Genomic DNA, 57671 nt, shown 5'->3' on the forward strand with positions numbered 1-57671 from the left:
CCGGCAGCAGCTTGGGCAACCTTTACCCGCTGACCGGCGTAACGCTGCCCGATTCTCCGGCCTATTCCACCGACGGTCATCTGATCGCCAAGCTGCATGAGGCCAGCGGCGCGTCATTCACCTACGAAAACTTCAACGGCAAGATCGGCAACAGTGATATCCACGGCAACCTCAGTTATGTCGCCAGCCAGCCACGCCCCAAGCTCAGCGGTACGCTGGTGTCCAACCAGCTGCTGATGACTGACCTTGCGCCGTTGATCGGTGCCGACTCCAACGCCAAGCAAAAGGCCCGTGGTGGCGAGAGCAAGCAACCGGCAACCAAGGTGCTGCCGGTGGAAGAGTTCCGCACCGAGCGCTGGCGCGACATGGACGCCGATGTGGAATTTACCGGCAAACGCATCGTGCACAGCGCCGACTTGCCGTTCACCGATCTCTACACCCACTTGGTGCTCAACGATGGCGAGCTGAGCCTGCAACCCCTGCGCTTTGGTGTGGCGGGTGGCAAGCTGGATGCGCAGATTCGCTTGAACGGGCGTATCACGCCGATGGAAGGGCACGCCAAGCTGACCGCGCGCAACTTCAAGCTCAAGCAGCTGTTCCCGACGTTCGAGCCGATGAAAACCAGCTTTGGTGAGCTCAACGGCGATGCCGATATTTCCGGGCGCGGCAACTCCGTGGCGGCCCTGTTGGGCAGCTCCAACGGTGACCTGAAAATGCTGATCAACGACGGCGCCATCAGCCGCGGCCTGATGGAAATTGCCGGGCTCAACGTGGGCAACTACGTGGTCGGCCGCTTGTTTGGCGACAAGGAAGTGAAGATCAACTGCGCGGCGGCGGATTTTGGCATCAAGACGGGGCTGGCGACGACGCGGCTGTTTGTGTTCGATACCGAGAACGCGATCATTTATATCGATGGCACGGCGAACATGGCGACCGAGCAGTTGGACTTGACCATCACGCCCGAATCAAAAGGCTTCCGCCTCTTTTCCCTGCGCTCGCCACTGTACGTCAACGGCCCATTTATCAAGCCCAATGCTGGTGTGAAAGCGGTGCCGTTGATGTTGCGGGGGGCCGGGATGGTCGCGCTGGGTGTGATCGCCGGGCCGGCTGCTGGTCTGTTGGCCTTGGTCGCACCGAGCGGCGATGAGCCCAACCAGTGCGGGCCGTTGTTGCAACAGATGAAGGAAGGCAAGGCGCCGAAAACCGTTAAGTAAGGCTTTCAAAGGATCGTTCCCACGCTCTGCGTGGGAATGCCGCCCAGGACGCTCTGCGTCCGCTCCTGAAGGGGATGTGACGCAGAGCGTCACTGGATGCATTCCCACGCGGAGCGTGGGAACGATCAGGAACCGGCGCAAAAAAATGTGGGAGCTGGCTTGCCTGCGATAGCGGTGTAACAGTCGATACAGACACTGACTGTTGGATTGCTATCGCGGGCAAGCCCGCTCCCACATGGGGTTCAGCGGTATAGCGGGTTACAGGTCCTGCAGAATATCCGCCATGTCATCGGCGTGTTCTTCTTCCTGGGCCAGGATGTCTTCGAAGATTCGACGTGTAGTCGGGTCTTTATCACCGATGTACTGGATGATTTCGCGATAGCTGTCCACCGCGATCCGTTCGGCCACCAGGTCTTCGTAGACCATTTCCTTCAAAGTATTGCCGGCCACGTATTGAGCGTGGGAGTTCTTCGACAGCAGGTCGGGGTTGAACTCCGGCTCACCGCCCAGTTGCACGATGCGCTCGGCCAGTTTGTCGGCGTGTTCGGCTTCCTGAGTGGCGTGCTCCAGGAACTCATCGGCGGCGACACTGGCTTTCAGGCCGCTGGCCATGAAGTAGTGACGCTTGTAGCGCAACACGCACACCAGTTCAGTGGCCAGCGACTCGTTGAGCAGGCGGATAATTTCCTCACGGTCGGCATCGTAACCTTCGGTCACGGCGCCGTTTTCGACGTGCTGGCGGGCGCGGCTGCGCAGGGTTGCAACGTCGGTCAAGTTTGCTTGGGTCATCTCAATCTCCTGGTGCTAATCCGGTTTTGCGCCACGCTCTGTCGGCGTGATCACTCCAAGTTGTGAGTCCTGGCTGACGCAAAAAGTTTTATCGGATTTCACACCGTCTGACCGGGCACTTCCAAATGGCTTAGTCATGGGGCAGTCATGTCGGTTGGTCTAGGATGGCATTATCGCTTTCCGAACTGGATGCCGGCCCATGCCCGATTCCCTCGCCACGCGTTACCCCTTGGTGCTGGTGCCCGGCATGCTGGGCTTTGTGCGCGTAGGCTTTTTCCCTTACTGGTACGGCATTGTCCCGGCGCTGCGAGCGGGTGGGGCGCAGGTATTTGCCATTCAGGTGGCGCCGCTGGATGCCAGCGAGGTGCGCGGCGAGCAGTTGCTGGCGCACATCGAACAGATCCGCCGCGAGACCGGCGCCGATAAGGTCAACCTGATCGGCCACAGCCAGGGCGCGCTCACCGCGCGTTATGCCGCCGCCCTGCGCCCGCAGTGGGTGGCGTCCGTGACGTCGGTGGCCGGGCCCAACCATGGCTCGGAACTGGCGGACCATATCCACGCCCATTACCCGCCGGCCAGCGTGAAAGGCAGGCTGATGAGCGCGGCGTTTCATCTGGTTGCCTGGGTAATGGGCCTGCTGGAAACCGGCTATCGCGGCCCGCGCTTCAAGGCCGACTTGCAGGCCTCGCATCAATCCCTGACCCGTGACGGTGTGGCCTTGTTTAACCGCCAGTATCCCCAAGGGCTGCCCGAAATCTGGGGCGGGCAGGGCGCCGAGGTGGTCAACGGCGTGCGTTATTACTCGTGGTCCGGCACCTTGCAGCCAGGCAAGACCGACCGTGGGCGCAACCTGCTGGATGGCACCCATCGCAGTTGCCGGCTGTTTGCGCGCAGCTTTGTGCGTGAGCAGGGCCAATGTGACGGCATGGTCGGGCGCTACAGCTCACACTTGGGCACGGTCATCGGTGATGACTACGCCCTGGACCACTTCGATATCGTCAACCAATCCATGGGGTTGGTGGGCAAAGGTGCGGAGCCGATCCGGTTGTTTGTCGAGCATGCCCGGCGGCTGAAGGCGGCGGGGGTTTAACCGGGAGACCGGGTTATCGTTCATCGCAGGCAAGCCAGCTCCCACATTCGACCGGGTTCCAGCTTTGGAATGGGGTCAACTGTGGGAGCTGGCTTGCCTGCGATAGCGATCTGTCAGGCGACGCCAACCTCACGACGCACCGGCGTAATCCAACGCTCCGACAAAATCACCCCACCCAAGGTCAGCAAGCCACCGACCAAGTGATACGGCGCCAACTCTTCCTTCAGCACCACCGCCGCAATCAAGGCGGTAATCAACGGCAGCAAGTTGAAAAACAGTGTGGTGCGGCTTGGCCCCAGGTGTTTCACCGAGTGCATCCACGCCAGTGGCGCCAGCATCGACGCCAGCAGGCACGCGTACAGCACCAGCGGGATATTCGTCCAGCCCAAGCCGGCTTTGGCCGAGAACAGGAACAGCGGAAACAGCACCACCACCGCCACCAGTATCTGCAAATACAGCAACACCAGCGGCGGCAGGCGCAATTGCCATTTTTTCAGCAGGGTGCTGTAGACCGCGTAGGCCAGGGTAGCGAACAGCATCATCGCGTCACCCAGGTTGAGCCCGTGTTGCAGCAACGCGCCGAGGTTGCCGGCCGAGACCACCACGACCACGCCCGCGAACGACAGCACCGCACCGGTCAACGCGCCGAAGGTGAGGCGTTGGCCGAGGCTGATGATGGCGGCCGTGAGCGACATCAACGGCATCAGCGACAGGATGATGCCCATGTTGGTGGCGCTGGTCAGTGTCGCGGCGTAGTAGGCCAGGCTTTGATACACCGCCATGCCCAATACGCCGAGGATGAAAATCTTGCCCAGGTTCGGGCGGATCAGCGCCCAGTTGGCCAGCACCGGCTTGAGCATGAATGGAGTAAACAGCAACGCCGCCAGCAACCAGCGGTAAAAGCCGATTTCTGCGGGGAAGATTGAGCCCACCGCCAGTTTGTTGACCACGGTGTTGCCGGCCCAGATAAAGATGGCCAGCAGGGGATACGCGTATTGCATCGAAAGAAACCAGGTGTGTTGATGAGCCGGGATTATCCCCTGTCTGGATAGAAGCCTATACTGCGATCCAGACAACCGACCTTTGTATCCAGACAATATGGCCAGACACACCGTACGCCTCGCGGACTTTCGCAGCCTGCCGAGCCCCGTCTACTTCCGCTACTCCGAATTCGCCCCCGACACCGAGTGCACGCCGCACCGGCATGGCTGGGGCTCGCTGGACTATTCGGCCAATGGCGTGATGCGCATGGAAGTGGCCGGCAACCGCTTTATGTCGCCGCCGCAGTACGCGGTATGGATCCCCCCCAATACCGAGCACAGTTCCTATAATGCCCAGGCGATTGTGTATCGCTCCGTGGGCCTGGCCCCGGAACTCTGCGCGCAACTGCCGCAGGCGCCGTGCACCTTGGCGATCAGTGACATTCTCAAGGCCATCCTCAGCGACTTTGCCCAGCGTGACGTCAATATCGCGCAGACCGAGGCCGACATACGCCTGGCCCAGGTGCTGGTGGACCAGCTCAAGCAAGCGCCGATGCATGATTGCTTCCTGCCTTACGCGCGCCACCCCGGCTTGCTCGGCGTACTTGAGGGCATGCAGGCCGAGCCTGGCGACAATCGGCCGCTGGCGCAGTGGGCCGAGCAAGTGCATGTGAGTGAGCGGACGTTGGCGCGCCAATTTGTGCGCGAGCTGGGCATGAGCTTCGGTGAATGGCGCCAGCGCCTGCGTTACCTCGCCGCCATCGAAGCTCTGGACAGCGACCGCAGTGTGCAACACGTAGCCTTTGACTTGGGCTACAGCACAGCCTCGGCGTTTATCGCCATGTTCCAGCGTCACGCCGGCTGCACCCCGGAGCAGTACCGCCGGTCGAATATCCGTGGGCGCTGAAGATGTAACAGGTTTTGACTACACTGCTGCGTAGGCCGTGCCCCTTTGGTACGGCAACAGGGAGAAAACTCCATGAAGATGCTGCGTATTCCGTTGTTGATGATGGGCCTGCTGCTGTGTTCCCAAGGCTTCGCTGCCACTGCCCAGCAAAATAAAATGACCACCTGCAATGCCCAAGCCTCCACCAAGACGCTCAAAGGTGATGACCGCAAGGCCTTTATGAAGACCTGCCTGTCGGCGCCGGCCGCCAACGATGCCAAGACCCTGACCCCGCAGCAGCAGAAAATGAAAGACTGCAATGCCACGGCGAAAACCAAGGCGTTGGCTGGCGATGCGCGTAAAACCTTTATGAGCACCTGCCTCAAAGGCAGCTAGCAACATAGATCCCATGTGGGAGTCGGGCTTGCCCGCGATGCAGACGCCGCTGTACATCAGCCAGACTAAGGTGATGCCATCGCAGGCAAGCCAGCTCCCACACTGACAGTGTTCACAATTCAGACCTCTCGCTTGATTCCCTCAAGGCTGGCAGACTGCCCATCCTTTAACGCCGTTCGTTTTGAGGCTGTATGCCAACGTTTTCTCAGCGTCACGTGTTGTTGCTGGTCAGTTGCATCATCATTTTCGGCGGGCTCCTGCTGGTGCTGCCACTCAAGCTGCTGCCCAGCCTGCTGGCCGGCCTGTTGGTTTATGAACTGGTCAACATGCTTACCCCGCAGTTGCAGCGGTTGATCGAAGGCCGGCGTGCGCGTTGGCTGGCGGTGGCCTTGCTGGGCACCTTGATCGTCAGCGTGCTGACCCTGATCTTTGCCGGCGCTATCAGTTTCCTGCTCCACGAGGCGGAAAACCCCGGGGCTTCCCTGGACAAATTCATGGGCGTGGTCGACCGCGCGCGCGGGCAACTGCCGCCGTTCGTCGACGCCTACCTGCCCGCCAGTGCCGCCGAGTTCCGCGTGGCCATCGGCGATTGGCTGAGCAAACACCTGAGCGAGCTGCAACTGGTCGGCAAAGACGCCGCCCACATGTTCGTCACCCTGCTGATCGGCATGGTGCTCGGCGCCATCATTGCTCTGCAACGCGTGCCCGACCTGACCAAACGCAAACCCCTGGCCGCCGCGCTGTTCGACCGCCTGCACCTGCTGGTCCAGGCGTTTCGCAATATCGTCTTCGCCCAGATCAAGATCGCCGCGCTCAATACGGCCTTCACTGCGATTTTTCTCGCCGTCGTGTTGCCGCTGTGCGGTATCCACCTGCCGCTGACCAAAACCCTGATCGTGCTGACCTTCCTGGTCGGCCTGCTGCCGGTGATCGGCAACCTGATCTCCAACACCCTGATCACCATCGTCGCGCTGTCGCTGTCGATCTGGGTGGCGGTGGCGGCGTTGGGGTATTTGATCGTGATCCACAAGGTCGAGTACTTCCTCAACGCGCGCATTGTCGGCGGGCAGATCAGTGCCAAATCCTGGGAATTGCTCCTGGCGATGCTGGTGTTTGAAGCCGCGTTCGGCCTGCCGGGCGTGGTGGCGGGGCCGATTTATTATGCGTATTTAAAGAGTGAGTTGAAGCTCGCAGGCATGGTTTGACGCAGTAAGCTGCACTTTAAAGGGACTTAGAGGGGAACAAGCGGTGAACGACAACATCTACGCTGCGCCAACGGCGGAGCTGACCGAGACGGTAAAGACGTCTGCAGAGTTTTACGTCATCTCCAAAACCAAGCTGCTGGTACTCAGCTTCCTCAGTTTTGGGCTGTATACCTATATCTGGTCGTATAAAAACTGGAGCTTGTACAAAAAAGCCCATCAGCTGGACATCTGGCCTCTGGCCCGTGCCATTTTCTTTATTTTTTTTATGCACCAACTGTATCGCCGCGCCGCCGATCGCGTTGCTCGCAGCGGCCGAAAATTCGACTTTGACTTCGAACAGTGGGCGACCGTGTTTGTGGTGGTGACGGTCGGCGCCAGGGTTTTCGAGGTGGCGGCTAAACGGATCGACAGTTGGTCTGTGTATCAACCCCTGGCGATCCTGGCGATTCCGCTGTGTGCCTACATCCTCCAACAAGCCCAGGGCCTGATCAATTTTGCGGCAGAGGATCCCGAGGGCAAGAGCAACGCGCGTTTTAACCTGTGGAACTACCTGGTGATCGTGCTGGGCGCAGTCATGTGGGGCCTGACGCTGATGGGGTTGTGGACGATCTATCACCGCTAGATGAACTTCCGGCAGGGCGACTGAAAAGCCGCCCTGTTCGTGCTTGGGATGGTTTTGGATTTAACTCGCGCCCAATCACATCCGTCCCGCAAGGGATCGGCCAGTCACTGGCGCCGCCTTTGTGGCGAGCGGGCTTTCAAGTGTACGCAGGTCAAAATGTGTGTGCGGGCTTGCCCGCGATGGCGTTGGGTCAGTGGATAAATACATCGCCTGACACTCTGCTATCGCGGGCAAGCCCGCTCCCACACTTGAATGGCTGGACAGGTCAGCTGCCGTAACGCTTGCTCGCCTCAATCGCCAGACCACTGCCGATACTGCCGAAGATATTGCCTTCCACATGCCGTGCATTCGGCAGCATGGCCGAGATGCTGTGGCGCAGTGCCGGAATGCCGCTGGAGCCGCCGGTGAAGAACACCGTGTCCACCTGGGCCACGCTCACCGAGGCATCGTTAAGCAGTTGGGTGACGCTGTTGCGCACACGCTCCAGCAACGCGTCGATGGACGACTCGAACAATGCCCGGCTCAGGTCGACGCTCAGGCCTTTTTCGATGCGGTCCAGGGCCACGTGGCGGTTGTCTTCGTGGGTCAGCTGGATCTTGGTTTCTTCCACTTCCATGGCCAGCCAGTGCCCGGCGCGCTGTTCGATCAGCTTGAACAGGCGGTCGATGCCGCCGGTGTCTTCGATGTCGTAGCGCATGCTGCCCAGGGCCAGCTGGGATTTTTGCGAATACACCGAGTTGATGGTGTGCCAGGTGGCCAGGTTCATGTGGTGGCTGGTGGGCATGTAGGCGCCGCTTTTCATGCGGCTGCCGTAGCCGAACAACGGCATCATGCCTTGCAGGCTTAGCTGTTTGTCGAAGTCGGTGCCGCCGATGTGCACGCCGCCGGTGGCGAGGATGTCGCTCTGGCGGTTGTCGTTGTGACGGCGGTCCGGCGACAGGCGCACCAGCGAGAAGTCTGAAGTACCGCCGCCGATGTCGACGATCAGTACCAGCTCTTCTTTCTCGATGGTCGACTCGTAGTCAAACGCGGCCGCGATCGGCTCGTACTGGAACGAGATGTCCTTGAAACCGATCTTGCGCGCCACATCCACCAGGGTGTTTTCCGCTTCCTGGTCGGCCATGGGGTCGTCATCGACGAAGAACACCGGGCGGCCCAGCACCACTTCTTCGAACTCGCGACCGGCGTTGGCTTCGGCGCGGCTCTTGAGCTGGCCGATAAACAGCGCCAACAGGTCGGTGAACGGCATGGCCGTGCCGAGCACGCTGGTGTCGTGCTTGATCAGCTTGGAACCCAGCAGGCTCTTGAGCGAGCGCATCAGCCGGCCTTCGTAGTTCTCCAGGTATTCGTGCAGCGCCAGGCGACCGTACACCGGGCGGCGCTCCTCGAAGTTGAAGAACACCACCGACGGCAACGTGATCTTGTCGTCCTCCAGCGCGATAAGCGTCTCCTCGCCGGGGCGGATCCAGCCGACGGTGGAGTTGGACGTGCCGAAGTCGATGCCGCAGGCACGGGCTGGGGATGTGTTGTTCATGTCTTCCAGGTTCCGGTTAAAAAACGGCCGCGCAGTGTATGCCACTCGAGGGCGGATGCGTAGGCCGACTATCCGCTAAATCGTGCTTGAAAGTTGGGTATTTGCCCCCACATCTGTTGCATACGGCTAGCGCCGATAACACTTTGACGCACCCCCAGGCCACACCACTCAACAGGTGCAAAGCAGCGCACGTTGTGCCCCGGGCTGTGCGATCTCGATTAAGGATGGTGAACCGCCGATGGATTTCAAAGACTATTACAAGATTCTGGGTGTCGAGCCGAGCGCCGATGACAAGGAAATCAAGGCCGCCTATCGCAAGCTCGCACGCAAGTATCACCCGGACGTGAGCAAGGAAAAGGACGCCGAAGAGAAATTCAAAGACGCGTCCGAAGCCTACGAAGCGCTCAAAAGCGCCGACAAGCGCGCCGAGTACGACGAGCTGCGCAAATACGGCCAGCATGGCCAACCGTTCCAGGGCCCGCCGGGCTGGCAGAGCCGTGGCGGTTTTGGCGGTGGCCAGGACGCGGGGGATTTTTCGGACTTCTTCAGTTCGATCTTCGGCGCACGCGGTGATGCTTTTGGTGGCGGCCAGCGCCGTCCTACCGGGCGCAAGGGCCAGGACGTGGAGATGCAGCTGTCGGTGTCGCTTGAAGAAACGCTGTCCACCGAATCCAAGCAGATCAGCTTTCAGGTGCCGCAGTACGACGCCTCCGGCCGGCATGTCAGCAACACCGTCAAAAGCCTGAATGTGAAGATTCCGGCCGGTGTGGCCGATGGCGAGCGTATCCGCCTCAAGGGCCAGGGGGCACCGGGCGTCGGCGGCGGTGCCAATGGCGATCTGTACCTGATCATCAAGTTTGCGTCGCACGCCAAGTTCGAAGTCGATGGCGAAAACCTGATCATCAACCTGCCGCTGGCCCCGTGGGAGCTGGCGCTGGGCACGGAAGTCGCAGTGCCGACCCTTACCGGCAAGATCAACCTCAAAGTGCCGGCCGGCAGCCAGAACGGCCAACGCATGCGCGCCAAGGGCCATGGTTTGTTGAACAAGGCCGGGGAACGCGGTTTTCTGTTCATCCAGCTCAAAGCCGTGATGCCCAAGGCGGCAGACGATGAGGTCAAGGCGTTGTGGCAAGCCCTGGCGGAAAAAGCCGCGTTCGACCCCCGCGAGCACTTCTGAGCGGGCAGCCTACGTAGACCGGTAATGCAGCGCACGCCCCGGAACGCAAGATAACCCGGGGCGTCGGCACGCTTGCCTGGGTTAGAACAAAAAGTAGCGCTGGGCCATGGGCAATACATCCGCCGGTTCGCACCACAACAACTGGCCGTCGGCCTTGACCTGATAAGTCTGTGGGTCAACCTCGATCTGCGGCAGGTAATCGTTGTGGATCAGGTCGGTTTTCTGCACATCGCGACAGCCCTTGACCACCGCAATCTGCTTCTTCAGCCCCAGCGCCTCGGGCACGCCTGCGTCCTGGGCGGCCTGGCTGATAAAGGTCAGGCTGGTGGCGTGCAGCGAGCTGCCGAAGCTGGCGAACATGGGGCGGTAGTGCACCGGTTGCGGCGTGGGGATCGAGGCGTTGGCGTCACCCATCAGGCTGGAAGCAATGGCGCCGCCCTTGAGGATCAAGGTCGGTTTGATGCCAAAGAACGCCGGACGCCACAGCACCAGATCAGCCCACTTGCCCACTTCAATCGAGCCGACGATATGGCTGACGCCGTGAGTGATCGCCGGGTTGATGGTGTACTTGGCGATATAGCGTTTGGCGCGGAAGTTATCGTTGCCGGGGCCGTCGCCGGGCAGGGCGCCACGCTGCTTTTTCATCTTGTCGGCGGTCTGCCAGGTGCGCGTGATCACTTCCCCGACACGGCCCATGGCCTGACTGTCGGAGCTGATCATCGAAAAGGCGCCGAGGTCGTGCAGGATGTCTTCGGCGGCGATGGTCTCGCGGCGGATGCGGCTTTCGGCGAAGGCCACGTCTTCGGCAATGCTCGGGTCCAGGTGATGGCAGACCATCAGCATGTCCAGGTGCTCGTCGATGGTGTTGCGCGTGAACGGCCGCGTCGGGTTGGTCGAGCTGGGCAGCACGTTGGCGAAGCCGCAGGCCTTGATGATATCCGGCGCATGGCCGCCACCGGCGCCTTCGGTGTGGTAGGTGTGGATAGTGCGGCCTTTGAGCGCGGCCAGGGTGGTTTCGACGAAGCCGGATTCGTTGAGCGTGTCACTGTGGATCGCCACCTGCACATCGTACTGGTCGGCCACGTTCAGGCAGTTGTCGATGCTGGCGGGGGTGGTGCCCCAGTCTTCGTGCAGCTTCAAGCCGATGGCGCCGGCCTTGACCTGCTCGATCAACGGCCCGGGCAAACTGGCGTTGCCCTTGCCGGTAAAACCGATGTTCATCGGGAACGAGTCACTGGCTTGCAGCATGCGCGCCAGATGCCACGGGCCGGAGGTGCAGGTGGTGGCGTTGGTGCCGGTGGCCGGGCCGGTGCCGCCGCCGATCATGGTGGTGACGCCGCTGGTCAGCGCCTCTTCGATCTGCTGCGGGCAAATGAAGTGCACGTGGCTGTCGATGCCGCCGGCGGTGAGGATCATGCCTTCACCGGCAATCACCTCGGTGCTGGCGCCGATGGCCATGGTCACGCCGGGCTGGATATCCGGGTTGCCGGCCTTGCCGATCGCATGAATGCGGCCGTTTTTGAGGCCGACGTCGGCCTTGACGATGCCCCAGTGGTCGATGATCAGCGCATTGGTGATCAGGGTGTCGACCACCTCATGGGCGAGCAGTTGGCTTTGGCCCTGGCCGTCGCGGATGACTTTGCCGCCGCCGAACTTGACCTCTTCGCCGTAGACGGTGAAGTCCTGTTCGACTTCGACGAACAGGTCGGTGTCGGCCAGGCGCACCTTGTCACCTACGGTGGGGCCGTACATGTCGGCGTAGGCTTGTCTGGAAATCTTCATGTGCGTATTCCTTGATCGTTCCCACGCTCTGCGTGGGACTGCATCCGGTGACGCTCTGCGTCACGACTTTAAGGGCGGGGCGCGGAGCGTCCCAGGCGGCGTTCCCACGCGGAGCGTGGGAACGATCAGTCGAGGTCGCCCATGATCCGTCCGGCAAATCCAAAAACTCGCCGCCCGCCGCTCAAATCCACCAACTCGATGTCGCGACTTTGCCCCGGCTCGAACCGCACGGCCGTCCCGGCCGGAATATTCAAGCGCATGCCCCGGCTGGCAGCGCGATCAAAGGTCAGCGCGTCGTTGGTCTCGAAAAAATGGTAATGCGAGCCCACTTGGATCGGCCGGTCGCCGCTGTTGGCCACGCTGAGGGTGACGGTGCGCCGGCCGACGTTGAGTTCGATGTCGCCAGGCTGGATCTGATATTCACCAGGAATCATGCAGGTTGCCCCAGGGTCTTGAAGTAGATGGCGGTCGGGGTGTAGCGCCCGTCCGGGCTTTGGCAGTAGTCGGGCAGCTCCCCGATCTTGGTGTAGCGCAGCGACTGGTAAAAGGCTTCGGCGCCGGAGCCGGCCTCGGTGTCCAGATACAGCAGGCCGCGTTTGTGCTGGCGTGCGGCGAGTTCCAGGGTGTTCATCAACTGTTGGCCCAGGCCATGGCGGCGGGCGCTGCTGTGTACCAGCAGCTTTTGCACTTCGGCGCGGTTCAGGCCGTTGGCTTTCAGGCACAGCGCCAGTTGCACGCTGGCGATCACTTGCTCGTCGCGCACCACCACCCACAGCAGCAGGCTGCCCTCTTCGATACTTGCCTGCACGCCGCTCAAATAGGTGCGGGCCTGGGCTTGATCGAAGTCAGCCATAAAACCGACGGAAGCGCCGTGCTTCACCGCGTCCAGCAACAGCTCAATCAAACCCAGGCGGTAGTGGGCAAAACTTTCAGCATTGACTCGACGCAGGTGCGTAGCGCTCATCGATCTCACTCCTTGGGCGGTTCGGCGCCCGGATTCAATGTCAGTTGCATAAAGGTCAGGTCCAGCCAGCGGCCGAACTTGATGCCCACTTGCGGCATGTGCCCGGTGCTGATGAAACCCAGGCGCTCGTGCAGGCGGATCGACGCCTGGTTGCCACTTTCAATGGCCGCGACCATCACGTGCTTGCCGCAGGTTGCGGCGCGTTCGATCAGGGCGTGCATCAGGCGCGGGCCGAGGCCTTTGCCGCGTTGGTCATTGCGCACGTACACCGAGTGCTCAACGCTGTAGCGAAAACCCTCGAAAGGGCGCCAGTCGCCGAAGGAGGCGTAGCCGGTGACTTCATCGTTTTCCACCGCCACCAGAATCGGATACTGCTGTGACCGGCGTGCCGCGAACCAGGCCTGGCGGTTGGCCAGGTCAACCGGCTGTTCGTTCCAGATTGCCGTGGTGTTGAGTACCGCATCGTTGTAAATGTCGCGGATCGCCGGCAGGTCTTGCTCGGTAGCATCACGAATCATGGCCGGGCCTCACGCGATTGGCTGGTGGACGGTCACCAGCTTGGTGCCATCGGGGAAGGTGGCTTCCACCTGGATATCCGGGATCATTTCAGGTATGCCTTCCATCACTTGCTCGCGGCTGAGCAAGGTGGTGCCGAAGTGCATCAACTCGGCCACGGTGCGGCCATCGCGGGCGCCTTCCATCAGCGCGGCCGAGATATAGGCGATGGTTTCCGGGTAGTTGAGCTTCACGCCGCGCGCCAAGCGGCGCTCGGCCACCAGGCCGGCGGTGAAGATCAGCAGTTTGTCTTTTTCCCGTGGGGTCAAATCCATGGTTCAAGGTCCTTCAAACAGCATTCATAAAAACACCACAGATCCCCTGTGGAAACAGGCTGGTGTGGGAGCTGGCTTGCCTGCGATAGCGGTGTATCAGGCCCACTGCCATCGCAGGCAAGCCAGCTCCCACATACACTCAGTTCCACTTGTTGATCTTCATGTGCTCCAGATTCTGGGTGGAACCGCTTCTCGCCCAAGCACGCTCGGACGTAACAGTTTCCATAAATCAATCAACCAGCCCCGCGCCAGCAGCGCTTCACTGGCCAGGCAGCGGGCGACCAGCAAGCCGGGCAGTTGGGTCAGGTCGCCGCGCACGGCATGGGGCAGAGCGCGGCAGGTTTCCAATAATTGCGGGTCTATATCGCCGGTCAGCAGCAACGTCGCAAACACCGGCTGCCCATCCAGCCCGATGGGCGAATCGAGCAAACCGTCGGCGCCTACAATGCGCTGGCGCTCATGCCAGAGCAACTGGCCGTCGCGGCGAATATCCAGGTGCGATTGAAAGTGGCCCTGGTCAAAACGTTCTCCACTGGCCGGGCGGCCGAGGGCCACCACGTCCCAGTAAAACAGCCGGGCATCGCCGTGTAGATCAATGCGCGTGCTGAGTTCGGCCTGGGCGGCACTGAACACGATGGTTTCCTGGGGCAGCCATTCCAGGGTCGCACCGGCCTCTACGGTCAACTCGAGCTGTTGAAACGCAGGGCCGCTGGCGCGATACCACTTGGCTGCGCCGGGGCTGGTCAGTTGCGCCCAGGCGCCATTGGCCACATGGGCGCTGATGTCCAGGCGGTCGCCACCGGCAATCCCGCCGGGCGGGTGCACGATGATGTGCTGGCACACCTCGGGGCCTTCGGCGTACAGGTGCTTTTGCACCCGCAGCGGGCCAAGGTGGCGGCGCATCACCGGGCGCGTGGTGTCGCCGAAACGCGCGTAGCCGAGTTCCAGCTCGGCATGCCAGCTGGGGGTGAACAGGGCAGGAGTAACGGGCAGGTTCATATTTTCGGGCTTATCGTCAGGACGCTACAGATTAAATCGTAACCAGCCCGCGTACACCTTCGCTTTCCATATTTTCACCGCGGCCCTGCTGCACGATTTCACCGCGTGACATCACCAGGTATTGGTCGGCCAGTTCGGCGGCAAAATCGTAGAACTGCTCCACCAAAAGGATCGCCATATCACCGCGTGCCGCGAGCTTTTTGATCACCGCACCGATCTCTTTGATGACGGACGGCTGGATGCCCTCGGTAGGCTCGTCGAGAATCAACAGGCGCGGGCGGCTGGCCAGTGCGCGGCCAATTGCCAACTGCTGCTGTTGACCGCCGGACAAGTCGCCACCGCGCCGATGTTTCATCTGCAGCAATACGGGGAACAGTTCATAGATAAACGCCGGGACTTCCTTGGCTTCGGAGCCTGGGAAGCGCGAGAGCCCCATCAACAGGTTTTCTTCCACCGTCAGCCGTCCGAAAATCTCCCGACCCTGGGGTACATAGGCGATGCCCGCGTGTACGCGCTGGTGCGGCTTGAAGCCGGTGATGGCCTTGCCTTCCCAGTTCACCGCGCCGTCTTTGGCCGGCAGCAAACCCATCAGGCATTTGAGCAAGGTGGTCTTGCCCACGCCGTTACGGCCGAGCAGGCAGGTGACTTCGCCGATCTTCACGTCGAATGAGAGCCCGCGCAGGATGTGGCTACCGCCGTAGTACTGGTGCAGCTTGTCGACTTGCAGCATGTTCAAAACCTCCTCAATTGATCGTTCCCACGCTCTGCGTGGGAATGCTGCACTGGACGCTCTGCGTCCGCTGTGTGACGCGGAGCGTCACCGAATGCATTCCCACGCGGAGCGTGGGAACGATCAGTTCGCGCCAGCGTCAGCGACCGAGGTAAACCTCGATGACGCGCTCGTTTTCCTGCACCTGTGCAAGCGACCCTTCGGCCAGCACGCTGCCCTGGTGCAACACGGTCACGTGGTCGGCAATCGAACCGACGAAGCCCATGTCGTGTTCCACCACCATCAGCGAATGCTTGCCCGCCAGGCGTTTGAACAGCTCGGCGGTGAACTCGGTTTCGGCGTCGGTCATGCCCGCCACCGGTTCGTCCAGCAGCAACAATTGCGGGTCTTGCATCAGCAACATGCCAATTTCCAGGAACTGCTTCTGCCCGTGGGACAACAACCCCGCCGCGCGTTGTGCCGAGGTGGTCAGGCGGATGGTATCGAGCACTTCCTCGATGCGGTCTTTCTGCTCACCGCTCAGACGCGCGCGCAGGCTGGCCCACACGGACTTGTCGGTTTTCTGCGCCAGCTCGAGGTTTTCAAACACGCTCAGGGCTTCGAATACCGTGGGCTTCTGGAACTTGCGGCCGATGCCGGCCTGGGCGATCTGCACTTCGCTCATGCTGGTCAGGTCCAGGGTTTCACCAAACCAGGCCTTGCCATGGCTGGGGCGGGTCTTGCCGGTGATCACGTCCATCAGCGTGGTCTTGCCCGCGCCGTTGGGGCCGATGATGCAGCGCAGTTCGCCGACGCCGATGTACAGGTTCAAGTCATTGAGCGCCTTGAAACCATCGAAGCTGACGCTGATGTCTTCCAGGGTCAGGATGGTGCCGTGGCGCGTGTTCAGGCCCTTGCCGGCGGCCTGGCCAATGCCGATGGCGTCGCGGCCGCTGCCTGCGTCGAAAATAGGTTCCAGCATGACGTTCCTCATTTCTTCAGCAGGCCGATGATGCCCTTGGGCAGGTAAAGGGTGACGATGATGAACAGCGCCCCAAGGAAGAACAGCCAGTATTCCGGGAAGGCCACGGTGAACCAGCTCTTCATGCCATTGACCACGCCAGCGCCGAGCAATGGGCCGATCAAGGTGCCGCGCCCGCCCAGGGCCACCCACACGGCGGCTTCGATGGAGTTGGTCGGCGACATTTCGCTGGGGTTGATGATGCCCACTTGCGGCACATACAACGCGCCTGCCAACCCACACAGCACTGCACTCAACACCCACACAAACAGCTTGAAACCGCGCGGGTCGTAACCGCAGAACATCAGGCGGTTCTCGGCGTCACGCAACGCCGTGAGCACGCGGCCGAACTTGCTCTGCGCCAGACGCCAGCCGGTGTACAAGCTGGCGACCAGCAACAATACGGTGGCTACAAACAGCACGGCCCGGGTGCCCGGCTCGGTGATGCCAAAGCCCAGAATGCTGCGAAAGTTTGTGAAGCCGTTATTGCCGCCAAACCCGGTTTCATTGCGAAAAAACAGCAGCATCCCGGCAAAGGTCAGCGCCTGGGTCATGATCGAAAAATACACGCCCTTGATCCGCGAACGAAAGGCGAAGAACCCGAACACCAAGGCCAGCAAACCGGGCGCCAAGACCACCAGGCACATGGCCCACAGGAAGTGTTCGGTGCCGACCCAGTACCACGGCAATTCGGTCCACGACAGAAAGGTCATGAACGCCGGCAGCTCATCGCCGGACGCCTGGCGCATCAAGTACATGCCCATCGCATAACCGCCGAGGGCAAAGAACAAACCGTGGCCGAGGGATAACATCCCCGCGTAACCCCACACCAAGTCCAGCGCGAGGGCGACGATGGCGTAGCAGAGAATCTTGCCCACCAGCGTCAAGGTGTAGGCCGAGACGTGAAACGGATTTTCCGGCGCCAGCAGCGAGCACAACGGCAGCGTCAGCAGCAGGATCAAAATGACCACGCCCACCGCTATCGTGACCTTGGGGCCGGCCTTTTGCGCGGCGGTAAGCATCAATGGCTGGTTCATCAGTCGATCACCCGTCCTTTCAGTGCAAAGAGTCCTTGCGGGCGTTTCTGGATAAACAGAATGATCAGCGCGAGGATCAGGATCTTGCCGAGCACGGCGCCGATCTGCGGTTCAAGAATCTTGTTGGCGATGCCCAGCCCGAAGGCGGCCATTACGCTACCGGCCAACTGGCCGACGCCGCCGAGCACCACCACCAGGAACGAGTCGATGATGTAGCTCTGGCCCAGGTCCGGGCCGACGTTGCCGATCTGGCTCAGCGCCACGCCGCCCAACCCGGCGATGCCGGAACCGAGGCCAAAGGCGAGCATGTCCACACGCCCGGTGGGCACGCCGCAGCAGGCCGCCATGTTGCGGTTCTGGGTGACGGCGCGCACGTTGAGGCCCAGGCGCGTCTTGTTCAGCAGCAGCCAGGTCAGCACTACCACGGACAACGCGAAGGCGATGATCACGATGCGGTTGTACGGCAGCACCAGGTTGGGCAGCACTTGAATGCCGCCGGACAGCCATTGCGGGTTGGACACTTCGACGTTCTGCGCACCGAACACCAGGCGCACCAGCTGGATCAGCATCAGGCTGATGCCCCAGGTGGCCAGCAGGGTTTCCAGTGGTCGCCCGTAGAGGTGGCGAATCACCGTGCGCTCCAGTGCCATGCCGATGGCCGCCGTGACAAAAAACGCCACCGGCAGTGCAATCAACGGGTAGAACTCGATGGCTGCCGGCACGTAGCGCTGCATCATCAGTTGCACGACGTAGGTGGAATAGGCGCCGAGCATCAGCATCTCGCCGTGGGCCATGTTGATCACGCCCAGCAGGCCGAAGGTGATCGCCAGGCCCAGGGCCGCGAGCAGCAGGATCGAACCCAGAGACATGCCGCTGAAGGCCTGGCCGAGGATCTCGCCGAACATCAATTTGCGTTTGACCTGGGCCAGGCTGGTCTCGGCGGCGGTGTGCACGGCGGCGTCGGTTTCGACACCGGGCGCCAGCAGTGCCTCAAGGCGTGTGCGTGCCAGCGGGTCGCCGGTGCCGCCCAACAGGCGCACAGCGGCGAGGCGAATGACCGGGTCGGGGTCGACCAGTTGCAGGTTGGCCAGGGCGAGGCTCAACGCGGTGTGCACGGCCTCATTGGTCTCGGCGGCCACTTGCTGGTCAAGGAATTTGAGCTGCGCAGGTTGTGCGCTTTTCTGCAGGGTTTGTGCTGCGGCCAGGCGCACCTTGGGGTCGGCGGCGAGCAGTTGCTGGCTGGCTTGCACGTTGTCGATCAGGCCGCGCAGGCGGTTGTTCAGGCGTAGGGTTTTGGTTTCACCGTTGACGTTCAGTTGGCCTTGTTGCAGCGCGTCCACCAGCTCGATGCGCGCCGGGTCGGGCTGGGCAGCCCAGTCCTGGAGCAGCTTGGCTTGTTGCATCGGGTTGGCGTTGATGAAGTCTTCGGCATCGCTGGCGTGTGCGGCAAAGGGCAGCAACAGCAGGGCGGCGAGGATGAAGCGGTAAAGGGCAGTGGGCATAGTCTTGGGCCTTGCTCGAACAAATGTGGGAGCTGGCTTGCCTGCGATGGCGGTGTATCAGATACACCCAGTTGTCTGCATCGCAGGCAAGCCAGCTCCCACAGGGTGTGTGTCAGCCTTAAGGGCCGACACCCCTCGGATCAGTTGCTCTTCACGGCATAGTCCGGCTTCTTGTCGTTGCCCGGAATGAACGGGCTCCACGGCTGGGCGCGGATCGGTTTTTCGGTCTGCCACACCACCGAGAACTGCCCGTCGGCCTGGATCTCGCCGATCATCACCGGCTTGTGCAGGTGGTGGTTGGTCTTGTCCATGGTCAGGGTGAAGCCCGACGGCGCGGCGAAGGTCTGGCCGGCCATGGCTTCGCGCACTTTGTCGACATCGGTGGACTTGGCTTTCTCAACCGCTTGGGCCCACATATGGATGCCCACGTAGGTGGCTTCCATCGGGTCGTTGGTCACGGCTTTGTCCGCGCCCGGCAGGTTGTGCGCCTTGGCGTAGGCCTTCCAGTCCGCAACGAACTTCTTGTTCACCGGGTTCTCCACGGACTGGAAGTAGTTCCAGGCCGCGAGGTTGCCCACCAGCGGCTTGGTGTCGATGCCGCGCAGTTCTTCTTCACCCACGGAGAACGCCACTACCGGCACGTCGGTGGCCTTCAAGCCCTGGTTGGCCAGCTCCTTGTAGAACGGCACGTTGGAGTCGCCATTGACGGTGGAGATCACTGCGGTTTTGCCGCCGGCCGAAAACTTTTTGATGTTGGCGACGATGGTCTGGTAGTCGCTGTGGCCGAACGGGGTGTAGACCTCTTCGATATCTTTATCGGCTACGCCTTTGGAGTGCAGGAACGAGCGCAGAATCTTGTTGGTGGTGCGCGGGTACACATAGTCGGTGCCGAGCAGGAAGAAGCGCTTGGCGCCGCCACCTTCTTCGCTCATCAGGTATTCCACGGCCGGGATCGCCTGCTGGTTCGGCGCCGCACCGGTATAGAACACGTTCGGCGACATCTCTTCACCTTCGTACTGCACCGGGTAGAACAGCAGGCCGTTGAGTTCTTCGAACACCGGCAGTACCGATTTACGCGACACCGAGGTCCAGCAGCCGAACACCACGGCCACCTTGTCCTGGGTCAGCAGCTGGCGACCTTTTTCGGCAAACAGCGGCCAGTTCGACGCCGGGTCCACCACCACCGGCTCCAGCATCTTGCCGTTCACACCGCCCTTGGCGTTGATCTCGTCGATGGTCATCAAGGCCATGTCTTTAAGCGAAGTTTCGGAGATCGCCATGGTCCCGGACAGCGAGTGCAGGATGCCGACCTTGATGGTCTCGGCGGCCTGGACGGTCCAGGTCAAACCCATGGCGGCAATGGATGCCGACAAAGTGAAAGCCTTGATCAAGCTACGACGCTTCATGGTGCGATCTCCGTAAACCGAAAGTGTTGTGGGGCAGATACGCAGGTCTTTGCAAAGGCTGTGCCTGCGGCGGCAAACACCGATGCCGGTGAGTGGTTGTTGCGGACATTGGCACGGGGGTGCACCAGCTTGGCGCTGCAATTGCCGTCAGGTGCAGGTGTGGCGCTAAAACAGGGCGAAGCGTTAGATAGGCAGCGCAAACGCTGTGCAGGGATGTTCCGGGATGAACGCTCAACCAATGTGTGTTGCGTGAGTTACGCAAAACCAATCGTTCCTGAGGCACGGCCTGTTCTGCTCAAGCCCATGACTAACTATTCACCTCTTGGGTGATGGGTGACCTGTTGAGAATGGCATCAGAACCCTGTGCCCAAGAGTCCTTGGGCACTGAGGCGGTTCTCACTATTCAGGGACGTTGCCATGACCATCAATTTGTCGCGCGAGGAGCGCGCAGCCAGTTCAAACCGAGGGACTACCCGTTTACCCGCCGTCAGCCCAGGATTCATTAACGAAGCCGACGCCGCTTATTGGGCGCACAAAAAAATAGGTGCGCGCAGAGACAAGGAGTACGGCGGGGTTGTTTTGAGGAAATATACGGGCAGGTATCATGCTACCGAGCCTGTGCCCGGCAAGGGCTTGCAGTTTGATCTGCGCGAGGTACTGACGGTCAGCGCCGATGGCCAATTTGAGCAACCCAAGGGTTACACCTGTGTGGCCTCCTACCATTCGCATCCTGCGGACCATGAGCTGACTCAGAAGGCCAATCCGAGCTTTGATAGTAAGACGGTCAAAGCTTTTTTGAGTTTTTTTTCCGATGGCGACTTTTGGCATGGGGTTAATAACCGAGATTTCTTTCCGGCAGCGTATTTGTCCGGCCCCGACGGCTCGCTGATCCGATACGCTTCAAGTGGCTCCGTTGAAGAGCGCAGCTTTGCGCTCTGGATAAAAGCAGGAAGGCCCCGCAATAACAAAGTTGCCCTGTTTGGTCCGTTCAGCACTTTTGTCAAAAAACTCTCGACGCTGGGTACCTTGAGCTTGATTGTTCCCACGGCACTGTGGGGCGGCTCGGCAGGCGACGTGCCCGCAGATTGGGTGGTGTTCCAACCCTTCAGCAGCGGTGCGCCAACCCCTCAGCCTTTGTTTACCGGCGTATTCACCGAAGTTCAGGCTGCGATTAACGTTTGTGAACCCGTTGCCGCGCCCGCACGCCAAATCGGCATCGTGATCAAGGCGCAAGGCGAAGGCCGGGCTGAGTATGCGGTTTCTCAGCCGGAGCCTGCGCAGGTGCTGGGGTGGCTGGCCGGTGACGCGTTGCCGGTACTGCCGGCCGGATGGGAACTGCACGGCATGTACGTTGATTCTAGTCCTGTACCCGAGCCTTTCCCGCCTATGCAAGCCTGGCTGTACCAGTGTTTTATCAGCCCGCTGGACTTGGCAACGCACATCGCTGGTTACCGCAGGTTATCCAAGACGCTATCTGTTGCCGCTGCCGGTTCGTTGTACATCCGCACAAGTGACGCAGCCGTTTTACGCTATGGCTTTTCTGGCTCCGACGCCGAGTCTCAACTTTTCGCTCAGGCGGCGGACGGTAGCGTCACGGATAACGGCATACAGGCGCTGCTGCAGGCGGGAACACTGCTGCCACAGGGGTTGGTAAAACAGGTGGCTGAGGCGGGCCAATTGAGTGTGGAGCGCACCAGCGATATTTGGGACAAGAAAGGTGCTGTGGACAAAATGTGGCGGCCTTTTTCCAAGATTCCCGAGCCGCAATTGAGCCCGGCTTTTATCACTGCCGACGACGCTGCCCGCTGGGCGCACGAGGTGATTGGCACGCGCCGCGACCTCGAATATGGAGGAGTCATACTCAAACGGGGTTATCGCTACTATGCCACCCATCCGATACCGGACCGCCGAGCGGTGTTCGAACATGGGCTCCTCTTGGCCAGGGACAGCGACGGTAACTTCATCGCCCCTGATGATTACAGCGCCGAGGCGTTCTACCACTCCCATCCCGTCACTAATATCGCGCAAGCAAGGATCAACTACCCCGACGACAGTGATGATCAGTTGCTGCTGCGTGGCAACTTCTATTCAAGGCCGGACCTACGCTTCAGCATCCGTAACCGGGCTTTCGCCAGGGCTCACTATCTCTCAGGACCGGATGATGCACTGATCAAATACGTCAGCAGCGGCTCGGCGCTCGAAAGCGCGTATTACCAGGAGCTGCATGGCGTGGAGGACAAGACCTCCAGTGATTTCGAGTCCAAGGTTGTCTGGAAACTGGCCGAAGCCGGCGAGCTGTCGGTGGTGATCCCCAACCCGGTTTGGGGTGGCGTTCGTGGACTTATCTCCAAGGGCTGGCGCATCAGGACGCCCGCGACAGCACAGCAGCAGCAACCCTTTTTCACCGAAGCCTACTCGCGGCCGGAGCATGCCGTGATGCGTGCGCTTGTACTTGCCGGTCCCGAGAACATTGGCACTAAGTTCGGGGTTGTACTCAAACATAGGCAAGAGAATATCTATGCGGCGACGTTGGCACTGCCCAGAAGTGTTCCCCTGTTTTCGCCCTCCGTGCTGTTTCCAAAACGCCAGGATGGCGGGGTGCGGCTACCTTCCCAGTACCGGCTGGAGGCTATCTACTTCAGCAGTTGGTATGAAACCAACGAAATTGCCGCTCGGGAAATCTGGTTGGCCAGTGCCTTCTTTACGCCGTCGCAGGTGGTCGCCGCCGCCCGCCAGGCACGGGCGACTCTGGCCATCCAGCACCGCACCCGTGGCTTGACCTTGTACATGCAGGCCTCTGATTCAGCGCTGCTGGCACTTAAAGTGCCCGAGGCCACGGCCACCTCCGAGCTGGTGCAGGAATCCAGCACCGGCGAGCTGCACGATAACGGTGCGCAAGCCGGCCTGCTCGATGGCACGCTAAGCCCGCGGGCTTATGTACGTCGGGTTATTAGCGCGACCGCACTGTCGGTGGTCGAGGCGGGCGGCTTGTGGCGATACGTGGGACCAGTGGATAACCGTCTGCTGGTGTCGTTCTACACGGCGACACTGAGCCGTTCGTTTCTCTCTGCACACGATGCGGCGGTGTATGCCCATGAGCAAGTCGGTAGTCGACGCGATCGTTACTATGGGGGTTACGTGCTCAAGGGCGAAGACGGTCGCTTTGTGATTACCGAGCCTATAGAAAGCCGCGAAAATCCATTTTTGTACACGCTGTTTTTCCCTTCCAGTAACCACGGCCCGCTGATCCCGCCGGAACCTTATGTGTTGCACGGGCGATACGGCTCTCATCCCGAATTGTCCATGGCCGACCCTGTTCCGATCCTGCGGCGCGGCTGGACACGGGACGAGGCGCTGATCAATCAGCAGGTGTTCTCCTGCAATGAAATGTACGCCATCATCCCGGCCGGGCGAGTGGCCTATCTCTCGGCGGCACCGAATTGTTTATTGGAATACACCCCAAACAAGTCTTCTGCAGAAACAACGCTCCTGGCTAATATCAGCCCTCAAGCCGGGGATAACAGCTTTCAGGCGCGACTTGATAGAGGGGACATCAAGCCCGCCGATTGGGTGTGGCGAGTGGCCGAGACGGGGGATTTGAAGATCATTCAGGGCAACCGGCTTTGGGGGCCGCGCTCGGTGGTCTACAGCGACTGGTCGGCCAATTACAACTACGCCCCAAGATCCGGCCCGCTTGACTACGTCACCTACGGCGCGGTGTTTACCAGTGCCGATGATGCGGCCAGTGACCTTCATGGGCGGGTGCATGGGCGTCATTTTCCCGAGGAGGCGTGCTATGCATTTATCCTCAAACACAAGGACAAGGACCAGTACATTGCGAGCGAGGTGGTCGGTGCCACCCGTACGGATGAGCTGTTCAATCGCTACCTTGTGTTTAAACGCATTACTCAAGACCAGTACCAGCTCCCAGATGGTTTTGAACTGCATGGGCTGTTTCGCTCGCAGCAATGGCTGCGTAAAAGGCTGAGACCTTCGAACGAATGGCTGGCTCGGTTTTTTGTCCAGCCTGATGTTCTGTACGCCGCTATCTATGAAGCCAAGGGTGGGGGTGCCGATAGCCTGCCGATTTATTTTTCAACGCATGACGGTGCGCTGTTGCGCTATAAGCCCCCACCGATTGACGTAACGTCCGGCGGTACGGCGGATACGTTGTTGGGTGACGCACAACGAGCGTTGGATTCCGGGATTAAGAGGCCCGTTGAATTCGTCAGGGAGTGGTCGCTGAGGGGGCAGCTTCAAGTGGTCCGTATCAGCCAGCTCTGGGATAAAGCAGGGTTGGTCAGTAATACCTGGACCAGTTACGCAACCTTGATGCCGCGACATTTAAGCCCCGCCTTCGCCAGCCCCGATGACGCGGCCCGCCACATAGCAACATTGACGGGCAACGGACATCGCCGCACTTATGGCGGGGGAATTCTCAAGCTGGTCAGCGGGTTATATGCCGCAACGGAGCCCTTGGCCATACCGCCCCAGGGGCTTGCTTTGAATTGGATCTACCCTGACCACGCGGTTTCAACAGGACTTTATCCGGGAGGCAGCACGATTGTGGCGCGCTATCGGACTCTGCTGGATCAAGAGGTGCCGCTGCTGCTGTCCAGCACTCAGAAAGCCATCTACAAAAGCATGATTCCGAGCACGGTACTGGCGAGTTTGTTGAACCGGGATGCCGACATCATGTGTGAGTATGTGTTCGGCGCTAATGGTTCGATCCTGAGTTATCAACTCTCGAACTCCATTGCGGAGAACTCGCTTAAAAACCGTCTGGAGGTACAGAGCCTGGCCAAAGACGACTACGTTGACAACCTCATCGAACAGCAAATCCGCAGCGGGGTTCTCACGCCGCTGGAGTTCGTCACGTTGGTGGCGAAGGCGGGTCAGCTGAGTGTGGTGAAAAATGATCGTTTATGGGGGCAGGCCAGACAGATAACGGGAGAGTTTGCGACGTCTAACGCTACGCCCAACCCCGGGGATATTCGCCAGGTATTGTTCGACTCAGCCTGTGGCCCGATCTTTACCCGGGCGTTCGATGCCGTCCGCTACGCCCAGCGTATGGCGAAACCGCAAACCGACGTATCGTTCGGTTACGTACTCAAAACCGTGAAAAAGTCGCTGTACATGACGACCCTGCCACTTGTCAGGGAGAAATTTGACGATTTCAGGCGGGTTTTTATCAACGGCCAGTTGCCCCAAGGTTATGTGCTGGAGGGCATGTACCTCTGTGCTTCGACGGTGGCGATTGCCCCGGCCGGCGATGAAATGGCGCATAGCTTTTTCCCCCCTCAAGACATTGGCAAAGCGTTGAACTTTCTCATCTACGCAAGCAACGGCAGGGCTCTGCCGTTGTACCTGATGTGTGGCGACGGGGCATTACTTAAATACCTGGTTCAAAAGACGGCGCAGTTATACGACTGGACGAAGAATGCGGTCTTGGAACGCTCCCAATTGTTAAACGGTACCCTCAAGGTGCGCGAATATGTGCGCCGCTTGGCTGCTATGGGCGAACTGGAAATACGGGTGACCAGTGTAGTCTGGGGCAGGAAAGAGCGGGTGATGGCGCAATGGGCACCGAAAAAAGCCCCCCATGCGTTTGCCGATGACCCGCATTCTCATTCGTTCTGTGGGCCGTTGTTTCTTTATCCCGACGATGCGGCGCGTTATGCCCAAGGCTTGGTGGCCCCTTTCCAGGACAAGCAATATTTGGGCGCGGTATTGATGCCGGATCAAATCCAGGGCTATGTCGCGATTGACCCGGTGGAGGACCAGGGCACGGGAGGTACGAGTACCCGAGAGCTGCTGTTTTGGATCGATCATGCCGGGTTCGATGTCCCCGCCGGTAATGTCCTGAGCACCTACAAGATCGCCGCCGTGCACGCGTTCTACAAAGCGATACCGTCGACTGTCAGCCGTGAGCCGAGAGATCAAAAATTGCTGACCCACTTCGTCTCCAAGGATGACCTGCGCGGCTATCTGGCGGTGATCCGCAGTAATGCGCCCTATGCCAAGAGTTGCTACCTGTCCAGCCGGGGCGGCGCCCTGCTCAAATATGTACCGGCGTTCACGCAGGCTGAAACCACCTTGCTCAGTCCTGGTGATGCACCAGACCCTAGTGTGCTGGTCAGTCAATTGCGCGCTCAAGGCAGCCTGTCAATATTGGTCGCCGATGCTTTCTGGATGCGCGTGGGCGTATTGGGTGCAGAGTGGAACGGGGGCGAAGCGCTGTCCGAGCCGCAAGTCGGCAAGTTTTGGTATGAGGGTGAAAGGGATGAACTCTGACTCTAGCGCTTGCGCATCAACCCGATAAAAAACAGCCCGCCAATCGCTGCCGTGGCCACGCCAATGGGCAAGTCTTCGGGGGCGATCAGGGTGCGCGCAGCGACGTCAACCCATACCAGGAACAGGCTACCCAGCAGTGCACACACCGGCAATAAACGCCGGTGTTCGGCGCCCACAAGGCGCCGCGCAATATGCGGCACCATCAGCCCGACAAAACCGATGGAACCGCTGATGGACACCAGCACGCCGGTCATCAATGACGCCACCATAAACACTTTGAGGCGCACATTGCGTGCGTTGAGGCCCAGGGTCACGGCGGTCTGTTCGCCGGCCATCAACGCGTTCAGCGGCCGCGCCATGCCCACCAGTACCAGCAAGCCTAGAAAGACGGTTGCGGTGGGGATCGCCAGCAGCTCCCAGCGCGCCAGGCCCAGACCGCCCAGCATCCAGAACATCACCGCCGAGGCGGCGCGATGGTCGCCCATGAACAGCAGCAGGTTGGCCGCTGCCATCATCACGAAGGACACGGCTACGCCGCACAACAGCAGGCGATCACTTTCCAGGCGGCCGTTACGACTGGCCACCGCCAGCACCACCAGCATGCTCAGCAAGGCGCCGATAAACGCTGCGATGGGCAGCGTCAGCAGCCCGACGATTTCACCCACATGCAGCACCACGATCACCGCGCCCAGGGTGGCGCCGGAGGTCACGCCGAGCAGGTGCGGGTCGGCCAGCGGGTTGCGCGTCACCGCCTGCAACACGGCGCCGATCAATGCCAACCCGGCGCCGACCAGCGCACCGAGCAACATGCGCGGCACGCGGATCAGCCACACGATATGTTCCTGGCCAGTGCTCCAGTTGGCCTCGCCAAGGCCGAAGGCCTTGTTGAGCAAAATCCGCCACACCACGTCCGCCGGCACCCGCGCCGAGCCAAACCCCAGCGAGATCACGCAAGAGACCAGCAACACCGCGCCAAGCGCACTCAACAGCAGGGCATAGCGGCGGCTGATCATTCGCCGTGGAACCCTTTGGCCAGGGTTTCCACCGCCACCACGTTGTCGATTCCCGGCGTGGCCTGCACATACGGGATCACGATAAAGCGCTGATTCTTGATGGCGTCCACCGACTGCAACGCCGGGTTATCCAACAGGAATTGTTCTTTCTGCGCGGCGGTGATTTCGCTGTAATCGACGATCACGATCACCTGCGGGTTGCGCTCCACCACGGTTTCCCAATTGACGCGGGTCCAGCTGGCGTCGATGTCATCGAGGATATTGCGCCCGCCGGCAGCGGTGATCAGTGCTTGCGGCATGCCCAGGCGGCCGGAGGTCATGGCGCGGTCTTCGCCGCTGTCATAGAGGAACACCCGAGGCTTGTCGGCGGGCAGGTGCTGTTGCACCTCGGCCACTTGCGCCTGCATCTGCGCGATCAAGGCCGTGGCGCGCTCCTGCACATCGAAGATCTTGCCCAGGTTGCGCAGGTCGTTATAGGTGTCGTCCAGGGTCGCCGCCGGGCGCTTCATCACGAAAGCGCAGGACTCGGTCAACTCGTAGACGTTGATGCCCAGTGGCTGCAAGGTTTGCGGCGTAAGGTCACCGCCCACGCGCATGCCGTAATCCCAACCGGCGAAGAAGAAATCCACGTTGGCGTTGAGCAGGGTTTCCACCGACGGGTACTTGCTCGCCAGTTCCGGCAGGCCGTCGAGGATTTCGGCCATTTGCGGCGTGACCGACTTCCAACCGGTGACGCCGCTGTAGCCGGCCATGTGATCCTTGAGGCCCAGGGCGAGCATCATCTGGGTCATGTTGATGTCGTGGCTGACCGCGTGTTTCGGCGCTTCCTGGAAGGTCACGTCGCGGTTGCAGCTTTTGACGGTCACCGGGTAATGGGTCGCATCGGCAAACGCTTGGGCCGTGCCGAGCAACAACGCGAGAGACAACAGGGAGCGCAGGATCATGGTTGGGTTATCCAGGTGATTCGGGGGTAGCCGGCCAAAGGGTGAGCGTCGATCAAGGCTTCGACGCCGAAGACATCACGCAGCAACTCGGCGGTCAGCACTTGGTGGGGCGTGCCGCTGGCGACAATGCGCCCGTGGTTGATCACGTACAAACGATCACAGTAGGCCGCGGCCAGGTTCAGGTCGTGAATGCTGGCCAGGGTGCCAATGTTCAAGCGCTTGACCAGCCGCAGCAACTCCAGCTGATAGCGCGGGTCGAGGTGGTTGGTCGGCTCATCGAGGATCAGCAGTTGCGGCTGCTGCGCCAAGGCGCGTGCGAGGATCACGCGCTGTTTTTCGCCGCCCGAGAGCGTGGCGAACGCGTGGTCGTCGAAGCCGTGCATGCCGACCGATTCCAGTGCCTGCCGGATGAGATGCTGGTCGTGCAGTGTGTCGCCATCGAACAACCCCTTGTGGGGCGTGCGGCCCATGGCGACCACTTCGTCCACGCGCAGGCCGAAGGTGTCGGGGAACTCCTGCAGCACCACAGCGATGCGTTGTGCGCACCACTTGGCGCTTTGCTTCCAGACATTCTGGTGTTCGAGCAGCACGTCACCGCGTTCGGGTTTGCTGAAGCGATAAGCGCAGCGCAACAGGCTGGTCTTGCCACTGCCGTTGGGGCCGATCAGCCCTACAAACTCCCCCGCGCCGACCTGCAGGCCGGCATCCCGCAGCTGGAAGCGGTGGTTGCAGTGGTCGTGGCCGGGTGGAGTCCAGCCAAGGTCGGTGAGGGTGAGTGAAGCCATCAATATTCTCAAGTTCAACACAGTTAATGGTGGGAGCTGGCTTGCCTGCGATAGCGGTGTATCAGGCAGACCGCTATCGCAGGCAAGCCAGCTCCCACACTGGTCCATGTGTTTCAGTTAGAAGGTGTAGTCCGCCGTGACGAAGAACGAACGCGGCTCACCCAGTATCCACTGTTGACCATTGTTGTACTGGCTGACGGCGTAGGTGCGGTTGAACAGGTTGTTCAGCTCAAGGCCCAGGGTGGTATTGCGCATGGCTTTCCACGATACGGTGGCGTCGGCCACGGTGTAGCTCGGCACTTCGCTGCTGTTGGCGGTGTCGGCATAACGGGCGCTGACGTAACGCACACCGGCACCGGCGCGAATGTCATCGGTCAACGCCTTGCTCAACCACAGGTTGGCGGTGCGGTTGGGCACGTCCACCGGGCGGTTGCCGTCGCGGGAAACCGCCTGGCCGTTGACCACTTCGGAAAAGTCATCGTACTGCGCCCGCACAATGGCCGCGTTGGCTTGCAATTGCCAGGCGTTGGGCAGTTGCAGGTCGAGGCTGGCTTCCAGGCCGTTGGACGATTGCTGGCCGACTTGCTCCTTGAGCGTGGTGCCGGGAATGCTCACCAGCAGTTTCTTTTTGACGATGTGATAAGCCGCCAGGGTCCATTCGCCACGCGCGTCCCAGAACGCCTGCTTGAAGCCGATTTCGGCCTGTTTGGCGGTGGACAAACCAAACTGCTGCTGGCTCGGGCTCAGGCTGATCAGGCTGCCGACACCGTCGGTGCTGGTGGCGTACTGGCCGTAGACCGAGGTGTTCGGTGTGATCGCGTAGACCAGGCCGGCCTTCCAGTTGTTGCCGGTCAGGGTCTTGTCGGAGTCCTGGTTCGCGGTTGTCAGGTCATTGCTGTCGATGTGCAGGTAGTCGCGGCGCGCGCCGGTGATCAGCAAGAGTTTGTCGGTCAATTGCAGGCGGTTTTCGGCGAAGGCCGCGAGCTGCTTGGTGGTGGTGACCGCTTGTGGAATGAACGGGCTGCTGCTTTCAAACGGCTGCGGCACCGGATGTTGAATATCCACCGGCTGGCCGCCGCCCGGCATGTCGCTAAACGGCGCGTTGCTGGCCAGGCGGAAGCGAATGCGGTTGTACTCGACGCCTGTGACCGTCTGGCTGTCGAGGCCCAACAGCGTGTGTTTGAAGGTGATCGTCTGGCGGTCACCGACCTGTTCCTGGTTGTGCTTGATGCCCAGGTAGTCCTGACGCACCAGGCCGCCATCCACAAAATTGTAGCTCTCGGCGTTCTGCCAGCGGCGCTGGTTTTTCAGGTACGACAGCTCGTTGGTGGCGCTGACGTTGTCGTTGATCTGCCACTCGCTGGTCAGGCGCGTCCACTGGTCGTTGTAGTGCTGTTTGTCGTTGCTGACGTTGTAGTTCTTGTCGCGCAGGCCTTTGTGCAACTGGCCGTTGATCAGCGGCGTGCCGTAATAGTTCTGCGGGCTCTGGTCGCCGTAGTCGTGGGCCAGGGTAACACTCAGGTTATCGGCCGGCTGCCAGCGCAGCGCGCCGCTGACGAAGTCGCTGGCGGAGTCGCCGCGTGCGATAAAGCCGTTGCTGCGCAGGCGGTTGACGTTCAGGCGGTAGCTCAGGGTGTCGGTCAGCGAGCCGCCGCTGTCCAGCGCTTGCTGCTGGCGGTCATCGGAGCCATAGCCCAGGCGCACATGGTTTTCGATTTCGCCGCTGAACGGCTTCTTCGCAATGGTATTGATCACCGCACCGGTGGCGCCCTGGCCGTACATCACCGAGGCCGGGCCGCGCAGCACATCCACGCGCTCAACCGACCAGGTATCCACCGGGAAGGTGGAGGTGCCTGCACCGTCGAACATGCGCTGCCCGTCGTACAGCTGCAGTACCGAACTCTGCCCTGTAAAACCACGGGCCTGCAACGACGTGCCGCCGTCGCCCGGCGAGCCGGTGCGGCTGATGCCGGTGGCGCGGGAGATGGCGTCCTGCACACTGGCGTCGCCGCGTTCGCGGATCTTCTCGCCGGTCTGGCTCTCGACACTGCCTGGGGTTTGCAAGGCGGTGAGGTTCAGGCGCGAACCGGCAGTGGTCGGCGTGTTCAGGTCGACACGTTCGTCATCCACGGCGGGCGCGGTCACGGGGCTGGCGGGCAGGGTCAGCGCCTGGGCATTGTTGTGCAGGGCGAGCAGGCATACGCCGCACGCAAGGTACTTGTTCATCGGTCGATCAATCGCTTCTTGAAAGGGTGTGCTCGCCGCAGGGCGCGGCGAGCAACGATAACGCAGAAAGTGTTATAAGTTAACGCTTATTGGCTGCGCGACAAAAGTCGCGCAAGGCTACAGAAGGCCTCTGCCGTGGGCATCTCGCCTGCCTCATGCAGAACCTGAGGCAGATTCACGTTGGTTGAAAAGGCGCGCCAGCACCAAACGATCCAATGCCCACACCACGACCAGCGACGCGCCCACCAGCGGAAAAATAATCGCCAGTGCGAGCATGATCACCATCGCGGTTTTCCACTTGGGCAGGTCATGGCGCAACGGCGGCACGCCCAGCCCACCGTGTGGCCGACGTTTCCACCAGATCACCACGCCACTCACCGCACTGAGCAGAATCATCAGGCAGATCACCAGCACGATCAGCTGATTGACCCAGCCGAACATCTTGCCTTCATGCAGCATCACGCCGGTTTCGGTGGCGCGTGCGACGAGGTTGTAGTGTTCCCAGCGTACATCAGCCAGCACTTTGCCGGTGTACTGGTCCACATGCAGGGTCGCGTCATTGCGTGGGTCGTTGGCGAACACCGCGACGGTGAACACGCCTTCGGCGGTGGTGGGGAACGTGATGCTGTAGCCGGGTTCGACCTTGCGTGCGTTGGCCAGGTCGACCACTTGTTGCAGGCGTACAGTCGGCGCGGCAGGACCTGAATGCATGGCGCCGTGGTTCATATGTTCGGCGTGGTCGCCGGACATCGGCATCGGCGTGTTCTCCATGGCCCACGGCACGGTCTGCCGGCTGGCCGTATTGAGGCTGCGCGCTTGCTGGTCGGACTGCGGCACGTTGTTCCACATCGCTGCGGGAAACTTATTCCACAGCTCGGCGTATTGCTTGCCCCAGAAGCCGGTCCAGGTCATGCCGCTGAGCAGCATCACCAGCAAAAATGCCGCGCCCCAGAAACCGGCGACCGCATGCATATCGCGCCAGAACACTCGGCCACGGCTGTTGAACCGTGGCCACAACACCCCGGCCGAAGACTTGCCGCGTGGCCACCACAGGTACACGCCGGACACCACCAGCATCACGCCCCAACCGGCGGCGAGTTCCACCAGGCGATCACCCACGGTGCCGATCATCAGCTCGCCATGCAGTGCGCGGGCGATGGCTTGCAGGTTGTATTTGGCATCCTGTTCACCGAGGACGGTGCCGCGATACGGGTCGACGAATACCGTCACGTCGCGGCCATCGTTGTGCATCACGAACTGCGCGCTGCTGGTGGCGTCGGCAGGTGGCAGGTATTTGCTGATTTTGCCTTGGGGAAAGGCTGCCTGGGCGCGTTGCAGTTGCTCGTCGGCGCTCAGGGCGTGCTCGGCACTTTGCACCTTGAGCAGGTTGCCGTACATCAGCGGGTCGAGCTGGGGTTTGAACAGGTAGATGATGCCGGTGAGAGCCAGCAGCACCATGAAAGGGGCGACGAAAAGGCCGGCGTAGAAGTGCCAGCGCCAGGCCAGGTTGTAGAAGGAAATTTTTGGGGTGGTCATCATTAGGCTCCGCAAGGCTTTCAATTTTTTGTGTTGGTTACACCGCTATCGCAGGCAAGCCAGCTCCCACGGGGGAATGAATGCAATCCAAGTGTGGGAGCGGCGGTGCGACGATTCGACTTGCCCGCGATGCTCTTAGAAGCTCATATCCACCTTGGTCCAAAGGGTGCGCCCCGGCTCCTTGACGGCTTGCGGGTCGTTGGCCGGGTAGCCGAAGCCTGCGTTACCGGCCAGGTTCAAATGCTCGGCATAGGCTTTGCCGAACAGGTTGTCGACGCCGGTGCTGACCTTGAAGTTTTTATTGATGCGGTACGCCGCGTTCAGCGAGAACACGCCAAAACCGCTGCTTTTGTCAAAGTCCTTGCCGACCACGTTGCCCTTGTTCTGGTCGATGCGGTTTTGCGCCGCGACCACACGCCACAAGGCGCCGGCGCTCCAGTCGTCCTGGCTGTAGGTGAGACCCAAACGCGCGTCCAGCGGTGGCATTTGCGGCAGCGCCTTGCCGTCGCTGGTGTTTTTGCCCCAGGCATAGGCGAGGCTGGCGTCGGCTTTCCAGTGCCGGGTCAGCTTGTACGCCGCGCCCAATTCACCGCCCACGATGCGTGCGTCAACGTTGCGAGCTTGGGAGGTGGTGCCCATCATGCCGGGCTTGTAGTCGAACAGGATAAAGTCCTGCACCCGGCCGATATAACCAGAGGCCCAGGCTTCCAGGTCGGCGGTTTTGTACTGCGCGCCGACGTCGAGTTGGGTGGTTTTCTCCGGCTTCACGCCGTCAAAGGCATTCACCGAACCCACCGCGCCGGTGTTGGGCGAAAACAGCTCCCAGTAATCCGGAAAACGCTCCGAATGGCCGAGCCCTGCGTAGACCGTGGTGGGCGTGTCGGCCAGGTCATGCTCATAACGCACAAAGCCCGAGGGCAAAGTGTCGGCGCGGGTGTCGTTGGCGGTCGGGTTGGGGCGCGACATCATTCCCGAGCCCGTGCGCTGGCGAAAATCCTTGGCAGAGGCGCGGTCCAGGCGGGCGCCGGTGATCAGCCGATCACGCTCGGCGGCGTACCAGGTCAGTTCGCTGAACACCCCGTAATTGTGGAAGTTGGCGTCCTTGACCCGTGGCAGATCCTTGTAGGTGTCGATGCCCATGCTGCTGCGCTGGCGATGCTCGTTGGTCTGCGCGTCCAGGCCGCTGATCAGTTGCACATCGGCCCAGCGCCAGGTCGCCTTGATGCGTGCGCCGAGGGTGCGGCGGTCGACGTTGGAAGCCATCGGCCCGGCCATCATGCCGGTGCCCGACGGCGTACGCAGGCTGTAGTTGTCCATCACATGGTCGGCGTAGTTGTAGTAGACCTGCGCTTGGACCTTATCCAGTACCTCACCGATATTGGATTTTTCAAAGCGCAGCCCCAGGCTTTCGCGCAGAAACTGCGAACCATCCATGCCGCGCCCGGCGTAGCGCGCTTCGCCATCGCCACGGCCGGCGGTGAGTTCCAGCAGGGTGTCGGCGTCGGGGGTAAAACCGACGGCCACGTCGCCATTCCACTTGTCGTAGCGCGAGGCGACGGTGTCGTTATTGCCGTCCTTGTAGTCATCGGCGTGAGCCTGGTTGCCGATCACCCGCACGTAGCCCAAAGGCCCTCCGGCGGCGGCATCGACCACCTTGTCGAAGCGCCCGTTGGAGCCGGCCAGCACACTGGCGTTGACCCGCGTGCCCAGCTCGCCGAATTGCTCGGGCTCACGCTCGAACAGGATGGTACCGGCCGACGCGCCAGGCCCCCAGAGCACGGTTTGCGGGCCTTTGATCACGGTGAGCTTGTCGTAGGTTTCCGGCGAGATATACGAGGTAGGCGCGTCCATTCGCCCTGGGCAGGCGCCGAGCATCATGCCGCCGTTGGTGAGGATATTCAGGCGCGAACCGAACATGCCGCGTAGCACCGGGTCGCCATTGGTGCCGCCGTTGCGCACCAGCGCGAAGCCGGGGATGGTCTTGAGGTAGTCGCCGCCGTCGCTGGCGGGCACCGGTTGGCGTGGGTCTTTGGGGTTGGTAATCACGGTCAGCGGCGAGCTGGGGGCGATCGCGGTGATTACCGTGGGGCTCAGTTCGTGATCCTCGGCCTGGGCGTGTGGTGCCAACAGCGCGCCACACAGAACGGCGAGAACGGGGGTACATCCCAAACGGGAGTCAGCAGAAAACCTGGACATGACAAATTCCATCAATCAATCGTAAACAACACGGCCAGCAGCCTGCGGCTGTCTGTATGAAGTCGGCCGGTGTGAAGTGATGCTGTGAAGTGCTTACGAAGCGATGGGCGGGGCGCGGCTGCGGGCGCCGGGGAAAATGCTTTGCCGGGCGTGGCCCAGGCGGGTGGCGGGCGTCAGGGCATTCGCCGGTGGCGGGGTGCCGAGGCTGACATGGGAGACGCTGCCGGGCAGGGCCGGGCAACTGAACAGCAGGTCGCAATACCCGCACTTTGCCCAGAGGGCGTGGTGTTCGCTGGGGGCTTGCTGGTGTTCGCCATGGCTGCTCGACGGCATGTCCATGGACATTTCCATCGACATACCGGCGTGATGATCCATCGGCATCGCTTGGGAAATCAGCGGACCGATAAAGATCATCAGCATGGCGAACAGGCTGATCCAACTGCCGCGCGCCAGGCTCATGGGCCTGCGGCGGTGTGGCGACAACCTGGCGCGAGGGGCGCCCATCGAGTGTTGGCCTATTGAGCGTGCTTATGCTCGTGTGTCGCCATGGGCGGTGTTTTTTGTACCGAGACTTCGACTTGCACCGGGCCGGCTTTTTCGAAGTTCAGGGTCAGTGGGAAGTGTTGGCCGTCGCGCAGTTGGGCGCGGTCTTTCAGGCCCAGCAGCATCACGTGGTAGGCCATCGGTGCGAAGGTCAGATCACCCTTGGCCGGTACGGCAACGCTGGGCACCTGTTGCATCTTCATCAGGTCGCCTTGCATCACATGCTCATGCAGCTGGGCTTCGGCAGCTACGGGCGTATCGACGCTAACCAGGCGATCCGCGCTGTCACCTTGGTTATGAATCACAAAATAGGCAGCGACAGTCGGCGCATTCGGCGGCAATTCCTGGGACCAGGGATCGCTGACCAGCAGGTCGCCGGCCTTGTAGTCGTCGGCATTGGCAGCACTGAACACCGGCAGCAACAAGGCGGCCAGCAGCAGGGAAGATTTAAGCATGGCAGTTCTCCAGAACGGTTCTAAACGCAGTTCACTTGCGAAGAAATCAGACCGTTGGAGAGGCGCGGGGGTTAAGGCTCGGCCATTGCTGACGCGGCGTCGGGGCTTGCAGTGCCGGCGGCGGCAGGCCCGGCACCGGATCAAAACGCGTGACATACAGCTGCGGCACATGCCCCGGCAACGCCACTAACGGCGGTGAGCCCGAGCAGCACCAGCAATGCTGCATGGCGGAATGATCTTCCTGGGGCGGCGTTGGAATGTCCAACGTGCCCAAGGCAATGGTCTTGAGACTGGCGCCATTGGACGAACAGAAACTGCCCCACAGTAATTGCTGTGCGGGGTCCTGGGACTGTCGCATCGCGCTGGCCATCGGCATGGCAAAGGCGTTGAACAGCACTGCAAAGCAGGCGATCCACACAATTGCAAAGCGTTGACGGGCCATGGCGGACAATCCGTAGGGTTAAGCGATCAGGTGGGTATTTAGCCTGATCGGGGGGCATAAGTAAAAAGCGGCGGTGTGGTTTGGTGTCGCAGTGGTTGCCTTCATGATAGCCGGGAACCACGGATTGCCAATTTTACCGACGGGTCGCGATCTCCAGCGTGACGCTGAACCCTGTGGGAGCTGGCTTGCCTGCGATGCGGATAACACGGTTTTCCAGCAGTACCGAGGCGATGCTATCGCAGGCAAGCCAGCTCCCACAGTTTGGTGTGTGTTTGGCTATGGCTTGGTGTTGAGCTTGCTGGTTGCACGAGCAATGTCCTGCTCATGTAGGCCGCTTCTAGTTGAGCCTCTACATAACCTAAGTGTAGTGGTCGTCTACGGAAACGTCCGACAGGGTTTTAAGGTTGTCCCTAGGACGGTGGAATTCTAGTCTGCGTACACCGCTGCACACGCAGCGGTCGGGCGTCGCGGCCCGGATTGATTAAGCATTGCCTCCTTTCAGTTGACGCTTTTTTATCGTCTACTGTGCGGCGCTATGGTGGCTGTGCGCGGGATACCTTCGGGTATGCCGGTTTCCTTAATCTCCGGTCCGCGAACCTGCGCACAGCTGCCACCCTTTATCGCATCGCGGCGATCAGTGGCGGCTCCACTTAGATTAAGGAAATTCACAATGATCAAACCCACCCCAAATCCCCCCATTTGCCTATTCACCGTAGCCGACGGAATCAGCACCGAAGACCTGCTGGTCAACCTCAGCGAAACACTCGCCTCGGCCAATGCGCTGAGTTGCGATCTGGCGTTTGACCTGGATGGCCCGAAGCGAGAGGAGTTGCTGGGCGTTGCGCAGTTGATTGAGCTGGCGCAATTGCTGGCTGATCGCGTGCATAAAGGCATAGGGCAGTCGACGGCAGCAGCCTGATAATGCATTCCAAGTGTGGGAGCGGGCTTGCTCGCGAAAGCGCAGTGTCAGTCAATTCATACGGCGACTGACACACCGCCTTCGCGAGCAAGCCCGCTTCCACAGTTGGATAGGTGGTGTTTAGAGAGTGCTGACTGCCTGTAGCACCGCAGCCACGTCGGTGAACTCTCTATCCACCTGCGCCAACACCGGCCGCTTCAACACCAGCACCGGCACCCCGCGCTCACGTGCCACTTCCAGCTTCGGCTCGGTCGCCGCACTGCCGCTGTTCTTGCTGATCAACACATCAATCCCACGCCGTTCAAACAACGCGCGCTCGTCCTCAATCAGAAACGGCCCACGCGCGCCGATGACTTCACAGCGCTCATTGCCCGGATACACATCCAGTGCGCGCAGCGTCCAGAATTGATCGGCGGGGATTTCCTCCAGGTGCTGCAATGGCTCGCGTCCCAAGGTGAACAGCGGGCGCTTGAAGGGTTTGAGTGCTTCAATCAGCTGCGCCCAATCTCCCACCTCGCGCCAGTCGTCTCCCGCCTGCGGCTGCCATGCCGGACGCCGCAACGCCCAGCAGGGAATGCCGCACAACCGCGCCGCCTGGGCAGCGTTTTGGCTGATCTGCGCAGCATATGGGTGGGTCGCGTCGAGGATCAGACTGATCTGCTCATCGCGAACAAATTGCGCCAAGCCTGCATGCCCGCCGTACCCACCTACACGAACTTGGCAGGTGAGGTCAGTGGGCACGCGCCCAACCCCAGCCAGGCTATAGATATGTTCCGGCCCCAGCGTGCGGGCGATGGCCAGCGCTTCGGTGACGCCGCCCAACAACAGGATGCGTTTCATAGCGGCTTGACCACGTCCAGCAAGGTGATCGGCAGCGCCTGGCGCCAGGTGTCGAACTCACCCAGCGGCTGGGCCTGGGCCACATGGATGCGCGTCAGCTCGCCGCCGTGTTGCGCGCGCCACGCCATCAAGGTCATTTCGCTTTGCAGGGTCACCGCATTAGCGACCAAACGCCCACCAGGGCGCAGGTGCTGCCAGCAGGTGTCGAGCACGCCGTCGCGGGTGACGCCGCCGCCGATAAAAATAGCGTCCGGTGCTTCCAGGCCGAGCAACGCTTCAGGCGCCTTGCCGCGAACCAGTTGCAGGCCGGGCACGCCGAGGGCATCGCGGTTATGTTCGATCAGGCTTTGGCGCCCCGTATCGGCTTCAATCGCCAGTGCGCGACAACTTGGATGCGCGCGCATCCACTCGATACCGATGGAGCCGCTGCCCGCGCCCACGTCCCAGAGCAATTCACCGGGAATCGGCGCAAGGCGGGCAAGGGTCATGGCGCGTACATCGCGCTTGGTCAGCTGGCCGTCGTGTTTGAAGGCCGAATCCGGCAGCCCGGCGAGGCGTGACAGGCGCGGGGTGTTGGCGTCGGCCAGGCAGTCGATGGCAACCAGATTCAAGTCCGCAACCGAGGCGTGTGGCCAATCAGCAGCCAGCCCGTCGAGGCGCTGTTCGGTTGCGCCGCCCAAGTGTTCAAACACGCTCAGCCGGCTGCGCCCGAATCCGGACTCGGCTAACAGCGCGGCAATCGCCGCAGGGCTGCGCCCGTCATTACTCAATACCAGCAACCGCACGCCACTGGCCAGGTGCCCATTAATCGCCGCCAGAGGCCGCGCCACCACGGATAAGGTCACCACCTCCTGCAATGGCCAGCCCAAACGCGCCGCCGCCAATGACACGGAGGACGGCGCCGGTAAAATCAGCAGTTCTTCAGCCGCCACCTGGCGCGCCAGGCTGGCGCCTACGCCATAGAACATCGGGTCGCCGCTGGCCAGCACGCACACCGGCTCGCCGCGACGTGCCAGCACCGGCTCCAGGGAAAACGGGCTTGGCCATAGCTGGCGCTCGCCACCAATACACACGGGCAGCAGGTCCAACTGGCGCTGGCCGCCTATAATCCGGGTGGCGCGCAACAGGGCGTGCCGGGCGTTTCTGCCCAGGCCCTTGAAGCCGTCTTCACCGATGCCTACAACCGTCAGCCAGGGCGACATAAGAATTCCTTGAACGACATCCGACGGGCAGGCTTTTCATGCCGCCGGACAAAGCAGGCATAATACCGCGCCTTTACCCGTCAACCGGTAGCCCCGTGAACCCAACGCCTGCTCTGAATACCTTGCGCCCCTCGGCTTGTCCGGGGTTGCTGCGTATCGTCCAGGCCCTGGATGGCGGGATTTGCCGGATCAAACTGGCCGGCGGTTCCATCACCGCCGCCCAGGCGATTACCGTGGCGGACGCGGCGCAGGCCTATGCGGGCGGGGTGATCGAAGCCACCAACCGCGCCAACCTGCAGATTCGCGGGATTGGCGCCGAGGAGGATGCATTGATCGCCCTGCTGCTGGCCGCCGGGCTTGGCCCCAGCAACGCCGCCGGCGACGATGTGCGCAACCTGATGCTCAGCCCCAGCGCCGGTATAGACCCGCAGATGCTGTTCGACACCCGCCCACTGGCGGATCAGGTCCTCGCCACTCTGCAAAATCATCCACGCTTCCATGAATTGTCGGCCAAATTCGCCGTGCAACTCGATGGCGGTGAAGCCCTGGCAATGCTCGAGCATCACCATGATCTGTGGCTGTCGGCGTTTGAGCAGGCGGGCGAGACACTTTTGGCCTTCGGCCTGGCCGGTTGCCCAGGCTTGGATGCACCCTTGGCCGCTGTGCGGCTGGAGCAAGGCCATGCCCTAGTCGTGGCCGTGCTGGAAGCGTTTCTCGACCTGGCGACCCCGACGCAAACCCGCATGCGTCATCTGGCTGTGGATAACTTACTGGCCCATCTGAGCCTGCCGTTACTGCCGGTGGATGGGTTCAAGCGCCCGGCTAGCGGGGCTTTGTCGCACTTGGGCACTTATCCACAGCGGCAAAAAAAACTGTTCTACGTCGCCGCCGTAGCGCCGCTGGGGCGTCTGGATTCGAGCATGCTCAAAGGCGCCGCGCAGTTGGCCAGTGAGTATGGCGACGGCACGTTGCGTTTCACGCCGTGGCAGGGCGTACTGCTGCCCAACCTTAACAACCACGGCGCCGTGACTGAAAGTTTGGAGCACTTGGGCTTTCTCTGTTCAGTCGACCAACCGCTGGCACGCATGATCGCCTGCACCGGCTCAAGCGGCTGTGGCAAAGGCCTGGCCGACACCAAGGCTGATGCCCTGCAACTGGCTGCGCTGCAACACGGCCACGACGTCCACCTGTCCGGCTGCCCACGCTCCTGCGCCGCCGCACACACCGCGCCGGTCACCTTGCTGGCGGTAAGCCCCGGCCACTACGACGTCTATTTTCGCGAGGCAGCCCAACCCGGTTTCGGCCGGCTGCACGCACGCACTCTTTCCATTGAAGCGGCGGGCGCCCTGTTACGCGGCCGCACACGGAGCAACACCGATGATTGATTACATCCGCGACGGTCAGGAGATCTATCGCAACTCCTTCGCCATTATTCGCGCGGAAGCCAAGTTGGAGCGCATTCCTGCCGACCTGGAAAAACTCGCGGTGCGGGTGATTCATGCCTGCGGCATGGTCGACGCCATCGACGGCCTGCAGTTCTCCGAAGGCGCAGGCAAGGCCGGGCGCGATGCGCTGGCGGCCGGCGCGCCGATTTTGTGTGATGCGCGCATGGTCTCCGAAGGCGTGACCCGCGCGCGCCTGCCGGCCAATAACCCGGTGATCTGCACCTTGCGCGACGACAGCGTGCCGGCGCTGGCGCGGGAGCTGGGTAACACCCGTTCAGCTGCCGCGCTGGAACTGTGGCGTCCGCACCTGGAAGGCAGCGTGGTGGTGATCGGCAACGCCCCGACGGCGCTGTTTTACCTGCTGGAAATGCTCGACGCCGGCGCGCCGAAACCGGCGTTGATCCTCGGCTTCCCGGTGGGTTTTGTCGGTGCTGCCGAATCCAAGGCAATGCTGGCGGCCGACAGCCGTGGCGTACCGTTTGTGATCATGCAGGGCCGCCTGGGCGGCAGCGCGATGGCTGCCGCAGCGGTCAACGCCTTGGCCACGGAGGTCGAATAATGCCGGCACGCGGACGTTTGATTGGCCTGGGCGTTGGCCCCGGCGACCCCGAGCTGATCACCCTCAAGGCGCTGCGCCTGCTGCGCGAGTCGCCGGTGGTGGCGTATTTCGTGGCCAAAGGCAAAAAGGGCAACGCTTTTGGCATCATCGAAGGCCATTTGGTCGCGCAGCAAACGCTGATGCCGCTGGTGTACCCGGTAACCACCGAAGTGCTTCCGGCACCGATGTCTTACGAGCAGATCATCAGTGACTTCTACGACAACGCCAGCCTCGATGTGGCCGCGCACCTGGACGCTGGCCGCGATGTGGCGGTGATCTGCGAAGGCGATCCGTTCTTCTACGGCTCCTATATGTACCTGCACGACCGTTTGGCCGAGCGCTATGAAGCCCAGGTTATCCCCGGCGTCTGCTCAATGCTCGGCGGCGCCTCGGTGCTTGGCGCGCCGCTGGTGTATCGCAACCAGAGCCTGTCGGTGCTCTCCGGCGTGTTGCCCCACGAAGACCTCAAGCGCCGGCTGGCGGACGCCGATGCCGCCGTGATCATGAAGCTGGGCCGCAACTTCCCCAAGGTGCGCCAGGTGCTGCAAGAGCTCGGCTTGGCCGAGCGTGCGCTCTATGTTGAGCGTGCGACCATGGCTAATCAGAAAATAGTACCGCTGGATCAGGTCGACCCGGCGTCTTCGCCGTACTTCTCGCTGATCATCGTGCCGGGTGAAAGGTGGCAAGGTTGATGCGCCCGGCGATTGTGATTCTCGGCCAGGGCAGCCTGGCGACGGCGCGCAAGATCGCGCAGGTGTATCCCGGCGCGCTGATCCACGGCCTGGCCGGGCGGGTTGAAGGGGCGGACCAGACTTACAGTGAGTTCGGCGCGACCCTGCGTCAGCTTTACCAACAAGGCACGCCCCTGATTGCCCTGTGTGCTGCGGGTATCGTGATCCGCACGCTGGCGCCGCTGCTGCTGGAAAAAGGCGAAGAGCCCGCCGTGTTGGCCGTGGCTGAAGACGGCAGCGCCGTGGTGCCGTTGCTCGGCGGCCTGGGCGGCGTGAATGTGATGGCGCGCAACATTGGCGCGGCACTCGGCGTCGATGCGGCGATCACCACCAGCGGCGAGCTGCGTTTTGGCACTTGCCTGCTCAACCCGCCTGCGGGTTATGCGTTGGCGGACCTGGAACTGGGCAAGCGGTTTGTCTCGGACCTGCTGGCCGGCGAAAGCGTGCGCATCGAAGGCGTGGCGCCGTGGTTGGACCAGGCGAATTTGCCGCAGGATCAGCATGCACGTCTGGCGATTCACGTGGGCAGTGCCGAGCGCGTGCCGGCTGCCAATGAATTGCTGATTTATCCGAAGACGGTGTGTGTCACCTGTAAGCCAGGGGTGGATTTGGCTGGGCGGGTACGAGCGGCTTTGCATGACGCGGGCATCGCCGTGCAATCCCTGGCCTGCCTGCTGGCCAGCGACACGCAGATGGCCGACGCCTCGTTGCAGCAAGCCGCATTGGCGCTGGGTGTGCCGTTGCGTTTTGCGCCGGTGGCGCAAGACGCGGACATCGTGATCACCGTGGCCGAGCAACCGCTGGACCTGTCGCACGTCGGCCGTGCCCGTGGCCGCCTTGCCGTGATCGGCCTGGGCCCTGGCGCAGCCGAGTTGATGGTGCCGGCGGTGAAGGCCGAGCTGGCGCGTTGCACCGATGTGCTGGGTTACGAAACCTATGTGCGCATGGCCGGGCCGTTCCGCGACGATCAGGTGCAACACTGCACCGATAATCGCGAAGAAATGCAACGCGCTCGCCATGCCTTCGAGTTGGCCGCTCAAGGCCGTTCAGTGGTGGTGGTGTCGTCCGGCGACCCTGGCGTATTTGCCATGGCGGCGGCGGTGCTCGAGGCGTTGCACGAATCCAGCGAGCCGGCCTGGCATCAGGTCGAACTGGAGATCCTGCCGGGCGTCTCAGCCTCGCTGGCCACGGCCGCGCAGGCAGGTGCGCCATTGGGGCATGACTTCTGTGTGATGTCGCTGTCGGACAACCTCAAGCCCTGGTCGATCATCGAAAAACGCCTGGACCTTGCGTCCCAGGCCGACCTGGCGCTGGCGTTCTACAACCCGATCTCGCGTTCGCGGCCGTGGCAATTGGGGCGCGCCCTGGAAATCGTCGCGTTGCACCGCACGCCCGAAACACCGGTGGTGCTGGGCCGTGATATTGGCCGCCCTGGCCAGACTTTACGCGTCACTACGCTGGGGCAGTTGACGCCTGAGCAAGTGGATATGCGCACCATGGTGCTGATCGGCTCGTCCACCACCTGCGTATTCCCCCGCGCCGGTGGCGGCGAATGGGTGTATACGCCGCGCTGGTACGGCGAGAAACCGGCGTCCTGAAAACAGCCCGCAACAGGTAAGAAAGCTCCGAGTAACGCTGGGTGAAAACCTGCTGTTGTTCGGGGCTTTTTCTTTTTTTGTCGATGAAAAAAGGAAGGTCTACCGGTATGCCGCGTTATTGCTGGGGGACGTTTTTTCGACGCGTGCGCCAAGCGATGTTTGTAGTCTGGAAAGCGCGCCAGCGGCTGGACTAGTGTGAAGACAAGCCCCATGTGGGGTGCTTGTGGAGAACTGAAAAATGGAGCGACATCACAAAAGGATCATCAGTGCTAAAAGGCGCAAGTTGATTGCCGCCTACAAGCTGCCGGGGGCGCCGGGAGCCAAGCGCCCGGCGCCGCTGGACGCGGAAGATGACAGCAATGCCGCCGTGGTGAACAACGGCGTGATCTCGTTTATCGAGGGCATGTCGGCGCTGAACCGTGAATACATCCGTAAAAGCTACCTGCTGGCCAGCAGTTATGTGAGTGATGTGTTGAAGGTTCAACGAGGCAGCGAGGCGTGGTATGACGAATTTATCAAGGTGATGGTCAGCCTGGGCTGGTTGCCGGTGCGCAGCGCTTTTGAGCGGGTCTCAAGCTCCGGAAAAGGCCTGACGGTGCAAGTGGCGGCGCTGAATATCATTGCCGCGCTGGCGGCGGCCTCACTGGCAGGGCCATTGCTGGCGGCGCTGCCGAAACTGGCGGCGGATGCGTTGCAGGCCTTGAAGCAACAACCTGCGTCGTTTGAGCTGTTCAAGCGCAATAGCACGGTGCACCAGGGCGGCGATTTCGGCCTGGCGTCCTGTGCTGAAACCGGGGGGGAACTGATGATGGTGCTGGCGACTTACAGCACCCACGGTGTGAGCAAGCAGCTGGGCCTGCCGTTTCTGGAGTGGGACAGCTCTTCGGTCGAGGCTTTCAGCGGCCAGACTTGCCTGGTGCTCAATACCTCAGTGGTCAACGAAAAAACCATCCAGCTGATGCGCGAGAGCGCCGGTGACAAGGTGCAACTGGCGATCGCGAAATACCGGATTTAAGGCACCAGGTAACCGCGCACACCGGTAAAGATGATCTGCGCGGCCAACGCACACACGAACAACCCCATCAACCGACTGACAATCTGCAAGCCCTGGTCACCCAGTATGCGTTCGATACGGTTGGACAAATACAGCACCACACCGACCGTGAAGCTGGCCAGGGCAATGCTGACGATTGCCATGAACTTGTCATCCCAGTGGGGCTGGCTCACGCCCATCACCAACAGCGCACCGATGGTGCCGGGGCCGACCGTGAGCGGGATGGTCAGCGGTACGATGGTCACGTCCTGCTGCACATTGTCGGTCTGCACCGCGGACTTGCCCTGGGCCATGCCCAGCGCCGAGATAAACAGCACGCTGCCGGCGCCGATGCGAAAGGCATCCACGGTGATGCCGAACACACTGAAAATCACCCGGCCGAACAGGTAGAGCAACACGCTCGACACCAGCGTGGCCAACGCGACCTTCCAGGCCAGGCGCCGCCGCTCTTTGCTGGAGTAGCCACGGGTCAGGCTGATAAAGCAGGACAGCACAAAGAACGGGCTGTAGAGCACCAGCATTTTCAGGTAGACGCTGAATAACACGTGGAGCATGGGCGCGGCTCGCGGGCGGGGGAGGTGGGGAGAGTCTATCAGGCGACACAGATCAAGTGTGGGCGCTGGCTTGCCTGCGATAGCGGTGGATCAGACAAAGGGTGTGTGATTGACACACCGCCATCGCAGGCAAGCCAGCTCCCACAGGAGGCTGCATTTCAAGTTCAGGAAGGGGCGTGTTCCGGGCGTTGCTGACGCTGCGCCACCCAAAACTCCACCAGCTCACGCAACTGCGACAATTCCACCGGCTTGGCCATATGCCCATCCATGCCGGCCTGGCGTGCGCGTTCTTTATGTTCCGTGAGGATGTGCGCCGTGAGCGCCACCACGGGTGTGCGAATACGCTGGTGGCTGACTTCCCACGCGCGCAATTGCTGGGTGGCAGAGAAGCCATCGAGGATCGGCATTTCGCAGTCCATCAACACCAGGTCATAACGCTGGGCCTTCATCGCCTCCAACGCTTCTTCGCCGTTGCTGGCGGTGTCCGGGTTGAGGTTGAGCTTGCCGAGCATGCCGCGAATCACTTTGGTGGAGATGCTGTTGTCTTCAGCCACCAGGATCTTGAAATCACTCGGCACGGTCACTGCTGCCGGTGCGTTGAGCACAGGGCGCGGCGCAATTGCGCCTTTGCTGCGCTGGGTCAGTTCGTCGGCCAGGGTGGTCTTGAGTGTGTAGCCGGCCACCGGCTTGGCGAGGATGCGTTTGATCCCGCAGTTGCGCGCGATGATCTTGCTCGGCGCATTGCTGATGCCGGTGAGCATGATCAGCAGGATGTCGTGGTTCAGGCTCGGGTCTTCCTTGATCTTCGCCGCCAGTTGCATGCCGGTCATGCCGGGCATGTTCTGGTCCAGCAGCACCACGTCGAAGTAGTCGCGCAGGTGCGCTTTGGTGCGCAGCAGCGCCAGGGCTTCTTTGCCGGACGGCACGGCACTGACGTTCAGGCCCCAGGCGGTGCATTGCTGCACCAGCACTTTGCGGCAAGTGTCATTGTCATCGACCACCAGCACACGCGCGCCTTTGAGCGGCCCGTCGAGGTCGGAGGTCGGGTGTTCCAGGCGTTCCGGGTCCAGTGGCAGGGTCAGCCAGAGGGTGCTGCCCTGGTGGCTGCCGCTCTTGATGCCGAACTCGCCGTTCATCAACAGGATCAACTGGCGGGCGATGACCAGGCCCAGGTGGCCGCTCAGGCGCGTGGCCGAGAGGAAGTTCTTGCTGTGCAGTTCGCTGTGCAGCAGCGCGTCGCGTTCGGCGGCGTCCATCGGTAGGCCGCTGTCTTGTACGGCGATGCGCAGGCGTGGCTTGGTGCTGCGTTCGTCGAGGGCGACCACGATCAGCACTTCGCCTTCATCGGTTTTTTGCAGGGCGTTTTCCAGCAGGCTCAACAGCGCCTGGCGCAGGCGTGTGGGGTCGCCGCTGATCACGCGGGGCACCTGCGGCTGGATAAAGCTGATCAGTTCGACGTTCTGCTGCTCGGCCTTGGCGCGGAAGATACTCAAGCAGTCATCAATCAGCGCGTTGAGGTCAAATTGCACATCGTCCAGTTCGATCTGCCCGGACTCGAGCTTGGAGATATCGAGGATCTCGTTGATCAGCGTCAGCAGTTCATTGCCGGCGCTGTGGATGGTCTGCACATAATCACGCTGCTTCACCGACAGCGGCGTGCCCAGCAGCAACTCGGTCATGCCCAGCACGCCGTTCATGGGGGTGCGGATTTCGTGGCTGATCTTGGCCAGGAATTCGGCCTTGGCGGCGATCTCGGCGTTGCTGGCTGCCAGGTCGCGGCTGAGGCTGAAGCGGGCCTCGACAATGGCGCGCTGACGTTCGCCCAGGGCCAGGCTCATCAGCAGGCCGCTCAGGCAGATAAAGCTCAGCAGGGTCACGATCAGGCCTTGCGGCGCCACCAGCGTCAGTCCCAGCAGGGCGGGCAGGATGATCAGGGTGCCGATGTTGAACACTACCATCGCCACCACAAACAAGCGCGCCGGCCGGTAGCCTTTCTGCCAGTGGTAGGCCGAGACAAACAACATGCTCAAGCCCGCCAGGGCGACCAGCGCATAGGTGATGATGTTCAGCGGCAAGGTGTTGACGAACAACAGCAGCAGGCCACACAGCACGATCAGCAGGATGTCGGCCATCAACAGCTTGTTCAGCGGGTGCGGGCCCAACGGCATGAAGAAGCGGTAGGCAAACATCAGCCCGCACGGTGCAGTCAGCAGCAGCGCGAGGTAGGCGCCCGGGGTTTGTACCGCGTGCCAGTTCGGCAGCCACGGCCCCACCAGGTTGAGCAACAGCGCCAGGCTCAGCACCAACAGCACTTCGCAGGCCGCCAGCCACAGGCTGCTGCGCGAACGGTGATAGGCGAAGCGTGTAAGGTTGTGCAGGATCAGCATCAACAGGCAGCCGAACAGCAGGCCGTAGATCAACGTCTGGGTCTGGTCGGCGGCGGCGAGCACGGCCGGTTCCAGGGTGATGTAGGGGCGCAGTTCGTGTTCCGAGACCAGACGCAGGTACACTTCAAGGGGCTTCTGGCTCTGGGGCATCGGCAGCATGAAATCGCTGCTGGGCAGCGGGCGTTCCGCCTGGGGCTGGCGCGTGCCGGTGCTTTGCTGCTCCACCAGCATGTCGCCGTCGAGCACATACAGGTTCAGGTGCGAGAGGTCCGGGGCGAATACGCGCAGCACTTGTTCGTGCTTGCCGGGTTGCAGCTTGAAACGTACCCACAACGCACCGTCCGGCTGCGCGGCGGTAATCCGGTCGAGTTCGATGGGGCTGAATTGATTGGTGTAGCGGGCGGAGCGGATGTCGCTCAGTTGCAGGTCGGCCTGTTCATCAAGCAATACTGCCCAGCCACTGCCTTGTGCGGCGGCCTGGGCCGGGAACAAGCAGAGCAGGGTCAGCAAGCTGACGGTAAAACCTATGGCGATCCTGAGCCAGCGCACGGCGAAATCCCTTCGTAGGTTGATGCACGGGTTAACTATGCGCGGGGCGACATGGGTACGGCAAGGGCCAGAGGCCCTTACCTAGCCGAACGGATAGCTACGCAAGCGTAGCGGTTCAGTTGTTCTCGCCGCGTTCACGGGCAATGGCGCGATAGCCGATGTCCGTGCGGTAGAAGCAACCTTTCCAGTCGATTTTGGCGGCCAGTTTGTACGCCTGCTGTTGCGCGGCGTCGACACTGGCACCCATTGCGGTGGCACACAATACACGGCCACCTGCGGTTACAACTTTGCCGTCCTTGAGCGCGGTGCCCGCATGGAACACCTTGCCTTCCAGCGTAGCAGCCGCGTCCAGGCCTTCAATGATATCGCCCTTGGCGTAGTCGGCAGGGTAACCACCGGCCGCCAGTACGATGCCGACGCTCGGGCGCGGATCCCACTGTGCTTCAACCTTGTCCAGTGCCTGGGCCAGAGCGGCTTCCACCAGCAGCACCAGGCTCGATTGCAGACGCAGCATCACCGGTTGGGTTTCCGGGTCGCCGAAGCGGCAGTTGAACTCGATCACTTTCGGGTTGCCGGCTTTGTCGATCATCAGGCCTGCGTAGAGGAACCCGGTGTACACATTGCCTTCGTCGGCCATGCCGCGCACGGTTGGCCAGATCACCAGGTCCATCACGCGCTTGTGCACGTCGGCGGTGACGACCGGGGCAGGGGAGTAGGCACCCATGCCGCCGGTGTTCGGGCCGCTGTCGCCATCGCCAACACGTTTGTGGTCCTGGCTGGTGGCCATCGGCAATACGTTTTTGCCATCGACCATCACGATGAAGCTGGCTTCTTCGCCGTCGAGGAACTCTTCGATCACTACACGCGAGCCTGCATCACCAAAGGCGTTACCGGCGAGCATGTCGCGCACGGCGTCTTCGGCTTCCTGCAAGGTCATGGCGACGATCACGCCTTTACCGGCGGCCAGGCCATCGGCCTTGATCACGATCGGTGCGCCTTTTTCACGCAGGTAAGCCAGGGCCGGCTCGATCTCGGTGAAGTTCTGGTAGTCGGCGGTTGGGATCTTGTGGCGAGCCAGGAAGTCCTTGGTAAAGGCTTTCGAACCTTCCAGCTGGGCGGCACCGGCGGTAGGGCCGAAGCAGTCCAGGCCACGGCTGCGGAACAGGTCCACAACGCCGGCCACCAGTGGTACTTCCGGGCCGACGATGGTCAGGGAAACATTCTTTTCAGCAAAATCGGCCAGTTGCTCAAGGGCCAGCACGTCGATAGCGACGTTTTCGCACTTGGCTTCAATGGCGGTGCCGGCGTTGCCGGGGGCGACGAAAACCTTCTGGACGCGTGGGTCCTGGGCAACTTTCCAGGCCAGGGCGTGTTCACGGCCACCGCTGCCAATGATCAAAACATTCATTTCAAAAACCTCGTTAGGATGATCGTTCCCACGCTCTGCGTGGGAATGCCTCTACGGACGCTCTGCGTCCGAGGGACGCGGAGCGTCCCTGGCTGCGTTCCCACGCGGAGCGTGGGAACGATCAATCAGTGGCGGAAGTGGCGCATGCCGGTGAAGACCATCGCGATGCCCGCTTCATCAGCGGCCGCGATCACTTCAGCATCACGCATCGAGCCACCCGGTTGGATCACGGCGGTCACACCGGCTTTCGCGGCGTTGTCCAGGCCATCACGGAACGGGAAGAACGCGTCGGAAGCCATCACCGAACCCACAACCTGCAAGCCTGCGTGCTCGGCCTTGATCGCGGCGATACGCGCCGAGTTCACGCGGCTCATCTGGCCGGCGCCGACACCGATGGTCTGGCGGTTCTTGGCGTAGACAATGGCATTGGACTTAACGTACTTGGCCACTTTCCAGGCGAAGATCAGGTCGTTGATCTCTTGCTCGGTCGGGGCGCGTTTGGTCACGACCTTCAGGTCTTCGCTGCCGATCATGCCGATGTCGCGGCTCTGTACCAGCAAGCCGCCATTGACGCGCTTGTAGTCCCAGGCCGCGGCGCGGTCCGCCGACCACTCGCCACAGGCCAGCAGGCGCACGTTGGCTTTGGCGGCGACGATGGCGCGGGCCTCTTCACTGACGGAAGGGGCAATGATCACTTCGACGAACTGGCGCTCGACGATCGCCTTGGCGGTCTCGGCGTCCAGCTCACGGTTGAAGGCAATGATGCCGCCAAACGCGGATTCAGTGTCGGTGGCGTAGGCCAGTTCGTAGGCCTGGCGAATCCCGCCTTCAGCGTCCGGGCTTACGGCCACGCCGCACGGGTTGGCGTGCTTGACGATCACGCAGGCCGGCTTGACGAAGCTCTTCACACATTCCAGCGCAGCGTCGGTGTCGGCCACGTTGTTGTAGGACAGTTCTTTACCTTGCAGCTGGGTCGCGGTGGCGATGCCGACTTCGGCAGGCTTGGCCTCAACGTAGAACGCCGCGCTTTGGTGCGGGTTCTCGCCGTAGCGCATTTCCTGGGCCTTGATGAACTGGCTGTTGAAGGTGCGCGGGAACTGGCTGCGGCCTTCTGTGCTGAGGGTCTCGGCGGCCTGGTTCACGGTGCCCATGTAGTTGGCGATCATGCCGTCGTAGGCAGCAGTGTGTTCGAACGCCTTGAGCATCAGGTCGAAACGCTGGGCGTAGGTCAGGCCGCCGGCTTTCAGGCTTTCCAGTACGTTGGCGTAGTCGCCGGCGTTCACCACGATGGCCACGTCTTTGTGGTTCTTGGCTGCCGAGCGCACCATGGTCGGGCCGCCGATATCGATGTTCTCGATGGCGGTCGGCAGGTCGCAGCCTGGCTTGTTGATGGTGGCTTCGAACGGGTAAAGGTTAACGGCCACCAGGTCGATCGGCTTGATGCCGTGTTCGCTCATGATGGCGTCGTCGATACCGCGACGACCGAGGATCCCGCCGTGAATTTTCGGGTGCAGGGTCTTGACCCGACCGTCCATCATTTCCGCGAAACCGGTGTAGTCCGCGACTTCTACTGCGGCCACGCCGTTGTCCTGCAGCAGTTTGAAGGTCCCGCCTGTGGAGAGGATTTCCACGCCAAGGGCTTCCAGCTCCCGGGCAAATTCGAGGATCCCGGTCTTGTCGGAGACACTGATCAAGGCGCGGCGGATCGGCAGGCGGGTGGTCTGGTCGGTCATTTCAATTTCCATCAAAAGCAAAGGAGTCAGCAAAAAAGGCGACCGTTTTTACGCGGGCGCCTTTCTGGTTTGATTGAATGCTTACAGCAAATCGTACTGCTTGAGCTTTTTGCGCAAGGTGCCACGGTTGAGGCCCAGCAGCTCACTGGCTTTGGTCTGGTTGCCCTTGACGTAGTTCATCACGCTTTCGAGCAACGGCGCCTCGACTTCGGAGAGCACCAGGTTGTACACGTCCGTGACGGAAGCGCCCTCAAGGTGGGCGAAATAATTGTGCAGCGCCTTCTCGACACTCCCACGAAGGGTCTGACCTTCTTCGCTCGGCGTGTTGAGGTGCTGTTTCAAATTGACGTTGTCGCTCACGGGTGCTGTTCCACTCACTAAAGTCTCGGTCATCATCGTCATGCGGCCACCCCCTCTCCATCCCCTGTTCCCAGGCTCTTGTCACGTTCGGCGAAGAACTCACGAACGGTGGCGACCTGTGCCTGCGTTTCATCCAAACGATTGAACTGAGCGCGGAATTCCTTGGCGCCCGGCAAGGTGGCGAGATACCAGCCGACATGCTTGCGGGCAATGCGTACTCCCATCACGTCTCCATAGAAGGCGTGCAGGGCGGCCAGATGCTCTAGCAGAATACGTTCCACCTCGATCAACTCCGGTGCCGGCAAGACGTCGCCGGTACGCAGAAAATGTTCGATCTCACGAAAAATCCATGGCCGCCCCTGGGCGGCCCGGCCAATCAACAAGCCATCGGCACCGGTGGCGTGCAGCACGCGCCGGGCTTTCTCGGCTGAGTCGATATCGCCATTGGCAAAGACCGGCATCGACACCGCCTGCTTGATCGCGGCAATGGTGTCGTACTCGGCTTCACCTGTGTAAAGGTCGGCGCGGGTGCGGCCATGCACCGCCAGCGCTGTAATCCCGGCCTGTTCAGCGATCTTCGCCACTGTCAGGCCATTTTTGTTGTCCCGGTCCCAGCCGGTACGAATCTTCAGGGTGACCGGCACATCCACTGCGGCGACAACGGCCTGCAGGATCTCGGCTACCAACTGCTCATCTTTCAACAATGCGGAACCGGCGGCCTTGTTGCAGACCTTCTTGGCCGGGCAGCCCATGTTGATGTCGATGATCTGTGCGCCCAACTCCACGTTGGCTCGGGCCGCATCCGCCAGCATTTGCGCATCACCCCCGGCGATCTGCACCGAGCGGGGCTCGGGATCACCTTCGTGGATCATGCGCATCCGCGATTTGCGGGTGTTCCACAAGCTCATGTCGCTGGTGACCATTTCAGAGACTACTAGACCCGCGCCCAAACGCTTGCACAGCTGACGAAAGGGCTGGTCGGTGACGCCCGCCATCGGGGCGAGGATCAAGCCGTTTGGCAATGTGTATGGGCCGATGCGTACCGCCGACATAGGACTTCCCTGTTGTGGGGCCGGATCATTAGAGTTCGAAAAAGGGTTGGCATGATACCCGCTCTCGATGACTGGATAAAGGCTGAATTGGATAAAATCTGAACAGTTATTTCTTTATCGCCGCTGGTTTGGTTGCGCAGCGCAAAGTCAATAATTTGCCGTCAAACCTCGGAGCCTGAGCCGGCTCACTCGGGCGAGTGAAAACTCAGGCTGTAATTCACGGCTTTATTGCCTGGGTCAAGGATGTCCAGGGAAATGTGGATCGGTGTCTGCGATGGCATTTCGCTCACGCCGGCCAGTTCACCGCTCAGGTATTCGCCGGGCTTGAAGCGGCGACTGGCGATCAGACTGCCGTTCATGTCGGCAAAACGCAGTTCCAGCAACGGGAAGGGCTGGGAGAACGTCGCCCGGTTATAGATGATCGCATCCACCACCAGCGCCCCGGCAAACTCCGGGTTGCTGCGCACCACCAGGTTGCTGCTCTTGATATGGGCGATATCGACCCGCGATGGCACCGTGCAACCCAGTGACGGGCACAGCTGCTGGAACCATGGGCGGTAGGCATCCTGGCGGGCCAGGTCGTCGAATTGATACGCGATGTACTGGCCTGCCAGGCCGGCGGCGGCGATCAGCACCAGCAGCATCCAGATCAGGCGGCGGCCCCAGCCGGATGGACGCTTTTGTGCGTAAAGGTGCAGCGGGTCGTCTTCCAGGTCCTGGAGTACGTCATCGTGAACACTCACCTCGGGGCGCGGGCGTTTGCGACGCGGTTGCAGGCGATCTTCGGGTTCCGGTTCGTCCAGGGCCCGGGTCAAGGGCGTGAACGGCGGGTCGATATCGTCATCTTCAACGTGGGGTGCTGAGCGCAGTGGCGGTTCATCGTCGATGTCGTCAAGGCGAAACGACATGGAGGGTTCGGTGCGCTGACGTGTCGCAGGGGCCGGTTCCGGCTCGTCCTCGGGCGCTGGGGTGCGTTCCTCGGGCGGTTCACTGAACAGGCTGGCGGCCCACTGTTCTTCTTCGGCCTTGGCGGTGCCGCGGGTGGCGCTCAGGGCATCTTCCGGCTGGCGACGGTCGGCGGGTGCCTGGCGACGCTCCAGCTTGGCCAGTTCTTCATCCAGGTCCAGGTTGTCCAGGTCCAGTTCTTCGGCGTTCCACTGCTTCTGGCTGATGGCCCGTGGGGCCTCGGCGCTCGGCTCGGCGGCTTTCTCGGCGGCGGCCGGCTGCTCAGGCGCAGGCGCCTGGCCGCGCTGCTCCAGCAACTGGCGAGCGGCGTTGAACACTTGCAGGCACGAGCCACAGCGCACCACGCCACGGGCCACACTCAGTTGTGCGTGGCTGACGCGAAAACGGGCTTGGCAGTGTGGGCACTGGGTGACGAAACTGTCGGTCATGCGGCCATCCGATTCAGGCAAGCGCTCATTCTAGCGCCGACGACCACTGATGCGTACCCAGCCATCACGGTTGGCGATCGGGTCCAGCTCGAAATCCTTGGCGTAGGCAGCGGCCACGTCTTCGCCTTGCTCGGCGAGGATGCCCGACAGCGCCAGGCGGCCGCCCGGCTTGACCAGGCTCGACAGCTGCGGCGCCAACGACACCAGCGGGCCGGCGAGGATATTGGCTACCAGCACATCGGCCTGCACCTGGGGCAAATCTTGTGGCAGGTAGAGTGGGAATTTGCCTTCAGCAATGTTATTGCGCCCGGCGTTGTCTCGGGAAGCTTCCAGGGCTTGCACGTCGATATCGGTGCCGACGGCTTCCTTGGCGCCCAGCAGCAGCGCGGCAATCGCCAGAATCCCCGAGCCGCAGCCAAAGTCCAGGACGTTGCAGTCGCTCAGGTCCTGGCCGTCCAGCCATTCCAGGCACAGCGCGGTGGTAGGGTGAGTACCCGTGCCGAACGCCAGGCCCGGGTCCAGCAGCAGGTTGACGGCATTCGGCTCAGGCGCGGCGCGCCAGCTTGGCACGATCCACAGGCGCTGGCCGAAACGCATCGGTTGGAAGTTGTCCATCCAGCTGCGTTCCCAGTCCTGGTCTTCGATTACTTCGCTGTGATGCTCCGGCAGCGGGCTGCCAGTGAGCAATTGCATATGGGCCAGCACGGCGGCGGCATCGGTGCCGTCTTCGAACAGGGCCAGCAGGTGGGTGTGGGACCACAGCGGCGTGGTGTTGAGTTCCGGTTCGAAGATCGGTTGGTCTTCGGCATCCATAAAGGTCACCGACACGGCGCCGACTTCGAGGAAAGCGTCTTCGTAGGTTTCGGCTTGTTCTGGGCTGATGGCGAGACGGACTTGCAGCCAAGGCATGGCGGGCACCTTTGAAAAAATGAGTGTGCGACGGCTGGGTCGCGAAAGCGCGCAAGTTTACGCGAGCGGCGAGTGTGTGGCGAGCGGGCTTATGTGGGAGCTGGCTTGTGTGGGAGCTGGCTTGCCTGCGATGCAGGCGCCGCGGACTGTCTGGCAGACAGCGGTGATGCTATCGCAGGCAAGCCAGCTCCCACACAAGCCCGCACACATGGGGGCGGCGGTGTTCTTGCGGGCCCACAAACAACAAAGCCGCCCGAAGGCGGCTTTGTTGGGTGAAGCACTTACTGGTTGGCCAGCTTGTGTTCCAGGTAGTGAATGTTCACACCACCTTCGCAGAAGCCTTCATCGCGGACCAGATCCCGATGCAGCGGGATGTTGGTCTTGATGCCGTCAACCACGATTTCGTCCAGGGCATTGCGCATACGGGCCATGGCCTCGTCGCGGGTGGCGCCCCAGGTGATCAGCTTGCCGATCAGCGAGTCGTAGTTGGACGGAACCTTGTAGCCGCTGTACAGGTGCGAATCCACACGCACGCCGTTGCCGCCCGGCGCGTGGAAATGCTTGACCAGGCCAGGGCTTGGGATAAAGGTTTTCGGGTCTTCGGCGTTGATCCGGCACTCCAGGGAGTGGCCGTGGATCTTCACGTCGTCCTGGGTAAAGGACAGCACGTTGCCGGCGGCGATGCTCAGCATCTCCTTGACGATGTCGATACCGGTGACCATCTCCGAAACCGGATGCTCTACCTGCACACGAGTGTTCATCTCGATGAAGTAGAAGCGGCCGTTCTCGTAGAGGAACTCAAAGGTACCAGCGCCACGGTAGTTGATGTCGATGCACGCCTTGACGCAGCGAGCCAGTACTTCCTGGCGCGCGGTTTCGTCCAGGCCCGGTGCCGGAGCTTCTTCCAACACCTTCTGGTGACGACGTTGCAGCGAGCAATCGCGGTCGCCCAAGTGGATGGCGTGGCCCTGGCCGTCGGACAGTACCTGCACTTCCACGTGACGTGGGTTGGTCAGGTACTTCTCCAGGTAGACCATCGGGTTGCCGAACCAGGCAGCCGCTTCGGAGCGGGTCTGCTTGGCAGCTTCGATCAGGTCTTCTTCCTTGTGCACCACACGCATGCCGCGACCACCACCGCCACCGGCGGCCTTGATGATCACCGGGTAACCGACTTCGCGACCAATGCGCAGGGCGGTTGCCTCGTCTTCCGGCAGTGGGCCGTCGGAACCTGGAACGGTTGGCACGCCGGCTGCGATCATGGCGTCCTTGGCCGACACCTTGTCGCCCATCAGGCGGATGGTTTCGGCTTTAGGGCCAATGAAGGCAAACCCGGATTTTTCCACCTGTTCGGCGAAATCGGCGTTTTCCGCGAGGAAGCCGTAGCCTGGGTGGATGCCATCAGCGCCGGTCACTTCAGCGGCCGCGATGATGTTCGAGACTTTCAGGTACGAGTTCGTGGCCAGTGGCGGGCCGATGCAAATGCTTTCGTCCGCCAGTTTCACGTGCATCAATTCGGTATCGGCCGTCGAGTAAACAGCGACGGTCTTGATGCCCTCTTCCTTACAGGCGCGCAGGATACGCAGCGCGATCTCGCCGCGGTTGGCGATCAGGACTTTTTGCAGTTTCTTCGCAGGTTTCAACATCGAAGGCGCTCCGCGGTTCAAACGATGGTGAACAGCGGCTGGTCGTACTCAACCGGCTGACCGTTTTCTACCAGGATGGATTCGATGACGCCGGCTTTTTCAGCCGTGATGTGGTTCATCATTTTCATCGCTTCAACGATGCAGATGGTGTCGCCCACTTTCACGGTTGCGCCGACTTCAACGAAGGCTGGCGAGGTCGGTGCCGGGGTGCGGTAGAAGGTACCGACCATTGGCGACTTGACCACGAAGCCGTTCAGCGCAGGCGCAGCTGGGGCGGCCGGTGCAGCGGCAGCAGCCGGGGCGGCGGCAGGTGCGGCAGCCGGAGCAGGTGCTTGCATCTGTGGCGCGTAGAACTGTTGAGCCGGGGTCTTGCTGTGGCGGCTGATCCGTACGGATTCTTCGCCTTCCTTGATTTCCAGCTCGTCGATACCGGATTCTTCCAGCAGTTCGATCAGTTTCTTAACTTTACGGATATCCATGAATCATCAACTCCCAAGGGTCGGTCAGGGGCGCTTGGCCGGTTGTTCAAGTTGTTCCAGGGCGGCCTCCAGGGCCAGTCGGTAACCGCTGGCGCCAAGGCCGCAGATCACACCTACCGCTACGTCGGAGAAGTAGGAGTGATGGCGGAAAGCTTCGCGTTTGTGCACGTTCGACAAATGCACTTCGATAAATGGGATGCTCACCGCCAGCAGCGCGTCACGTAATGCAACACTTGTAT

The 57671-nt window shown here is 61.5% G+C and carries 50 protein-coding genes (2 of these 50 only partly in view); 14 read left to right on the top strand and 36 right to left on the bottom strand.

Annotation, left to right across the window (positions count from 1 at the left end; all coding sequences use genetic code 11):
- Window positions 1–1214, top strand: the 3' portion of a protein-coding gene (locus AOA59_RS14180; protein WP_099487938.1) for an AsmA family protein. It extends 853 nt beyond the left edge of the window; the window shows 1214 of its 2067 coding nt (coding positions 854–2067); the start codon falls outside the window, past its left edge; the stop codon is at window positions 1212–1214.
- 258 nt (window positions 1215–1472) lie between these two features.
- On the opposite strand, the gene AOA59_RS14185 is transcribed toward AOA59_RS14180, so the two are convergent.
- Window positions 1473–2003 carry a bacterioferritin gene (locus AOA59_RS14185; RefSeq protein ID WP_017136789.1) on the bottom strand — a complete coding sequence of 177 codons (531 nt, stop codon included), beginning with the start codon at window positions 2001–2003 and terminating at the stop codon, window positions 1473–1475.
- A gap of 199 nt (window positions 2004–2202) precedes the next feature.
- Here AOA59_RS14185 and AOA59_RS14190 point away from each other — a divergent pair, with 199 nt between their 5' ends.
- Entirely contained in the window at window positions 2203–3093 is an 891-nt protein-coding gene (locus AOA59_RS14190) for a triacylglycerol lipase (protein WP_099487941.1), read from the top strand.
- Between the two features lie 113 nt (window positions 3094–3206).
- Here the strand turns inward: AOA59_RS14190 and AOA59_RS14195 are convergent, their stop codons facing one another.
- Window positions 3207–4094, bottom strand: a complete 888-nt coding sequence (locus AOA59_RS14195; RefSeq protein WP_099487943.1) for a DMT family transporter — start codon at window positions 4092–4094, stop codon at window positions 3207–3209.
- A gap of 97 nt (window positions 4095–4191) precedes the next feature.
- On the opposite strand from AOA59_RS14195, the gene AOA59_RS14200 reads away from it, so the two are divergent.
- The 4 genes from AOA59_RS14200 to AOA59_RS14215 all read left to right on the top strand — a co-directional run bounded on the left by AOA59_RS14200 (window position 4192) and on the right by AOA59_RS14215 (window position 7182).
- Window positions 4192–4980 (top strand): helix-turn-helix transcriptional regulator, encoded by a 789-nt coding sequence (locus AOA59_RS14200; RefSeq protein ID WP_056860495.1) that lies wholly within the window; start codon window positions 4192–4194, stop codon window positions 4978–4980.
- 72 nt (window positions 4981–5052) lie between these two features.
- The gene (locus AOA59_RS14205; RefSeq protein WP_099487945.1) at window positions 5053–5355 is read left to right on the top strand and encodes a PsiF family protein; all 303 of its coding nucleotides are present in this window, start codon (window positions 5053–5055) and stop codon (window positions 5353–5355) included.
- 191 nt (window positions 5356–5546) lie between these two features.
- Entirely contained in the window at window positions 5547–6560 is a 1014-nt protein-coding gene (locus AOA59_RS14210; RefSeq protein WP_056860493.1) for an AI-2E family transporter, read from the top strand.
- Between the two features lie 43 nt (window positions 6561–6603).
- Window positions 6604–7182: a hypothetical protein gene (locus AOA59_RS14215; RefSeq protein ID WP_099487946.1), complete on the top strand. Its 579-nt coding sequence runs from the start codon at window positions 6604–6606 to the stop codon at window positions 7180–7182.
- 265 nt (window positions 7183–7447) lie between these two features.
- Here AOA59_RS14215 and AOA59_RS14220 read toward each other — a convergent pair whose 3' ends face one another.
- A complete protein-coding gene (locus tag AOA59_RS14220; protein ID WP_056860491.1) occupies window positions 7448–8716 on the bottom strand; it encodes an Hsp70 family protein in 1269 nt (422 codons plus the stop codon).
- A gap of 238 nt (window positions 8717–8954) precedes the next feature.
- Here AOA59_RS14220 and AOA59_RS14225 point away from each other — a divergent pair, with 238 nt between their 5' ends.
- Entirely contained in the window at window positions 8955–9893 is a 939-nt protein-coding gene (locus AOA59_RS14225) for a DnaJ C-terminal domain-containing protein (RefSeq protein ID WP_069786867.1), read from the top strand.
- An 81-nt stretch (window positions 9894–9974) separates the two neighbouring features.
- Here AOA59_RS14225 and ureC read toward each other — a convergent pair whose 3' ends face one another.
- The 11 genes from ureC to urtA form a co-directional block, all read right to left on the bottom strand.
- Window positions 9975–11675 (bottom strand): urease subunit alpha, encoded by a 1701-nt coding sequence (ureC, locus tag AOA59_RS14230; protein ID WP_099487948.1) that lies wholly within the window; start codon window positions 11673–11675, stop codon window positions 9975–9977.
- A 125-nt stretch (window positions 11676–11800) separates the two neighbouring features.
- Window positions 11801–12109 (bottom strand): urease subunit beta, encoded by a 309-nt coding sequence (locus AOA59_RS14235; RefSeq protein WP_099487950.1) that lies wholly within the window; start codon window positions 12107–12109, stop codon window positions 11801–11803.
- Window positions 12106–12639, bottom strand: a complete 534-nt coding sequence (locus tag AOA59_RS14240; RefSeq protein ID WP_065930639.1) for a GNAT family N-acetyltransferase — start codon at window positions 12637–12639, stop codon at window positions 12106–12108. Before AOA59_RS14240 ends, AOA59_RS14235 begins: the two co-directional genes overlap by 4 nt.
- A gap of 5 nt (window positions 12640–12644) precedes the next feature.
- Window positions 12645–13157: a GNAT family N-acetyltransferase gene (locus tag AOA59_RS14245; RefSeq protein ID WP_065930638.1), complete on the bottom strand. Its 513-nt coding sequence runs from the start codon at window positions 13155–13157 to the stop codon at window positions 12645–12647.
- Between the two features lie 9 nt (window positions 13158–13166).
- The gene (ureA, locus tag AOA59_RS14250; RefSeq protein WP_032878149.1) at window positions 13167–13469 is read right to left on the bottom strand and encodes an urease subunit gamma; all 303 of its coding nucleotides are present in this window, start codon (window positions 13467–13469) and stop codon (window positions 13167–13169) included.
- A 159-nt stretch (window positions 13470–13628) separates the two neighbouring features.
- Window positions 13629–14468: an urease accessory protein UreD gene (locus AOA59_RS14255; protein ID WP_099487952.1), complete on the bottom strand. Its 840-nt coding sequence runs from the start codon at window positions 14466–14468 to the stop codon at window positions 13629–13631.
- A gap of 31 nt (window positions 14469–14499) precedes the next feature.
- Window positions 14500–15198: an urea ABC transporter ATP-binding subunit UrtE gene (urtE, locus tag AOA59_RS14260; RefSeq protein ID WP_065930636.1), complete on the bottom strand. Its 699-nt coding sequence runs from the start codon at window positions 15196–15198 to the stop codon at window positions 14500–14502.
- 139 nt (window positions 15199–15337) lie between these two features.
- Window positions 15338–16171 carry an urea ABC transporter ATP-binding protein UrtD gene (gene urtD, locus AOA59_RS14265; protein WP_162238858.1) on the bottom strand — a complete coding sequence of 278 codons (834 nt, stop codon included), beginning with the start codon at window positions 16169–16171 and terminating at the stop codon, window positions 15338–15340.
- Complete coding sequence (gene urtC, locus AOA59_RS14270) at window positions 16168–17235, bottom strand: urea ABC transporter permease subunit UrtC (protein WP_099487954.1); 1068 nt, start codon at window positions 17233–17235, stop codon at window positions 16168–16170. Before urtC ends, urtD begins: the two co-directional genes overlap by 4 nt.
- Complete coding sequence (gene urtB, locus AOA59_RS14275) at window positions 17235–18737, bottom strand: urea ABC transporter permease subunit UrtB (protein WP_099487956.1); 1503 nt, start codon at window positions 18735–18737, stop codon at window positions 17235–17237. Before urtB ends, urtC begins: the two co-directional genes overlap by 1 nt.
- 140 nt (window positions 18738–18877) lie before the next feature.
- On the bottom strand, window positions 18878–20143 hold the full coding sequence (urtA, locus tag AOA59_RS14280) for an urea ABC transporter substrate-binding protein (protein ID WP_056860479.1): 1266 nt from the start codon (window positions 20141–20143) through the stop codon (window positions 18878–18880).
- A gap of 417 nt (window positions 20144–20560) precedes the next feature.
- Here urtA and AOA59_RS14285 point away from each other — a divergent pair, with 417 nt between their 5' ends.
- Window positions 20561–26437, top strand: a complete 5877-nt coding sequence (locus AOA59_RS14285; protein WP_099487959.1) for a DUF4329 domain-containing protein — start codon at window positions 20561–20563, stop codon at window positions 26435–26437.
- 2 nt (window positions 26438–26439) lie between these two features.
- Here the strand turns inward: AOA59_RS14285 and AOA59_RS14290 are convergent, their stop codons facing one another.
- The 9 genes from AOA59_RS14290 to AOA59_RS14330 all read right to left on the bottom strand — a co-directional run bounded on the left by AOA59_RS14290 (window position 26440) and on the right by AOA59_RS14330 (window position 36577).
- Complete coding sequence (locus AOA59_RS14290; protein WP_099487960.1) at window positions 26440–27450, bottom strand: iron ABC transporter permease; 1011 nt, start codon at window positions 27448–27450, stop codon at window positions 26440–26442.
- Window positions 27447–28394, bottom strand: a complete 948-nt coding sequence (locus AOA59_RS14295) for an ABC transporter substrate-binding protein (protein ID WP_099487961.1) — start codon at window positions 28392–28394, stop codon at window positions 27447–27449. The genes AOA59_RS14290 and AOA59_RS14295 overlap by 4 nt, the downstream gene beginning before the upstream one ends.
- Entirely contained in the window at window positions 28391–29179 is a 789-nt protein-coding gene (locus tag AOA59_RS14300) for an ABC transporter ATP-binding protein (RefSeq protein WP_099487963.1), read from the bottom strand. The genes AOA59_RS14295 and AOA59_RS14300 overlap by 4 nt, the downstream gene beginning before the upstream one ends.
- 117 nt (window positions 29180–29296) lie before the next feature.
- On the bottom strand, window positions 29297–31405 hold the full coding sequence (locus AOA59_RS14305; protein ID WP_099487965.1) for a TonB-dependent siderophore receptor: 2109 nt from the start codon (window positions 31403–31405) through the stop codon (window positions 29297–29299).
- A 153-nt stretch (window positions 31406–31558) separates the two neighbouring features.
- Window positions 31559–32941, bottom strand: coding sequence for a PepSY domain-containing protein (locus AOA59_RS14310; protein WP_099487967.1), 1383 nt, complete (start codon window positions 32939–32941; stop codon window positions 31559–31561).
- A 135-nt stretch (window positions 32942–33076) separates the two neighbouring features.
- Window positions 33077–35137: a TonB-dependent copper receptor gene (locus tag AOA59_RS14315; RefSeq protein WP_099487969.1), complete on the bottom strand. Its 2061-nt coding sequence runs from the start codon at window positions 35135–35137 to the stop codon at window positions 33077–33079.
- Between the two features lie 93 nt (window positions 35138–35230).
- Window positions 35231–35641 carry a DUF2946 domain-containing protein gene (locus tag AOA59_RS14320; RefSeq protein WP_099487971.1) on the bottom strand — a complete coding sequence of 137 codons (411 nt, stop codon included), beginning with the start codon at window positions 35639–35641 and terminating at the stop codon, window positions 35231–35233.
- Window positions 35642–35652: 11 nt separating this feature from the next.
- Window positions 35653–36135 (bottom strand): copper chaperone PCu(A)C, encoded by a 483-nt coding sequence (locus AOA59_RS14325; RefSeq protein ID WP_099487972.1) that lies wholly within the window; start codon window positions 36133–36135, stop codon window positions 35653–35655.
- Window positions 36136–36181: 46 nt separating this feature from the next.
- Window positions 36182–36577 (bottom strand): DUF2946 domain-containing protein, encoded by a 396-nt coding sequence (locus tag AOA59_RS14330; RefSeq protein ID WP_099487974.1) that lies wholly within the window; start codon window positions 36575–36577, stop codon window positions 36182–36184.
- 670 nt (window positions 36578–37247) lie between these two features.
- On the opposite strand from AOA59_RS14330, the gene AOA59_RS14340 reads away from it, so the two are divergent.
- Window positions 37248–37496, top strand: coding sequence for a DUF6124 family protein (locus tag AOA59_RS14340; RefSeq protein WP_099487979.1), 249 nt, complete (start codon window positions 37248–37250; stop codon window positions 37494–37496).
- Between the two features lie 120 nt (window positions 37497–37616).
- Here the strand turns inward: AOA59_RS14340 and AOA59_RS14345 are convergent, their stop codons facing one another.
- Both AOA59_RS14345 and cbiE read right to left on the bottom strand, forming a co-directional pair.
- Window positions 37617–38336 (bottom strand): cobalt-precorrin-6A reductase, encoded by a 720-nt coding sequence (locus tag AOA59_RS14345; protein ID WP_099487981.1) that lies wholly within the window; start codon window positions 38334–38336, stop codon window positions 37617–37619.
- Window positions 38333–39538 (bottom strand): precorrin-6y C5,15-methyltransferase (decarboxylating) subunit CbiE, encoded by a 1206-nt coding sequence (cbiE, locus tag AOA59_RS14350; RefSeq protein WP_099487983.1) that lies wholly within the window; start codon window positions 39536–39538, stop codon window positions 38333–38335. Before cbiE ends, AOA59_RS14345 begins: the two co-directional genes overlap by 4 nt.
- 38 nt (window positions 39539–39576) lie before the next feature.
- Here cbiE and cobG point away from each other — a divergent pair, with 38 nt between their 5' ends.
- The 5 genes from cobG (at window position 39577) to AOA59_RS14375 (ending at window position 44925) form a co-directional block, all read left to right on the top strand.
- On the top strand, window positions 39577–40923 hold the full coding sequence (gene cobG, locus AOA59_RS14355; protein WP_099487985.1) for a precorrin-3B synthase: 1347 nt from the start codon (window positions 39577–39579) through the stop codon (window positions 40921–40923).
- Entirely contained in the window at window positions 40916–41542 is a 627-nt protein-coding gene (locus AOA59_RS14360; RefSeq protein ID WP_069786887.1) for a precorrin-8X methylmutase, read from the top strand. The genes cobG and AOA59_RS14360 overlap by 8 nt, the downstream gene beginning before the upstream one ends.
- A complete protein-coding gene (locus AOA59_RS14365; RefSeq protein ID WP_099487987.1) occupies window positions 41542–42273 on the top strand; it encodes a precorrin-2 C(20)-methyltransferase in 732 nt (243 codons plus the stop codon). The genes AOA59_RS14360 and AOA59_RS14365 overlap by 1 nt, the downstream gene beginning before the upstream one ends.
- Window positions 42273–43910: a precorrin-3B C(17)-methyltransferase gene (gene cobJ / locus AOA59_RS14370; protein ID WP_099487989.1), complete on the top strand. Its 1638-nt coding sequence runs from the start codon at window positions 42273–42275 to the stop codon at window positions 43908–43910. The genes AOA59_RS14365 and cobJ overlap by 1 nt, the downstream gene beginning before the upstream one ends.
- A gap of 238 nt (window positions 43911–44148) precedes the next feature.
- Complete coding sequence (locus AOA59_RS14375; RefSeq protein WP_099487990.1) at window positions 44149–44925, top strand: hypothetical protein; 777 nt, start codon at window positions 44149–44151, stop codon at window positions 44923–44925.
- On the opposite strand, the gene AOA59_RS14380 is transcribed toward AOA59_RS14375, so the two are convergent.
- The 11 genes from AOA59_RS14380 to aroQ form a co-directional block, all read right to left on the bottom strand.
- Window positions 44922–45518, bottom strand: coding sequence for a MarC family protein (locus tag AOA59_RS14380; RefSeq protein ID WP_017136752.1), 597 nt, complete (start codon window positions 45516–45518; stop codon window positions 44922–44924). The two genes, AOA59_RS14375 and AOA59_RS14380, sit on opposite strands and share 4 nt — an antisense overlap.
- A gap of 164 nt (window positions 45519–45682) precedes the next feature.
- Window positions 45683–48454, bottom strand: coding sequence for a hybrid sensor histidine kinase/response regulator (locus tag AOA59_RS14385; protein ID WP_099487992.1), 2772 nt, complete (start codon window positions 48452–48454; stop codon window positions 45683–45685).
- Between the two features lie 115 nt (window positions 48455–48569).
- Window positions 48570–49862 carry a phosphoribosylamine--glycine ligase gene (gene purD, locus AOA59_RS14390; RefSeq protein WP_058419482.1) on the bottom strand — a complete coding sequence of 431 codons (1293 nt, stop codon included), beginning with the start codon at window positions 49860–49862 and terminating at the stop codon, window positions 48570–48572.
- A 125-nt stretch (window positions 49863–49987) separates the two neighbouring features.
- On the bottom strand, window positions 49988–51595 hold the full coding sequence (gene purH, locus AOA59_RS14395) for a bifunctional phosphoribosylaminoimidazolecarboxamide formyltransferase/IMP cyclohydrolase (protein WP_065930614.1): 1608 nt from the start codon (window positions 51593–51595) through the stop codon (window positions 49988–49990).
- Window positions 51596–51676: 81 nt separating this feature from the next.
- Window positions 51677–51997, bottom strand: a complete 321-nt coding sequence (fis, locus tag AOA59_RS14400; RefSeq protein WP_003221275.1) for a DNA-binding transcriptional regulator Fis — start codon at window positions 51995–51997, stop codon at window positions 51677–51679.
- Window positions 51994–53007 carry a tRNA dihydrouridine synthase DusB gene (dusB, locus tag AOA59_RS14405; RefSeq protein ID WP_056860459.1) on the bottom strand — a complete coding sequence of 338 codons (1014 nt, stop codon included), beginning with the start codon at window positions 53005–53007 and terminating at the stop codon, window positions 51994–51996. The genes fis and dusB overlap by 4 nt, the downstream gene beginning before the upstream one ends.
- Before the next feature lie 185 nt (window positions 53008–53192).
- On the bottom strand, window positions 53193–54401 hold the full coding sequence (locus AOA59_RS14415; RefSeq protein ID WP_099487995.1) for a DUF3426 domain-containing protein: 1209 nt from the start codon (window positions 54399–54401) through the stop codon (window positions 53193–53195).
- A 30-nt stretch (window positions 54402–54431) separates the two neighbouring features.
- Window positions 54432–55310 (bottom strand): 50S ribosomal protein L11 methyltransferase, encoded by an 879-nt coding sequence (gene prmA, locus AOA59_RS14420; protein WP_099487997.1) that lies wholly within the window; start codon window positions 55308–55310, stop codon window positions 54432–54434.
- A 281-nt stretch (window positions 55311–55591) separates the two neighbouring features.
- On the bottom strand, window positions 55592–56953 hold the full coding sequence (gene accC, locus AOA59_RS14430) for an acetyl-CoA carboxylase biotin carboxylase subunit (protein ID WP_017136745.1): 1362 nt from the start codon (window positions 56951–56953) through the stop codon (window positions 55592–55594).
- Between the two features lie 17 nt (window positions 56954–56970).
- Window positions 56971–57432, bottom strand: coding sequence for an acetyl-CoA carboxylase biotin carboxyl carrier protein (gene accB / locus AOA59_RS14435; protein WP_017136744.1), 462 nt, complete (start codon window positions 57430–57432; stop codon window positions 56971–56973).
- Window positions 57433–57456: 24 nt separating this feature from the next.
- A protein-coding gene (gene aroQ / locus AOA59_RS14440) for a type II 3-dehydroquinate dehydratase (protein ID WP_056860456.1) crosses the window boundary here: on the bottom strand, window positions 57457–57671 show its 3' portion. 241 nt of this gene lie beyond the right edge of the window; only the last 215 of its 456 coding nucleotides appear in the window; its start codon lies off the right edge, out of view; the stop codon is at window positions 57457–57459.

Source organism: Pseudomonas sp. 2822-15 (assembly GCF_002742515.1).
Classification (GTDB): domain Bacteria; phylum Pseudomonadota; class Gammaproteobacteria; order Pseudomonadales; family Pseudomonadaceae; genus Aquipseudomonas; species Aquipseudomonas salomonii.

Coding starts and splice junctions, on each gene's coding strand:
- AOA59_RS14220 (WP_056860491.1), bottom strand. CDS start 8,716: ATGAACAACACATCCCCAGCCCGTGCCTGCGGCATCGACTTCGGCACG.
- cobG (WP_099487985.1), top strand. CDS start 39,577: ATGCCGCCGGACAAAGCAGGCATAATACCGCGCCTTTACCCGTCAACC.
- urtA (WP_056860479.1), bottom strand. CDS start 20,143: ATGAAGCGTCGTAGCTTGATCAAGGCTTTCACTTTGTCGGCATCCATT.
- urtB (WP_099487956.1), bottom strand. CDS start 18,737: ATGCCCACTGCCCTTTACCGCTTCATCCTCGCCGCCCTGCTGTTGCTG.
- AOA59_RS14300 (WP_099487963.1), bottom strand. CDS start 29,179: ATGGCTTCACTCACCCTCACCGACCTTGGCTGGACTCCACCCGGCCAC.
- AOA59_RS14185 (WP_017136789.1), bottom strand. CDS start 2,003: ATGACCCAAGCAAACTTGACCGACGTTGCAACCCTGCGCAGCCGCGCC.
- fis (WP_003221275.1), bottom strand. CDS start 51,997: ATGACGATGATGACCGAGACTTTAGTGAGTGGAACAGCACCCGTGAGC.
- AOA59_RS14290 (WP_099487960.1), bottom strand. CDS start 27,450: ATGATCAGCCGCCGCTATGCCCTGCTGTTGAGTGCGCTTGGCGCGGTG.
- urtC (WP_099487954.1), bottom strand. CDS start 17,235: ATGAACCAGCCATTGATGCTTACCGCCGCGCAAAAGGCCGGCCCCAAG.
- accB (WP_017136744.1), bottom strand. CDS start 57,432: ATGGATATCCGTAAAGTTAAGAAACTGATCGAACTGCTGGAAGAATCC.
- AOA59_RS14190 (WP_099487941.1), top strand. CDS start 2,203: ATGCCCGATTCCCTCGCCACGCGTTACCCCTTGGTGCTGGTGCCCGGC.
- urtE (WP_065930636.1), bottom strand. CDS start 15,198: ATGCTGCAAGTCGACAAGCTGCACCAGTACTACGGCGGTAGCCACATC.
- AOA59_RS14255 (WP_099487952.1), bottom strand. CDS start 14,468: ATGAACCTGCCCGTTACTCCTGCCCTGTTCACCCCCAGCTGGCATGCC.
- AOA59_RS14240 (WP_065930639.1), bottom strand. CDS start 12,639: ATGAGCGCTACGCACCTGCGTCGAGTCAATGCTGAAAGTTTTGCCCAC.
- AOA59_RS14305 (WP_099487965.1), bottom strand. CDS start 31,405: ATGAACAAGTACCTTGCGTGCGGCGTATGCCTGCTCGCCCTGCACAAC.
- AOA59_RS14345 (WP_099487981.1), bottom strand. CDS start 38,336: ATGAAACGCATCCTGTTGTTGGGCGGCGTCACCGAAGCGCTGGCCATC.
- AOA59_RS14315 (WP_099487969.1), bottom strand. CDS start 35,137: ATGTCCAGGTTTTCTGCTGACTCCCGTTTGGGATGTACCCCCGTTCTC.
- AOA59_RS14360 (WP_069786887.1), top strand. CDS start 40,916: ATGATTGATTACATCCGCGACGGTCAGGAGATCTATCGCAACTCCTTC.
- ureC (WP_099487948.1), bottom strand. CDS start 11,675: ATGAAGATTTCCAGACAAGCCTACGCCGACATGTACGGCCCCACCGTA.
- AOA59_RS14195 (WP_099487943.1), bottom strand. CDS start 4,094: ATGCAATACGCGTATCCCCTGCTGGCCATCTTTATCTGGGCCGGCAAC.
- AOA59_RS14200 (WP_056860495.1), top strand. CDS start 4,192: ATGGCCAGACACACCGTACGCCTCGCGGACTTTCGCAGCCTGCCGAGC.
- AOA59_RS14325 (WP_099487972.1), bottom strand. CDS start 36,135: ATGCTTAAATCTTCCCTGCTGCTGGCCGCCTTGTTGCTGCCGGTGTTC.
- AOA59_RS14365 (WP_099487987.1), top strand. CDS start 41,542: ATGCCGGCACGCGGACGTTTGATTGGCCTGGGCGTTGGCCCCGGCGAC.
- ureA (WP_032878149.1), bottom strand. CDS start 13,469: ATGGATTTGACCCCACGGGAAAAAGACAAACTGCTGATCTTCACCGCC.
- purH (WP_065930614.1), bottom strand. CDS start 51,595: ATGACCGACCAGACCACCCGCCTGCCGATCCGCCGCGCCTTGATCAGT.
- AOA59_RS14330 (WP_099487974.1), bottom strand. CDS start 36,577: ATGGCCCGTCAACGCTTTGCAATTGTGTGGATCGCCTGCTTTGCAGTG.
- AOA59_RS14245 (WP_065930638.1), bottom strand. CDS start 13,157: ATGATTCGTGATGCTACCGAGCAAGACCTGCCGGCGATCCGCGACATT.
- AOA59_RS14210 (WP_056860493.1), top strand. CDS start 5,547: ATGCCAACGTTTTCTCAGCGTCACGTGTTGTTGCTGGTCAGTTGCATC.
- AOA59_RS14225 (WP_069786867.1), top strand. CDS start 8,955: ATGGATTTCAAAGACTATTACAAGATTCTGGGTGTCGAGCCGAGCGCC.
- cobJ (WP_099487989.1), top strand. CDS start 42,273: ATGCGCCCGGCGATTGTGATTCTCGGCCAGGGCAGCCTGGCGACGGCG.
- AOA59_RS14340 (WP_099487979.1), top strand. CDS start 37,248: ATGATCAAACCCACCCCAAATCCCCCCATTTGCCTATTCACCGTAGCC.
- AOA59_RS14415 (WP_099487995.1), bottom strand. CDS start 54,401: ATGACCGACAGTTTCGTCACCCAGTGCCCACACTGCCAAGCCCGTTTT.
- AOA59_RS14295 (WP_099487961.1), bottom strand. CDS start 28,394: ATGATCCTGCGCTCCCTGTTGTCTCTCGCGTTGTTGCTCGGCACGGCC.
- urtD (WP_162238858.1), bottom strand. CDS start 16,171: ATGAGGAACGTCATGCTGGAACCTATTTTCGACGCAGGCAGCGGCCGC.
- accC (WP_017136745.1), bottom strand. CDS start 56,953: ATGTTGAAACCTGCGAAGAAACTGCAAAAAGTCCTGATCGCCAACCGC.
- AOA59_RS14380 (WP_017136752.1), bottom strand. CDS start 45,518: ATGCTCCACGTGTTATTCAGCGTCTACCTGAAAATGCTGGTGCTCTAC.
- AOA59_RS14310 (WP_099487967.1), bottom strand. CDS start 32,941: ATGACCACCCCAAAAATTTCCTTCTACAACCTGGCCTGGCGCTGGCAC.
- prmA (WP_099487997.1), bottom strand. CDS start 55,310: ATGCCTTGGCTGCAAGTCCGTCTCGCCATCAGCCCAGAACAAGCCGAA.
- dusB (WP_056860459.1), bottom strand. CDS start 53,007: ATGTCGGCGGTACGCATCGGCCCATACACATTGCCAAACGGCTTGATC.
- purD (WP_058419482.1), bottom strand. CDS start 49,862: ATGAATGTTTTGATCATTGGCAGCGGTGGCCGTGAACACGCCCTGGCC.
- AOA59_RS14285 (WP_099487959.1), top strand. CDS start 20,561: ATGACCATCAATTTGTCGCGCGAGGAGCGCGCAGCCAGTTCAAACCGA.
- AOA59_RS14375 (WP_099487990.1), top strand. CDS start 44,149: ATGGAGCGACATCACAAAAGGATCATCAGTGCTAAAAGGCGCAAGTTG.
- AOA59_RS14205 (WP_099487945.1), top strand. CDS start 5,053: ATGAAGATGCTGCGTATTCCGTTGTTGATGATGGGCCTGCTGCTGTGT.
- cbiE (WP_099487983.1), bottom strand. CDS start 39,538: ATGTCGCCCTGGCTGACGGTTGTAGGCATCGGTGAAGACGGCTTCAAG.
- AOA59_RS14320 (WP_099487971.1), bottom strand. CDS start 35,641: ATGGGCGCCCCTCGCGCCAGGTTGTCGCCACACCGCCGCAGGCCCATG.
- AOA59_RS14235 (WP_099487950.1), bottom strand. CDS start 12,109: ATGATTCCTGGTGAATATCAGATCCAGCCTGGCGACATCGAACTCAAC.